61 protein-coding genes and 1 tRNA gene (1 of these 62 cut by a window edge) are annotated in these 54,141 nt (G+C 64.4%); 25 read left to right on the top strand and 37 right to left on the bottom strand.

Translation table 11 applies throughout. From position 1 onward, the window contains the following. The 5 genes from AArc1_RS18290 to AArc1_RS18270 all read left to right on the top strand — a co-directional run. Positions 1-650, top strand: the 3' portion of a protein-coding gene (locus tag AArc1_RS18290; protein ID WP_186336629.1) for a Bug family tripartite tricarboxylate transporter substrate binding protein. The gene continues 409 nt to the left of window position 1, outside the view; the window shows 650 of its 1,059 coding nt (coding positions 410-1,059); its start codon lies off the left edge, out of view; it ends in the stop codon at positions 648-650. A gap of 185 nt (positions 651-835) precedes the next feature. Then, complete coding sequence (locus tag AArc1_RS18285) at positions 836-1,687, top strand: hypothetical protein (protein ID WP_117365691.1); 852 nt, start codon at positions 836-838, stop codon at positions 1,685-1,687. Beyond that, the gene (locus AArc1_RS18280; RefSeq protein ID WP_117365690.1) at positions 1,684-3,201 is read left to right on the top strand and encodes a tripartite tricarboxylate transporter permease; all 1,518 of its coding nucleotides are present in this window, start codon (positions 1,684-1,686) and stop codon (positions 3,199-3,201) included. Before AArc1_RS18285 ends, AArc1_RS18280 begins: the two co-directional genes overlap by 4 nt. A 181-nt stretch (positions 3,202-3,382) precedes the next feature. After that, a complete protein-coding gene (locus tag AArc1_RS18275; protein ID WP_117365689.1) occupies positions 3,383-4,633 on the top strand; it encodes an ArgE/DapE family deacylase in 1,251 nt (416 codons plus the stop codon). A 209-nt stretch (positions 4,634-4,842) separates the two neighbouring features. Then, positions 4,843-5,586 carry a type 1 glutamine amidotransferase gene (locus AArc1_RS18270; protein ID WP_117365688.1) on the top strand — a complete coding sequence of 248 codons (744 nt, stop codon included), beginning with the start codon at positions 4,843-4,845 and terminating at the stop codon, positions 5,584-5,586. Positions 5,587-5,595: 9 nt separating this feature from the next. On the opposite strand, the gene AArc1_RS18265 is transcribed toward AArc1_RS18270, so the two are convergent. From AArc1_RS18265 to AArc1_RS18210, 12 genes are all read right to left on the bottom strand, one after another. Next, entirely contained in the window at positions 5,596-5,946 is a 351-nt protein-coding gene (locus tag AArc1_RS18265) for a hypothetical protein (protein WP_117365687.1), read from the bottom strand. Between the two features lie 87 nt (positions 5,947-6,033). Further along, positions 6,034-7,293: a threonine synthase gene (thrC, locus tag AArc1_RS18260; RefSeq protein WP_117365686.1), complete on the bottom strand. Its 1,260-nt coding sequence runs from the start codon at positions 7,291-7,293 to the stop codon at positions 6,034-6,036. A 600-nt stretch (positions 7,294-7,893) separates the two neighbouring features. Beyond that, positions 7,894-8,808 (bottom strand): ornithine carbamoyltransferase, encoded by a 915-nt coding sequence (gene argF / locus AArc1_RS18255; protein ID WP_117365685.1) that lies wholly within the window; start codon positions 8,806-8,808, stop codon positions 7,894-7,896. Further along, the gene (locus AArc1_RS18250; protein WP_117365684.1) at positions 8,805-9,884 is read right to left on the bottom strand and encodes a [LysW]-lysine hydrolase; all 1,080 of its coding nucleotides are present in this window, start codon (positions 9,882-9,884) and stop codon (positions 8,805-8,807) included. Before AArc1_RS18250 ends, argF begins: the two co-directional genes overlap by 4 nt. Beyond that, the gene (locus AArc1_RS18245) at positions 9,881-11,035 is read right to left on the bottom strand and encodes an aspartate aminotransferase family protein (RefSeq protein WP_117365683.1); all 1,155 of its coding nucleotides are present in this window, start codon (positions 11,033-11,035) and stop codon (positions 9,881-9,883) included. The genes AArc1_RS18250 and AArc1_RS18245 overlap by 4 nt, the downstream gene beginning before the upstream one ends. Further along, complete coding sequence (locus AArc1_RS18240; protein ID WP_117365682.1) at positions 11,032-11,886, bottom strand: acetylglutamate/acetylaminoadipate kinase; 855 nt, start codon at positions 11,884-11,886, stop codon at positions 11,032-11,034. Before AArc1_RS18240 ends, AArc1_RS18245 begins: the two co-directional genes overlap by 4 nt. A 1-nt stretch (position 11,887) precedes the next feature. Continuing rightward, positions 11,888-12,964, bottom strand: coding sequence for an N-acetyl-gamma-glutamyl-phosphate reductase (gene argC / locus AArc1_RS18235; RefSeq protein WP_117365681.1), 1,077 nt, complete (start codon positions 12,962-12,964; stop codon positions 11,888-11,890). Then, the gene (gene lysX, locus AArc1_RS18230) at positions 12,964-13,839 is read right to left on the bottom strand and encodes a lysine biosynthesis protein LysX (RefSeq protein ID WP_117365680.1); all 876 of its coding nucleotides are present in this window, start codon (positions 13,837-13,839) and stop codon (positions 12,964-12,966) included. Before lysX ends, argC begins: the two co-directional genes overlap by 1 nt. Positions 13,840-13,841: 2 nt before the next feature. Further along, positions 13,842-14,006, bottom strand: coding sequence for a lysine biosynthesis protein LysW (lysW, locus tag AArc1_RS18225; protein WP_117365679.1), 165 nt, complete (start codon positions 14,004-14,006; stop codon positions 13,842-13,844). Between the two features lie 214 nt (positions 14,007-14,220). Then, the gene (argH, locus tag AArc1_RS18220) at positions 14,221-15,714 is read right to left on the bottom strand and encodes an argininosuccinate lyase (protein ID WP_117365678.1); all 1,494 of its coding nucleotides are present in this window, start codon (positions 15,712-15,714) and stop codon (positions 14,221-14,223) included. 2 nt (positions 15,715-15,716) lie between these two features. After that, positions 15,717-16,949 (bottom strand): argininosuccinate synthase, encoded by a 1,233-nt coding sequence (locus tag AArc1_RS18215; RefSeq protein ID WP_117365677.1) that lies wholly within the window; start codon positions 16,947-16,949, stop codon positions 15,717-15,719. A 413-nt stretch (positions 16,950-17,362) separates the two neighbouring features. After that, the gene (locus tag AArc1_RS18210; protein ID WP_117365676.1) at positions 17,363-18,475 is read right to left on the bottom strand and encodes a DUF4897 domain-containing protein; all 1,113 of its coding nucleotides are present in this window, start codon (positions 18,473-18,475) and stop codon (positions 17,363-17,365) included. An 85-nt stretch (positions 18,476-18,560) separates the two neighbouring features. On the opposite strand from AArc1_RS18210, the gene AArc1_RS18205 reads away from it, so the two are divergent. The 3 genes from AArc1_RS18205 to AArc1_RS18195 all read left to right on the top strand — a co-directional run bounded on the left by AArc1_RS18205 (position 18,561) and on the right by AArc1_RS18195 (position 19,736). Next, entirely contained in the window at positions 18,561-18,746 is a 186-nt protein-coding gene (locus AArc1_RS18205; RefSeq protein WP_117365675.1) for a DUF7554 family protein, read from the top strand. A 69-nt stretch (positions 18,747-18,815) separates the two neighbouring features. After that, positions 18,816-19,316: a 2'-5' RNA ligase family protein gene (locus AArc1_RS18200; protein WP_117365674.1), complete on the top strand. Its 501-nt coding sequence runs from the start codon at positions 18,816-18,818 to the stop codon at positions 19,314-19,316. Positions 19,317-19,376: 60 nt separating this feature from the next. Continuing rightward, positions 19,377-19,736, top strand: coding sequence for a hypothetical protein (locus AArc1_RS18195; RefSeq protein ID WP_117365673.1), 360 nt, complete (start codon positions 19,377-19,379; stop codon positions 19,734-19,736). A 52-nt stretch (positions 19,737-19,788) separates the two neighbouring features. Here the strand turns inward: AArc1_RS18195 and AArc1_RS18190 are convergent, their stop codons facing one another. Next, complete coding sequence (locus AArc1_RS18190) at positions 19,789-21,960, bottom strand: ATP-dependent DNA helicase (RefSeq protein WP_117365672.1); 2,172 nt, start codon at positions 21,958-21,960, stop codon at positions 19,789-19,791. Positions 21,961-22,101: 141 nt separating this feature from the next. On the opposite strand from AArc1_RS18190, the gene AArc1_RS18185 reads away from it, so the two are divergent. The 3 genes from AArc1_RS18185 (at position 22,102) to AArc1_RS19585 (ending at position 23,642) form a co-directional block, all read left to right on the top strand. Beyond that, complete coding sequence (locus AArc1_RS18185) at positions 22,102-22,518, top strand: hypothetical protein (RefSeq protein WP_117365671.1); 417 nt, start codon at positions 22,102-22,104, stop codon at positions 22,516-22,518. Between the two features lie 62 nt (positions 22,519-22,580). Next, positions 22,581-23,093, top strand: a complete 513-nt coding sequence (locus AArc1_RS18180) for a metallophosphoesterase (RefSeq protein WP_117365975.1) — start codon at positions 22,581-22,583, stop codon at positions 23,091-23,093. A gap of 414 nt (positions 23,094-23,507) precedes the next feature. Continuing rightward, entirely contained in the window at positions 23,508-23,642 is a 135-nt protein-coding gene (locus AArc1_RS19585) for a DUF7859 family protein (protein ID WP_267130081.1), read from the top strand. An 18-nt stretch (positions 23,643-23,660) separates the two neighbouring features. On the opposite strand, the gene AArc1_RS18175 is transcribed toward AArc1_RS19585, so the two are convergent. Both AArc1_RS18175 and AArc1_RS18170 read right to left on the bottom strand, forming a co-directional pair. After that, positions 23,661-24,680: a threonine aldolase family protein gene (locus AArc1_RS18175; RefSeq protein ID WP_117365974.1), complete on the bottom strand. Its 1,020-nt coding sequence runs from the start codon at positions 24,678-24,680 to the stop codon at positions 23,661-23,663. A 134-nt stretch (positions 24,681-24,814) separates the two neighbouring features. Further along, the gene (locus tag AArc1_RS18170) at positions 24,815-25,027 is read right to left on the bottom strand and encodes a hypothetical protein (RefSeq protein ID WP_117365670.1); all 213 of its coding nucleotides are present in this window, start codon (positions 25,025-25,027) and stop codon (positions 24,815-24,817) included. 164 nt (positions 25,028-25,191) lie between these two features. Here AArc1_RS18170 and AArc1_RS18165 point away from each other — a divergent pair, with 164 nt between their 5' ends. From AArc1_RS18165 to AArc1_RS18150, 4 genes are all read left to right on the top strand, one after another. After that, on the top strand, positions 25,192-26,148 hold the full coding sequence (locus AArc1_RS18165; RefSeq protein ID WP_117365669.1) for a hypothetical protein: 957 nt from the start codon (positions 25,192-25,194) through the stop codon (positions 26,146-26,148). Positions 26,149-26,251: 103 nt separating this feature from the next. Beyond that, positions 26,252-26,452: a hypothetical protein gene (locus AArc1_RS18160; RefSeq protein WP_228442363.1), complete on the top strand. Its 201-nt coding sequence runs from the start codon at positions 26,252-26,254 to the stop codon at positions 26,450-26,452. A 73-nt stretch (positions 26,453-26,525) separates the two neighbouring features. Next, entirely contained in the window at positions 26,526-27,617 is a 1,092-nt protein-coding gene (locus AArc1_RS18155) for an aminopeptidase (RefSeq protein WP_117365668.1), read from the top strand. A 279-nt stretch (positions 27,618-27,896) separates the two neighbouring features. Further along, positions 27,897-28,310 (top strand): universal stress protein, encoded by a 414-nt coding sequence (locus AArc1_RS18150; RefSeq protein WP_117365667.1) that lies wholly within the window; start codon positions 27,897-27,899, stop codon positions 28,308-28,310. A gap of 66 nt (positions 28,311-28,376) precedes the next feature. Here the strand turns inward: AArc1_RS18150 and AArc1_RS18145 are convergent, their stop codons facing one another. The 5 genes from AArc1_RS18145 to AArc1_RS18125 form a co-directional block, all read right to left on the bottom strand. After that, complete coding sequence (locus tag AArc1_RS18145; RefSeq protein WP_117365666.1) at positions 28,377-29,150, bottom strand: SDR family oxidoreductase; 774 nt, start codon at positions 29,148-29,150, stop codon at positions 28,377-28,379. A gap of 63 nt (positions 29,151-29,213) precedes the next feature. After that, on the bottom strand, positions 29,214-29,723 hold the full coding sequence (locus tag AArc1_RS18140) for a hypothetical protein (protein ID WP_117365665.1): 510 nt from the start codon (positions 29,721-29,723) through the stop codon (positions 29,214-29,216). A 74-nt stretch (positions 29,724-29,797) separates the two neighbouring features. Then, entirely contained in the window at positions 29,798-30,472 is a 675-nt protein-coding gene (locus AArc1_RS18135; RefSeq protein ID WP_117365664.1) for an alpha/beta hydrolase, read from the bottom strand. Between the two features lie 19 nt (positions 30,473-30,491). Then, positions 30,492-31,106: a VOC family protein gene (locus AArc1_RS18130; RefSeq protein ID WP_117365663.1), complete on the bottom strand. Its 615-nt coding sequence runs from the start codon at positions 31,104-31,106 to the stop codon at positions 30,492-30,494. Between the two features lie 39 nt (positions 31,107-31,145). Beyond that, positions 31,146-31,760 carry an NAD(P)/FAD-dependent oxidoreductase gene (locus tag AArc1_RS18125; protein WP_117365662.1) on the bottom strand — a complete coding sequence of 205 codons (615 nt, stop codon included), beginning with the start codon at positions 31,758-31,760 and terminating at the stop codon, positions 31,146-31,148. A gap of 332 nt (positions 31,761-32,092) precedes the next feature. Here AArc1_RS18125 and AArc1_RS18120 point away from each other — a divergent pair, with 332 nt between their 5' ends. From AArc1_RS18120 to AArc1_RS18110, 3 genes are all read left to right on the top strand, one after another. Continuing rightward, the gene (locus AArc1_RS18120) at positions 32,093-33,202 is read left to right on the top strand and encodes a glutamate--cysteine ligase family protein (protein ID WP_117365661.1); all 1,110 of its coding nucleotides are present in this window, start codon (positions 32,093-32,095) and stop codon (positions 33,200-33,202) included. Positions 33,203-33,311: 109 nt separating this feature from the next. Beyond that, positions 33,312-33,884, top strand: coding sequence for a hypothetical protein (locus tag AArc1_RS18115; RefSeq protein ID WP_117365660.1), 573 nt, complete (start codon positions 33,312-33,314; stop codon positions 33,882-33,884). Between the two features lie 473 nt (positions 33,885-34,357). Continuing rightward, positions 34,358-34,945 carry a DoxX family protein gene (locus AArc1_RS18110; protein ID WP_117365659.1) on the top strand — a complete coding sequence of 196 codons (588 nt, stop codon included), beginning with the start codon at positions 34,358-34,360 and terminating at the stop codon, positions 34,943-34,945. A 987-nt stretch (positions 34,946-35,932) separates the two neighbouring features. Here AArc1_RS18110 and AArc1_RS18105 read toward each other — a convergent pair. The 3 genes from AArc1_RS18105 to AArc1_RS19205 all read right to left on the bottom strand — a co-directional run bounded on the left by AArc1_RS18105 (position 35,933) and on the right by AArc1_RS19205 (position 36,655). Beyond that, positions 35,933-36,007, bottom strand: a tRNA-Arg gene (locus AArc1_RS18105). A 52-nt stretch (positions 36,008-36,059) separates the two neighbouring features. Beyond that, positions 36,060-36,437: a YccF domain-containing protein gene (locus tag AArc1_RS18100; protein WP_117365658.1), complete on the bottom strand. Its 378-nt coding sequence runs from the start codon at positions 36,435-36,437 to the stop codon at positions 36,060-36,062. Positions 36,438-36,514: 77 nt separating this feature from the next. Then, positions 36,515-36,655 (bottom strand): hypothetical protein, encoded by a 141-nt coding sequence (locus AArc1_RS19205; protein WP_186336628.1) that lies wholly within the window; start codon positions 36,653-36,655, stop codon positions 36,515-36,517. A gap of 217 nt (positions 36,656-36,872) precedes the next feature. Here AArc1_RS19205 and AArc1_RS18095 point away from each other — a divergent pair, with 217 nt between their 5' ends. Continuing rightward, positions 36,873-37,484 (top strand): AAA family ATPase, encoded by a 612-nt coding sequence (locus AArc1_RS18095; protein WP_117365657.1) that lies wholly within the window; start codon positions 36,873-36,875, stop codon positions 37,482-37,484. Continuing rightward, positions 37,481-37,894: an RNA-binding domain-containing protein gene (locus tag AArc1_RS18090; RefSeq protein WP_117365656.1), complete on the top strand. Its 414-nt coding sequence runs from the start codon at positions 37,481-37,483 to the stop codon at positions 37,892-37,894. The genes AArc1_RS18095 and AArc1_RS18090 overlap by 4 nt, the downstream gene beginning before the upstream one ends. Positions 37,895-37,909: 15 nt before the next feature. Here the strand turns inward: AArc1_RS18090 and AArc1_RS18600 are convergent, their stop codons facing one another. Next, positions 37,910-38,458, bottom strand: coding sequence for a hypothetical protein (locus AArc1_RS18600; protein WP_133412379.1), 549 nt, complete (start codon positions 38,456-38,458; stop codon positions 37,910-37,912). A 144-nt stretch (positions 38,459-38,602) separates the two neighbouring features. On the opposite strand from AArc1_RS18600, the gene AArc1_RS18080 reads away from it, so the two are divergent. Beyond that, complete coding sequence (locus AArc1_RS18080; RefSeq protein WP_186336627.1) at positions 38,603-38,749, top strand: hotdog family protein; 147 nt, start codon at positions 38,603-38,605, stop codon at positions 38,747-38,749. Positions 38,750-38,790: 41 nt separating this feature from the next. On the opposite strand, the gene AArc1_RS18075 is transcribed toward AArc1_RS18080, so the two are convergent. Next, complete coding sequence (locus AArc1_RS18075) at positions 38,791-40,176, bottom strand: signal recognition particle protein Srp54 (RefSeq protein ID WP_117365654.1); 1,386 nt, start codon at positions 40,174-40,176, stop codon at positions 38,791-38,793. Positions 40,177-40,447: 271 nt separating this feature from the next. Here AArc1_RS18075 and AArc1_RS18070 point away from each other — a divergent pair, with 271 nt between their 5' ends. Continuing rightward, on the top strand, positions 40,448-40,696 hold the full coding sequence (locus AArc1_RS18070; protein WP_228442362.1) for a HalOD1 output domain-containing protein: 249 nt from the start codon (positions 40,448-40,450) through the stop codon (positions 40,694-40,696). 72 nt (positions 40,697-40,768) lie between these two features. Then, positions 40,769-41,011: a type II toxin-antitoxin system HicB family antitoxin gene (locus tag AArc1_RS18065; RefSeq protein WP_117365652.1), complete on the top strand. Its 243-nt coding sequence runs from the start codon at positions 40,769-40,771 to the stop codon at positions 41,009-41,011. Between the two features lie 7 nt (positions 41,012-41,018). Here AArc1_RS18065 and thiM read toward each other — a convergent pair whose 3' ends face one another. The 6 genes from thiM to rpl18a all read right to left on the bottom strand — a co-directional run bounded on the left by thiM (position 41,019) and on the right by rpl18a (position 45,503). Further along, entirely contained in the window at positions 41,019-41,858 is an 840-nt protein-coding gene (gene thiM, locus AArc1_RS18060; protein ID WP_117365651.1) for a hydroxyethylthiazole kinase, read from the bottom strand. Further along, positions 41,855-42,520, bottom strand: a complete 666-nt coding sequence (gene thiE, locus AArc1_RS18055) for a thiamine phosphate synthase (protein ID WP_117365650.1) — start codon at positions 42,518-42,520, stop codon at positions 41,855-41,857. The genes thiM and thiE overlap by 4 nt, the downstream gene beginning before the upstream one ends. 38 nt (positions 42,521-42,558) lie before the next feature. After that, the gene (locus AArc1_RS18050) at positions 42,559-43,167 is read right to left on the bottom strand and encodes a GNAT family N-acetyltransferase (RefSeq protein WP_117365649.1); all 609 of its coding nucleotides are present in this window, start codon (positions 43,165-43,167) and stop codon (positions 42,559-42,561) included. A 417-nt stretch (positions 43,168-43,584) separates the two neighbouring features. Then, positions 43,585-44,874 (bottom strand): signal recognition particle-docking protein FtsY, encoded by a 1,290-nt coding sequence (ftsY, locus tag AArc1_RS18045; protein ID WP_117365648.1) that lies wholly within the window; start codon positions 44,872-44,874, stop codon positions 43,585-43,587. A 12-nt stretch (positions 44,875-44,886) separates the two neighbouring features. Then, entirely contained in the window at positions 44,887-45,336 is a 450-nt protein-coding gene (gene pfdA / locus AArc1_RS18040) for a prefoldin subunit alpha (protein WP_117365647.1), read from the bottom strand. Beyond that, entirely contained in the window at positions 45,336-45,503 is a 168-nt protein-coding gene (gene rpl18a / locus AArc1_RS18035) for a 50S ribosomal protein L18Ae (RefSeq protein WP_117365646.1), read from the bottom strand. The genes pfdA and rpl18a overlap by 1 nt, the downstream gene beginning before the upstream one ends. A 250-nt stretch (positions 45,504-45,753) precedes the next feature. On the opposite strand from rpl18a, the gene AArc1_RS18030 reads away from it, so the two are divergent. After that, on the top strand, positions 45,754-46,065 hold the full coding sequence (locus tag AArc1_RS18030) for an ASCH domain-containing protein (RefSeq protein ID WP_117365645.1): 312 nt from the start codon (positions 45,754-45,756) through the stop codon (positions 46,063-46,065). Positions 46,066-46,125: 60 nt separating this feature from the next. On the opposite strand, the gene AArc1_RS18025 is transcribed toward AArc1_RS18030, so the two are convergent. The 5 genes from AArc1_RS18025 to AArc1_RS18005 all read right to left on the bottom strand — a co-directional run bounded on the left by AArc1_RS18025 (position 46,126) and on the right by AArc1_RS18005 (position 49,950). After that, positions 46,126-46,791, bottom strand: coding sequence for a translation initiation factor IF-6 (locus AArc1_RS18025; RefSeq protein ID WP_117365644.1), 666 nt, complete (start codon positions 46,789-46,791; stop codon positions 46,126-46,128). A gap of 2 nt (positions 46,792-46,793) precedes the next feature. Further along, positions 46,794-47,072, bottom strand: a complete 279-nt coding sequence (locus AArc1_RS18020; RefSeq protein WP_117365643.1) for a 50S ribosomal protein L31e — start codon at positions 47,070-47,072, stop codon at positions 46,794-46,796. A gap of 2 nt (positions 47,073-47,074) precedes the next feature. Continuing rightward, positions 47,075-47,227, bottom strand: coding sequence for a 50S ribosomal protein L39e (locus AArc1_RS18015; RefSeq protein ID WP_117365972.1), 153 nt, complete (start codon positions 47,225-47,227; stop codon positions 47,075-47,077). Between the two features lie 177 nt (positions 47,228-47,404). After that, positions 47,405-47,962, bottom strand: coding sequence for an RNA 2',3'-cyclic phosphodiesterase (gene thpR / locus AArc1_RS18010; protein WP_117365642.1), 558 nt, complete (start codon positions 47,960-47,962; stop codon positions 47,405-47,407). Between the two features lie 134 nt (positions 47,963-48,096). Continuing rightward, positions 48,097-49,950 (bottom strand): cation:proton antiporter domain-containing protein, encoded by a 1,854-nt coding sequence (locus AArc1_RS18005; RefSeq protein ID WP_117365641.1) that lies wholly within the window; start codon positions 49,948-49,950, stop codon positions 48,097-48,099. A 300-nt stretch (positions 49,951-50,250) separates the two neighbouring features. Between AArc1_RS18005 and AArc1_RS18000 the strand changes: the two genes are divergently transcribed. Next, on the top strand, positions 50,251-52,890 hold the full coding sequence (locus AArc1_RS18000; RefSeq protein WP_117365640.1) for a heavy metal translocating P-type ATPase: 2,640 nt from the start codon (positions 50,251-50,253) through the stop codon (positions 52,888-52,890). A gap of 64 nt (positions 52,891-52,954) precedes the next feature. Here the strand turns inward: AArc1_RS18000 and AArc1_RS17995 are convergent, their stop codons facing one another. After that, entirely contained in the window at positions 52,955-54,055 is a 1,101-nt protein-coding gene (locus tag AArc1_RS17995) for a stage II sporulation protein M (protein WP_117365639.1), read from the bottom strand. Between the last annotated feature and the right edge of the window lie 86 nt (positions 54,056-54,141).

The following is a 54,141-nucleotide window of genomic DNA, read 5'->3' as shown; positions in this document are numbered from 1 at the left end:
ACACGCTCATCGTCAACCGCGACCTCGGCGAGGAGTACGGTATCGAAGACTACGGTGCGCTTCGCGACGCGTACGCGGACGGGGACATCTCCGGCTTCGGGTACCAGGGTGCAGGAAGCGACAGCCACCTCGCGACGCTTCTCTTACGAGACGACTACGGCCTCGAGTACGACAACTCCGTCCCGTACGACGGTGGCGGACCGACCAGCGAGGCGGTCCAGTCCGGCGAGGTCGCTGCCGGGTTCGCGACGAACACCTCCGCGATCGGTGCCGAAGAGAGCGGCGAGGCCTACACCGTCGTGAACCTGATGGACATCGAGGTCGACGCGACGGAGATGGGGGAGGACCTCGATATGATCACGAACTACGGCGACAGTATGGCGTGGCTCGTAGAGTTCACCCAGACCCAACTCGCCCCGGCTGGCACGCCGGAAGAAGAACGGCAGATCATCTCAGAGGCGGTCGAAGTCGGCGTCAACAGCGATAGCGCCCAGGAGTGGGCCGAAGACACGGGCAACATCCTCGAGTACGGCGACATGGATGCAGCCGAGGAGGCCTGGACGGGCATCGTCGAGGAGCAAGAACAGCAGGTCGAAGACGCCATCGGCGGGTTCGACGCGTTCAACGAGTTGGCCGAAGAAGAGTCGTAGTCGACTGGCCACACCATATTTCGATTCCACGTGAAACGTGCATACGTCGAATCCGCTCGAGCGTGTCCGACGCCGTTCGCTCGAGCGAGCGCTGTCTGGAGGCCACCGCGAGGATTCGGTTCTGTGAAGGGGACTGTATCGGGATGGACGAAGACGACACAGACTATCTTGAGACGTGATTGACAATGGGGAATGGACGATCTGCAGTAGACGATTTTCAGGGACGTATCGGGGCCGTTGCACAACGGGTTTTGGACGCGGGCCAAACCGTGTTACGGGAACGACCGACGATGGAACACGTTCTGTTGCTGTTGTTCCTGGTTGTCGGCGTCTACATGTTCTGGGGTGCACGCGAGTTCTCGCCAGTCGCGGCCGAGTTCCCACGGGTAATGGCCGGTGGGACGGCGCTGCTGGCGTTTCTCATCCTGGCACGAAACTACCTCACCGTCGTTGCGCCGCTGCTGGCAGGTGCCCTCGGGCTTTACCTGTCCTACGGTGCCGTAACGACGTACCTCGAGACTGGTGCGATCCAGTACCGGGTCGTCGTCGGTGTTGCGTTACTCGTCGCTGCCGTTGGCATGCGCGAACGAGTCGGCGAGGCGACGAAATCGTTCGTCGCCGAACCGAAGCAGATCCTCGGCGACGACGGGATGGACGACGCACGGGAGAAAGGAGCGAAGGTCGACGAGGAAACCGAGTCGGCCGCGATGTATACGTACGACATCGACGACCCGCTGGGGCCGGCGGTGACCGGTGTGCTCTGTGTGCTGTATATGATCCTCACGTTCACGATCGGAATGCTGTATGCGACGCCGATCTTCGTCACCCTCTGGGCGCTCTGGGTTCGGATGGACCTGCTCAAAGCGGCGGGACTCGTCGTGATCGCGTTCGTGACGGCGTACCTGTTCTACGAAGTCATCAGCAGCGACATCGCTGAGGGCTGGCTCACCGGCTGGGAGCCGACGCCGCCGGACGACCTGCTCGGGCTGTCTACCCTTCCGGCTGCAGTCGGTGAGTGGCTGGTGATGTTGGTATGAGCTTCGAGACGTTCGTCGACGCCTCGCTTGCGCTGCTCGATCTCGAGATCCTGATCTGGCTGCTGGCAGGCGTCCTTCTCGGGATCGTCGTCGGCGGGTTGCCCGGACTTGGCCCGCCACTCGGGATGGCGATCATCCTGCCGCTGACGCTGCCACTCGATGCAGCACCGGCGATTATCCTGCTCGTCGGGGTGTACAGCGGCTCGATGTACGGCGGATCTATCGCCGCGATCCTGATCAATACACCGGGGGTGTCGTCGTCGGCAGCGACGATGTTCGACGGCTATCCGATGTCGAAGCAGGGTCGGGCGGGAACGGCGCTGTCGATCTCGGCGACTGCCTCGGCGTTTGCTGGCCTGTTCACGATCACGGCGCTGATCCTGTTCTCGCCGCTGCTCGCGCAGATGGTGCTTGCGGTTGGGACGCCCGAGCGGTTCTTGGTCGCCCTGCTCGGGCTCTGTATGATCACGGTGATCACGCGGGGATCGTTCGCGAAGGGGCTGTTGGCTGGATTCGCTGGCTTGCTCGTCACGACGATCGGGTCGGCACAGCCGGTGGCCACCGACCGGCGATACTCCGATCACCTGCTGCTGTTCGACGGAATCGACTTCGTCGCCGTGCTCATCGGACTGTTCGCGATCGCCGAGATGATGAAACTCGCCGGGCAGAAAGGTGGAATCGCCGAGGGTGAAGTCACCATCGACGCCAGCGGCATCAGAGAGGGGATCAAGTCGACGTTCAGCCGGCCCGTGACGGTGTTCAAATCGGGAATGATCGGTATGATCGTCGGGGCGATTCCGGGTGCAGGCGCGACGGTCTCGAACTTCGTTGCCTACTCCGAAGCCGTCAGATCGTCGAGTGAGCCCGAAACGTTCGGATCGGGCAACGAGGTCGGCGTCGTCGCCTCGGAGTCATCGAACAACGGGACCGTCGCTGGCTCGCTCGTGCCGGCGATCTCCTTCGGTATTCCGGGGAGTTCGTCGACGGCCGTTCTCATCGGCGGCCTGTTGATGCACGGCGTCACGCCTGGCACGCAGATGTTTCAGGCCGACGGTGAGTTGCTGTTGACATACACGATGTTGCTGGCACTGCTCATCGGTAACGTCGTCATCCTGGTCGTTGGACTGGGTGCGGTCACTCGCCTGGGCTACCTGACGAAGATCGACACGAACTACATCATCCCCATGGTCGTCGTTCTCTCGTTCCTTGGGACCTACGCCCTCCGGATCAACCCGATCGACATCCTGACGATCATCATCTTCGGCGTGATCGGCTTCTACATGGTTCGGTACAACTACTCGGTGATCGCGTTCGTTCTCGGGGTCGTCCTCGGAGACATCGCCGAGGACAACCTCCGGACCGCCCTGCAGCTTTCGGACGGTTCGTACATGATCTTCATCAATCCGTTCGAGTACGGTCGCTGGCTCTCGCCGATCCTGTCGCTGGTGATCTTCTGGCTGCTCGTCGGTCCATTCGCCAAACCCTGGATCGACCGCAAACTCGGCCGGAACTGAGGCCGACTGCTGTACGCTGTTTTTCCTCCTGGCTGGTTCGGGGAGATGCCTGGAATCCAGTCCACCGGATCGACCGAGCCGACGTCGAGGCCGTCGTCTATCCTCTCGTCCCTACTCTTACAAAACGGGCGAGCGACAGCGATTCCGAAGCTATTTTGCCTCTCTCGGGGATCGCTGACGTATGACCTTTGCGACCGCGTGGGACGAGCAGTTGCGGTCGTTCGTCGACGACCTCTGTCGATTCGAGACCACCCCTGGAGACGAGGCCCCAGCCCAGAAGTGGCTTCGCGAGTTCCTCGAGCAGGCCGGCTTCGAGACGTACACCTGGGAGGCCAACCCCGAGCGGCTGGCCGATCACCCGTCGTTTCCCGACGATCCGTCTGCGATCGAGACGGCGAATCGGCCGAGCGTCGCGGGCGTCCTCGAGTTCGGCGATCCCGATGCTGGCCGAACGCTCGTGTTGAACGGCCACGTGGACGTGGTACCAGCCGACAGCGGCTGGACTGGGGAGCCGTTCGAGCCGCGCTGGCGGGACGGGACGCTTACGGCCCGTGGGGCGACGGACATGAAATCCGGGCTGGCGGCGGCGATCTTCGCTGCTCGCCACCTCGCGGCCTCCGATCCCCACTTCGACGGCCGACTCGTCGTCGAGAGCGTCGTCGGCGAGGAGGAAGGCGGCATCGGTGCCGCGGCCGCCGCACTCGAGAACCCGTACCCCTTCGAGCGGGACGCGGCGATCGTCGCCGAGCCGACGGACTGCCGGCCGGTGATCGCCACGGAGGGGAGCCTCATGAAGCGTCTCCGCATCGAGGGCCGGTCGGCACACGCGGCGACGCGCTGGCACGGCGAGTCCGTTCTCCCCCACTTCGAGCGCATCCGACAGGCCTTTTCGGACCTCGAGTCGGAGCGCGGTGAGCGCGTCGAACACCCGCTGTACAAGGCGTTTCCGATCCCGTGGCCGGTCTGTTTCGGTCGCCTCGAGGCGGGTCGCTGGGCGTCGTCGGTACCCGACGAACTCACAGCGGAGGTCAGAATTGGCGTCGCGCCCGGTGAAACCGTCGACGAGGTCGAACGGGAGTTCGATGAGCGGCTGGCGTCCGTCGTTGCGGCGGACCCCTTCCTCGGGGCGAACCCACCGGCGTTCGAGCGCTTTTCGATCCAGTTCGAACCGGCCGAGATCGACCCCGACGAGCCCGTGGTCAAGGCCGTACAGTCCGCGATGACGGCTGCGGGACTGTCCGACACCGCACCGCGGGGGGCGACCTACGGCGCGGATAGTCGCCACTACGTTCACGCCGGAATTCCGACGGTGCTGTTCGGACCGGGCGAGATCCAGCAGGCTCACTTCCCGGACGAGTCGATCGAGTGGGAGGCGGTGCTTGCGGCGGGTGAACTGCTGGCGGCTGCGGCACGGACATACCTCGAAGACTGACACGCCGCCGCTCGGCTCTCGCGAACCGCTACGTAGCCCCCGTCGATGGCGACGTGTCCCACGGCGTCTATCACTTTCTCAGAGTGTTTCGTCCTCGAGAGCGGACCGCGTGAATCGGTCGTGACGTCACCAGTAGGCTCCGTCTACGATCGCGGCAACGTCGGCGTTGTACAGAAAGGCTATCCGTGCGGAGTCTCCACTAGCGGCCGATGAGCCAGCTTCGAATTGCCGTCCTGAACGCCGCCCACCAGGACGAGAATACGACGCGAAACTTCCGGCGCGAGCTCGACGCTTCGCTGTCGGAGTACGACGTGACGACCGGGACGGTGCCCGACGACTACGGATTCGACGCCGTCGTGATCACCGGTTCTCGGTCGTCTGTCTACTGGGACGACGACTGGATCGACGCGACCAAATCGTGGGTCGCCGGCGCGGTCGACCGCGACATTCCGTGTCTCGGGGTCTGTTGGGGTCACCAGCTGTTAGCGGACGTCCTCGGCGGCACCGTCGAGGACATGGGTGCCTACGAGGTCGGCTACAGCGAAATCGAGCGCACGACTGATTCACGGCTGTTCGACGGCATCGACGAGACGTTCACGGCCTTTACGAGCCACTCGGACGAGGTCTCCGAACTGCCGCCGGGGGCGACGCCGCTCGCGAAAAACGAGTATTCGAACCACGGCTTTCGCCGTGACCGAGTCTTCGGTGTCCAGTTTCACCCCGAATACGACCCGAAAACCGCTCGCTCGCTCGTCCACCGCAAGAACCTCTCCGACGAGCGACTCGAGTCGGTCCTCGCCGAGATCACCGCGGAAAACTACCGTGCAGCCTGCGAGGCGAAACTCGTCTTCGAGAACTTCCTCGAGTTCGTCCGTGAGGTTTCGTCGACGCCGGCTGACGGATCCATCGAGGTCGACGCGGATACGTCGGCCGAAGTCGGCTGTTCGGACTGACGGCTGCGGCTAGCGACCGTCGAACAGCCGCCCCAGCAACCCGGATTTCGAACACTCGTCTCGAGTTCGCTCTTGCTCAGTCGTCCGTTCTTCGAGTAGTCGTTCGTACTGCGTGATGATCTGCGTTCGCCGGTGCTCGCTGGCCTGGAGTTCTCGCTCGAGGGCGGCGATCTGTGACTGCAGCTTCGTTCGTTCGATTCGGTGTGACAGCACCAGCTCCGTTGGCACCTCGTCTGGGTCGTCGGTGCGCAACAGCGCCGACTCGAGCGGAGAGCGAAACTCGAGGTCGATATCCGGAGCGGGTGCCGGTGCGTCGGCGTCTCCACGCGTTCGCGTGGCGGATCGTTGCTCGGCGGCCATGGGTCTGTTAGTCCGTCTTATTCCCGCCGTGAAAAAGCTCAGTCAGTCACGCGTCAGACCGTCTGACGCAGGTCGTGCGTCCGTGGGCTACTCCTCGAGATGGGCCAGCACGCCGTCGGTGTCGGCCGGCACCGGCTCCGGATCGCCGCCAGCGGCTGCGGCTGCGTCGGGGTCTTTGAGCAGGTGGCCCGTCGTCAGGCAGGCGACCCGCTCGTCGTCGTCGACGATCCCCTCGGCGCGGAGTTTTCGTAGGCCAGCGACGGAGGCCGCGGAGGCGGGTTCGACGCCGATCCCCTCGCGGGCGAGGTCGCGCTGGGCGTCGGTGATTTCCTCGTCTGAGACCGAGATCGCCGTGCCACCGGTCTCGCGGATGCCGGGTAGGGCCTTCGGCGCGTTGACCGGATTGCCGATCCGGATCGCCGTCGCCCGCGTCTCGACGTCGTCCCACCGACGAACCTCGTCGGCGTCGTTTTCGATGGCCTCGACCATCGGCGCGGCCCCCTCGGCCTGGACGCCGGTTAGCTTCGGAACCTCTTCGGGCTCGAGTGCACCCGCCTGAACGAGCTCGCGGAACGCCTTGTACAGCGCCGAGGTGTTGCCCGCGTTGCCCACCGGCAGGACGATCCGGTCGGGGAACGCATCGTAGTCGGCCTGGAACGCTTCGAGGATCTCGAGACCGATCGTCTTCTGGCCCTCGAGTCGGAAGGGGTTCAGCGAGTTCAGCAGGTAGACCTCACCGCGGCTGGCGAGGTCCTGGACGATGTCGAGACAGGCGTCGAAGTTGCCGTCGACCTCGAGAATGCGCGCGCCGTGGAGGCTGGCCTGGGCCACCTTGCCGGCGGCGACTTTCCCTGCGGGCAGAAGGACGAGCGTTTCCATTCCGCCACGGGTGCCGTAGGCCGCCAGTGCGGCGCTCGTGTTGCCGGTCGACGCACAGGCGAGTCGGCCGACGCCGAGTTCCTTCGCGACGGCCGTGCCGACAGTCATCCCGCGGTCTTTGAACGAGCCGGTGGGGTTCATCCCCTCGTGTTTGATGCGCAGCGCCTCGACGCCAACGCTTTCTTCGAGTCGAGGGACCTCATACAGCGGCGTCGCACCCTCCTGGATCGTCACGCCCTCCTCGAGCGGCAAGGCTGGAGCGTAGCGCCAGACGCCGTGGCCCTCGAACTCGTCGAACGTCGGGAGGTCGGCGTACCGAACCTCGAGCAGGCCGTCGCATTCGTCACAGGTGTACCGAACGGCCTCGAACGGCGCGTAGGTTTCACCGCACTCGATACACTCGAGCCAGACGCCGTTGTCTGCCTCGTCGGGCACCGACGGTCGGTCGGCGGAGAGACTGAGACTCATTGTCGCTCGAGACGGAGGCGAGGGGGAAAAGTGCGCGGATTTGCCGTTCCCTCCGCGTTCGGTACCGAACGCGCGGGCCGGTCCCGCATCGACCGGTTCGGGGACACGTGCCGGAGACAGCCAGCCGCCGACCAGTGTGCGGCATCGATCTCGGTATCCGTCTGGTTACGTCGTCTACGGCCTCTGATGGGTCATATTCTTCCACCTCTCGAGCCGACTTCCTCGACTACTCACAGCAAGATGAGTGTGAACAACGCTGCGGGGCCGATGAGCATGATGACGACCGCGAGTACTACTCTGAATGCCATGTACTCGTCTCGCCCTCTGACAGCGGGATAAGCCCTCGAGACAGTTCAGCTAGATAACAACTCCCTGGGAACCACAAACCAGTACTTGACCAGCAAAAAGCGTCGATTGACCACTCGAACGGATCTCGAGCAGCCAACTCACCAGCACCTTCGTTGCCACCGTTTTCCGCTCGGGTTCGCTTTGCTCACCCTCACGCAAAAATCCGTCTCGCGAGAGCAACGCTCTCGCTGGCCGTCGCGTCACGTCGTTCAGCGAGAGAACAAAAAGCCGCTCACTCAGTTCGCGGTCGTACTACTCGAGCAGCCAACTCAACAGCGCCTTTTGGGCGTGAAGTCGATTCTCTGCCTGGTCGAAGACGACCGACTGGTCGCTCTCGACGACTGCGTCGGTGACCTCCTCGCCGCGGTGTGCGGGGAGACAGTGCATCACCGACGCGTCGGGGGCATAAGAGAGCAGCTCCGAGTTGACCTGAAAGCCCTCGAACGCCTGCATACGAACGTCGCGTTCGTCCTCCTGACCCATGCTGATCCAGACGTCAGTGTAGATAACGTCAGCGTCCGTGGCCGCTTCGACGGGATCGTTCGTCACCGCCAGGTTCCCGCCCAGTTCGCGGGCGCGTTCGACGACCGCGTCGTCGATCCCGTAGCCTTCTGGCGTCGCGACGGTGAGGTCGATGTCGGTCAGTGCACACCCCACGGCAAACGACTGGGCGACGTTGTTGCCGTCGCCGACCCAGGCCGCCGAAACGCCGTCGAACCCACCCTCGAGTTCGCGGATCGTCTGTAAGTCCGCGAGCGTCTGGCAGGGGTGGGCGTCGTCTGTCAGGCCGTTGACCACGGGGACGGTGGCGTACTCGGCGAGCACCTCCGCGTTCTCGTGTTTGAACACGCGGGCCATCACGGCGTCGACGTACCGCGAGAGGGTACGGGAGGTGTCTTTTAGCGGTTCGCCCCGGCCAAGCTGGATGTCGTCCTCGCCGAGGAAGACGGCGTGGCCGCCGAGTTGTGTCATCCCCGTCTCGAAGGAGACGCGGGTCCGGGTGCTCGGCTTCTGGAAGATCATCCCCAGCGTCTGCCCGTCGAGGTCTTCGTGGGCCTCACCGTTGTGCTGGGCGCGTTTGTACTCGTCGGCACGATCGAGGATCGCACCGAGTTCGTCGGTCGAGACGTCGTCGATCTCGAGGAAGTGTCGTGGTTCGTCGGTCATTCGTCGTCACCTTCACTGAGTGTGGTCGCGACCCGTTCGAGAATCGCGACCGATCGGTCGAACTCGGCGAGCGAGAGTCGCTCGTCGGGTGCGTGATCGAGGTCAGAGTTGCCGGGGCCGTAGGTGGCCATCGGACAGTCCCAGGCGCTGGCGTAGACGTTCATGTCGCTGGTGCCGGTCTTTCTGAGCAGTCGCGGCTCTTCGCCCTCGTTGCGGATGGCGACCCGAAACGCCCGGGCGACCTCCGTACGCGGACTCATCATCACCGGCGGAACCTTGTCCTTCCAGGTAACGGTTCCGACCTCGAGTTCGGCCTCTGCGGCTTCGCGAACCGTTTCGACGTCGAGGGCGGGCGGGACGCGTAACTGGACGTCCATCGTCGCCTCGACGGAGAGCCCATCCTCGCTGATACCGCCTTGGATGTCGACGGGCTTGGTCGTCACCTGCTCGAAGATGGGTTCGTACTCGCCACCTTCGAACCGGTCTTCGACGGCCGACCACCAGCTGACGGCGTGTTGGATCGCGTTCGGATCCGGTCGGGAGGTGTGCCCAGACTCGCTGGTCGCGACGTAGGTACCGGCGAGCAGGCCACGATAACCGAGTGTGATGCCGTTAGCACCGGATGGCTCGCCGTTGACGACGGCTTCCGGGGCCGTCTCACGGTCGTCGATGAGATAGCGCGACCCGCTCGAGTCGACTTCCTCGCCGACGACGCCGACGAACGAGACGCCCGTTCGGACGGCTGCGGCGGCCATCGCCGCCAGTGGACCCGTCGCGTCGACGCTGCCGCGACCCCAGAGGATCTCGTCGTCGCCGGTCGCTTCGACCTCGACCGGGATGTCACCCGGAACGGTGTCGATGTGTGAGGTCAACAGGACGGAGTCGTCCGCGGGTGCACGCACGTTGCCGACGGCGTCGATCCAGACCTCGCGGTCGTGGGCTTCGAAGAAGTCGACGAGCCGTTTGGCTGCTTCGCGTTCCTCGCCTGACGGCGAGGGGATCGAGACCAGATCGACCAACAGGGTGCGGGCGTCCTCGAGCGAGACGGCCGTGGTGTCGTCCATCGACGCGCTCATGATTCGGCCTGTGCTTCGGGGGCGACGATCTCGGCCAGTGCAGCGACGATCGAGTCGGCTTCCGCCTCGTCGATCACGAGCGGCGGGAGCAGCCGGAGAACGGTCCGTCCCGCCGGCAGCGCCAGGATCTGGTGTTCGAGCGCCAGATCGCGAGCGACGCGGTTCGAACCGCGTTTCAACTCGATGCCGACGAGCAGGCCCTCGCCGCGGACCTCACGGACCTCCTCGCCCAGTGCCGCCTCGAGTTCGCTCGTGAGGTACTCGCCCAGCTCGGCGGCGTGGGCGGGCCACTCCTCCTCGAGCAGTGTCGAGATGGTGGCGTGGACCGCTGCGGTGACGACGGGGCCACCGCTGAACGTGGCGTTGTGCGAGGCCGCGCCGTCGGCGATCCAGTCGCGGACGACGACGCCGCCGACGGGTAGGCCGTTGCCGAGGCCTTTCGCCGTCGTGAGGATGTCTGGCGTGACACCTGCGTTCTGGCAGGCCCACATCTCGCCCGTCCGGCCCATGCCGGTCTGGACCTCATCGAAGACGAGCGCCGCGCCAGCCTCCTCGGTGCGTTCTCGGGCCGTCTCGAGGTAGCCCGCCGGTGGGACGTTGATCCCACCTTCGCCCTGGATCGGTTCCAGGATCACGGCCGCAGTTTCGTCGTCGACGGCCTCGGCGAGTTCCTCGCTGTCGCCGTACGGGACGAACTCCACGTCCCCGGCCAGCGGCTCGAACGGCTTCTTGTACGCGTCCTTCCAGGTGGCTGCGAGCGACCCCATTGTTCGACCGTGGAACGAGCGAGTCGCGGCGATGATCTTCGAGTTACCGGTCGCCGAGCGGGCGAACTTCAGTGCGGCCTCGTTGGCCTCGGTGCCGGAGTTACAGAACCAGGCCGACTCGAGGCCAGCTGGTGCCGAGGCGACGAGCGCCGCGTAGGCGTTCTCGCGGGATTCGACCGGGAACGAGGAGTCGACGAACGTGAGTTCGCCGACCTGCTCTTGGACCGCCTCGACGACAGCCGGATGGCTGTGACCCAGCGGCGTACATGCGTAGCTCGCGCCGGCGTCGAGATACTCGGTGCCGTCTTTGGCATAGAGAGACGGCCCCTCGCCGCGCTCGAGCGGGATGGGCTTGCTGCCGGAGATGAAGTCGTGGTCGCTCACTGTTCCACCTCCTCGCCGTCGGCGAGCACGCCGGGCTCGAGCGTCGTGCCCTCGCCACTCAGTGCACCCGAGATGGGCTCGTCGGCGTTGGCCGTCGCGACGACGACCGACGCGGCACCACCGTCCAGCGCTTCCTCGGCGGCCATGACCTTCTTGGTCATGAACCCTTCAGCGGCTTGCTTGACCGACTCGAAGGCCTCGGGGGTCGACGCCGAATCGATCCTCGTCGACTCGTCGTCGGGGTCTTCGTAGATGCCCGAGACGTCGGTGAGGAGAACGAGGTCGGCACGGAGTGCGCCCGCGATGGCCGCGGCGGCGCGGTCGGCGTCGGCGTTCACGGCGGTGTACCCGCCGTCTTTTTCCGCGCCCAGCATGGGGACGGAGGCGACGGGCGTGTAGCCGCCCGACAGCAGCGTCTCGAGCAACTCCGCGTTGACCGACTCGATCTTCCCGGAGTGGTCGCCGCGTTTGATCTTCTTCTTGCCGTCTTCTTTGACGCGAACGGCCGACTTGCGTTTGCCCTCGAGCAACTTGCCGTCGAGCCCCGAGAGCCCGACCGCGTTCACGCCCTCGTTCTGTAGGCTCTCGACAAGGTCGGTGTTGAGCGTGCCGGGCATCACCATCTTGAAGACGTCCATGGTGTCCTCGTCGGTAAAGCGCCCGACGACGCCGCCGGGTGTCTCGACGTAGGTTGGTTCCTGGCCGAGGTCCTCGAGCGTCTCGTCGACGGCCGTCGAGCCACCGTGGGTGAGGACGACGTCTTCGCCTTCCTCGACGAGGTTCGAGACGTCCGCGAGCGCACCTTCGGGATCGACGGCGCGTGCGCCGCCGATTTTGACGACGACTGTCATTTCAGGGTGCCCCCACGGGATGCAGTCCCGCAAACTCGAGTCCGGCGGTTTCCTCGAAGCCGAGGGCGATGTTGGCGGCGTGGACGGCCTGGCCGGCCGACCCCTTCATCATGTTGTCGATCGCCGAGAAGACGACGACGCGCTTGTTCGACGGATCGAGTTCGAAGCCGACTTCGGCGTAGTTCGTCCCGGCGACGGCCTTCGGTTCCGGATACCGATACACGCCGGAGCCGCCGGCTGCCATCCGGACGAACGGCTCGTCCTCATAACAGCCGCGGTAGGCCTTCCAGAGGTCGCCCTTCGAGACGGGTCCCGAGGGGAAGACGTGGCTCGTCGCGCTCGCACCACGGATCATGTCGACAGCGTGGCACGTGAACGCGACCGAGGTGCCGAGGAACTGCTCGATCTCGGCTTCGTGTCGGTGGCCCGTCGGTGCGTACGGACGGACGACGCCCGAACGCTCGGGGTGACTCGAGGCCTCGCCGCCGCCAGCTCCCCCTTCCGAGGAGCCGACTTTGACGTCGACGACGATCTGTTGCTCCCCGTCGATAATGCCGGCCTCGACGAGCGGGTAGAGGCCCATAATCGTGGCCGTGGCGTTACAGCCACCGCCGGCGATCAACTCGGCGCCCGCGAGATTCTCCCGATTGATCTCCGGAAGGGCATACTCCGCCTTCTCGAGGTACTCGGGCGCGTCGTGGCCGTCGTACCACTCGTCGTACTGCTCTTCGGTCTCGAGGCGGAAGTCCGCCGAGAGGTCGACGACCGTCTCGGCAACGTCGAAGAAGTCGTCGATCTGGCTCATCGAGACGCCGTGGGGCGTCGCGGCGAACAGCACGTCGACGGACTCGAGGTCATCTGGTTCGGTAAAGCGCAGGTCCGCTCCGCGCAGTGGCGGATGGACAGAGCCGACGCTCTTTCCCGCTTTCGAGCGGCTCGTCACCTCGGCGAGCTCGACGTTCGGGTGGCCTGCGAGCAGGCGAAGCAGTTCGCCGCCGGTAAAGCCGGAGCCCCCGACGACGGTTGCCGTGACGGTCTCGCCGCCCTCGCCGACGTCGGTGTCGGTGTCGACGGCCATCAGGCGGACACCTCCACCTGGTCGTCGCCAGCCACAACTTTCGCCTCGAGCCAGTCGACGACGGCACCGGCGACGTCGGTCTCGACGGCACCGTCCAGCGCCTTGAACTCGACGGTGTGGTTGACTTCGTGGACCGTATAGCCGTCTTCAGTTTCCATGAGATCGATCCCGAGCAGGCCGCCGCCGACGGCGTCGCTCGCGTTCTCGACGAGTTCTCGTGCCTCGTCGTCGACCTCGAAGACGTCCGTTTCAGCGCCTTTCGCGGCGTTCGTGATCCAGTGGTCCGACGAGCGCACCATCGCGGCGATGGGCTCGCCGTCGGTCGCGACGACGCGGATGTCGCGGCCGGGTTTCTCGACGAACTCCTGGACGTAGAAGATCTTGTGCTCGTAGTGGCCGAGCGTCGCCTTGTGCTCTAAGATCGCCTCGGCCGCGTCGGGTGAGTCGATCTTGGCCATCAGGCGTCCCCACGATCCCACGACGGGTTTGAGCACACAGGGATAGCCAAACGCTTCGATCGCCTCGAGCGCGGTCTCCTTCGTGAACGCGACCTTCGTCGCGGGCGTAGGGACGCCAGCCTGCTCGAGCGCGAGACTGTTTTTCACCTTGTCGGCGCAGATGTCCGCGGTCTCGTGGCTGTTGACCACGGGGATGCCGTACGCCTCGAAGAACTGCGTGGCGTACAGGCTTCGACTCGTGGCGAGACAGCGGTCTACGACGACGTCGAGGTCACCAAGGCCCTCGGGGGCCTCGCTGATATCGAACGTCTGCTTGCGAACGTCGATCTTCTCGACCTCGTGGTCGCGCTCGCGAAGCGCGTTGAGCAGCAACTTCTCGTCCTTGCGGATGCGTGAGTAGAGTATTCCTACTTTCAAGGTTACTCACCCCAGTCCTCTTCGAGCTCCGGGGCTCGCTCGAGGACTGGCGGCTCGACGTCGACGACTTCCAGTTCGGCTCCGCAGGTCGTGCAGTCAACGATCTCTCCCACTTCCAAATCGTCGTGCAGGGACACTTCGGCCCCGCACTCGACGCATTCGGTCATTGTATTCGCACCTGGGAGCCGATCACCCTTAAAGCCTTCGGACTTAACAGGTAGCTTACAAGAGCTGAACTATCCGCTAACGGTGTGAAAAAGATGTTTTACGGAGAGATTCCGATTGTCGTATCATATAGTGAGTAGTTCGTCCCCTCGCGGGGACGGCCGCAGCCGTGCCGGCGGTCGCGGCGACCAGGACACATCCCGTGGCGAACCGGCGTTAGACATAGCCGTTCACCTCCTCGCGAAGCATCGCCTGTGCGTCCTCGAGCGCTGTCACCAACTCGGCGTGCGTCTCGCGATGAGCTTCAGAGGCCGCTCGTCCGAGCTCGAGCTGGTCCGCAACTGACTCGGGAGCGGGACCACCGCGTGAGTCGCGACTCGCAACGCTCGTTGCGGGATCGAGCGCGGCCGCGACCTCGTCGGGATCGACGAACGTCTCGAGAGAGTCGCCCAGAACCTCCTGGGTGGCTGCCTCGATAGCATCGTAATCCGATCCGTTCTCCGCCGCGTTCGCCACCACCTCGTGTGCCGTCCGGAACGGTAGCCCGGCCATCGCCAGCAGGTCCGCGACGCCGGTCGCCGTCGAAAAGCCCTCACCGGCTTCAGCCGCCAGTGTGTCCTCGTTCCAGTCGGCCGTCGCGACCGCTCCCGCAGCGACCTCGCTGGCCTCGGTAACGGCATCGACGGTCTCCCAGGCGTAGGTCGTCGCCCGCTGGAGGTCACGATTGTACGCACGGGGTAGTCCTTTGAGCGTCGTCGTCAGCCCCTGGACCGATCCGGCGGCGTCGCCCGCGACCGCGCGAACGAGTTCGAGCGTGTCGGGGTTTTTCTTCTGGGGCATGATCGACGAGGTCGAGGAGTAATCGTCCGAGAGGGAAACGAAGCCGCGGTTGGCGAAGACGATCAAGTCCTCGGCCAGCCCCGACAGCGTCGTCGCGTGCGTCGACAGCGCCTGAACGGTCTCGAGCAGGAAGTCGCGGCTCGAAGAGGCGTCCATCGAGTTTGCAACGACGCCCTCGAATCCCAGCAGTTCGGCGGTCCGTTCGCGGTCGATATCGAACGGCGTACCGGCGAACGCTGCCCCACCGAGTGGCGACTGGTTCACGCGCCCATATGCCTCGAGCAGCCGTGCCGTGTCTCGACGGACGGCTCCCGCATAAGAGAGCGCCCAGTGGGCCACCGTCGTCGGCTGGGCGGGCTGGAGGTGGGTGTAGCCGGGCATCACCGTTTCGTCGTGTGCGTCGGCCACCTCGAGCAGCGACTCGCGAAGTGCAAGCGTCGTCTCGACCGCAGCGAGAACGTCCTCGCGCAGGCGGTATCGGATGCAGGCCGCGACTTCGTCGTTGCGCGAGCGTGCGGTGTGCATCTTCCCACCGTCCGCACCGACACGTTCGATGACGGCCGTTTCGATGGCCTCGTGGACGTCTTCGCCGTCTGGAAGGGCGTCGTGGCCGTCGACTTCGACGGCGTCGATCGCCGTGAGGATCTCACCGGCGACGTCGGCCTCGATAATCTCACACTCCGCGAGCATGATGACGTGTGCGCGGTCGACCTCGAGGTCGGCCGCGAAGATCCGTTCGTCTGCTGCAAGCGAGGAGAGGAAGCTCCGGGCGGGGCCGCCGCTGAAGCGGTCTCGCCGCACGACACCCGACGCGTCGGCTCCATCACCGCCACCGGACGACTCCCCGTCGTGAGCGCTCTCCTCGGTCATGGTTATTCGTCGGTGCCGCTGCCGTCGGTCGCGAGTTCTACTTCTTCGTCCTCGACGTTCGCGGCGATCGCCTCGTTTGCCAGACGGCGCTGGAAGCCGTGGTACTTTGCGACGCCGGTCGCGTCTTCCTGGGTGATCTTGCCCACCGTTTCGGTGTCGAACGAGGCGTGTTCAGCCGAGTACGCTGCGTAGTCGCTGTCGCGTGCGACTGCACGAGCCTGGCCGCCCTCGAAACGGATCGTGACCGTACCGGTGACGCGCTCTTGGGTTTCGGCGATGAACCCCTCGAGTGCGTCCACGAGCGGTGCGTCGATCAGGCCCTCATAGCCCTTCTTCGACCACTTCTGATCGATCAGCTGTTTGAATTCGCGTTCTTCCTGGGTGAGCACGAGCGCCTCGAGGGCCTCGTGGGCGTTGAGCAGCGTCGTCGCGGCGGGGTGTTCGTAGTTCTCGCGAACCTTCAGTCCGAGCATGCGGTCTTCCATCGAATCCGTGCGGCCGACGCCGTACGGACCGGCGAGGTCGTTTAGGTGCTCGATGAGTTCCACGGGCTCGTACTCGACGCCGTCGACGGCGACGGGATAGCCCGCCTCGAAGGCGATCTCGATCTCCTGGCTCTCGCCGGATGGGGCCTGCGTCCACTCGTAGATCTCCTCGGGCGGAACGTAGCTCGGGTCCTCTAACTCGTCGCCCTCGACCGAGCGGCTCCAGAGGTTCGTGTCGATCGACCAGTCACCGCCGCTGCCACCCTCGACGGGCAGTTCCTTTTCCGCAGCGTACTCCTGTTCCCACTCGCGCGTGAGTCCGAGCTCACGCACGGGCGCGATGACCTCGAGATCCGAGTCGCGCCAGATTGCCTCGAACCTGAGCTGGTCGTTGCCTTTGCCCGTACAGCCGTGAGCGATGCCCGTACAGTCGTTTTCTTCGGCGACCTCGAGGATCGCCTCGGCGATCACGGGACGGGCCAGCGCCGTTCCCAGCGGGTAGCCCTGATACGTCGCGTTCGCACGTACGCTGTCGAGACAGAGCTGTGCGAACTCCTCGTTCGCGTCGACGACGTAGTGTTCCAGATCGAGTGCCTCAGCGGTTTCTTCGGCCTCGTCGAACTCTTCTGCTGGCTGACCGACGTCAACGGTGACGCCGATGACTTCGTCATATCCGTACTCTTCCTCGAGCAGCGGGACGCAAACAGTAGTGTCCAGCCCGCCCGAGAACGCAAGTGCCACGCGTGTCATGTCGTACTCGAGGAAAACGCGAGCACGGACTTAAACTCATTGGTTTGGATTGTGAAAATTAAAGGTAGAGCGTATGCTGGCCGGGAAATTAGCGTTTGAGGGATGTCGGAACGAACCGGGGTCGGTGGGGTGTAGTATAGTACGGGCTCACGGGGCCCGCCGCGGTCGTCGCCGCCGCTGAGAAATAGACCCGTCGGTCCCGTTGTGGGCGGATTCGCAGCCGACGGAGTCGGTCATTGCGCCCAGAAACGAAGTCCACAGTCTTAAATCCTGCTGAATCGCTCGAGTCGTCCCCAGTGACGCCAGTGCTCCGATCGGGCGGTTCGCCGACGGCGGTTCCGACGCCGCTATGTCACAGCCGAGTGGTCGTCGTTCGGCTCGACCCGACCGGCTTCGCCGTGTGTCGGTCGACGTTACTCTTCTTCCGGCAGGGCGAGAACGTTTTCCCGGCCGATCCGGAAGACGTCGATCTCGTCGGCCTCTCGAAGGTTGCCGACGACCTGGCTCGTCTTGGCTTCGGTCCACTGCAGTTCCGAGACCACTTCCTGCTGTTTGATGCGACCGCCCCGGCGCTCGAGTAACTCGAGGACGCGCTCTTCGTTGCTCAGTAACTCCGGTGGTGGCCGCTGGGTGCCCTCCGGAGCCGTCGCCTGAGTGGGTGACGAACCGCCCGGTGTCTCGCTGGCCGGTCCGGTAGGCTCGTTGTCACGTTTGAGCCACCAGCCGACCGCGGCGCCGATCCCGAGGAGTCCAAGAGCGCCGGCGACGGCGAGCCACGGCGTCTCCGGACCCACGTCGTCGCCGGTCTCGTCGGCAGCCGACTCGCCGTTTTCGATCAGGACGAGCCAGGGCTGTCCGTCGGAGAACTCGGTCCCGTCGCCGTCCCAGAGCACCGACTCATCGGGGGGATTCTCCGGCGTGGGTTCGACGTCGCGAACGACGTACTCGTCGGGCCAGAATAGCTGTAGCGTGGTATCGTCGACTAAGGTGAACCCGGCGAGCGCGCCGCCGACTTCCATCCGATTCAACTCGACGTGGGCGAACGCAGACCAGGTGAACGAAACCTGAACGTGCCCCATATCTCGCGGTGTGGAACTGGTGTCCGTCGCGACCGAGGCGTCAGAAAGCTCCATCTCCCGGTCGGTTTCGTTCTCACCTTTTTCGAGGATCTCGTTCCAGTCGGATAGTTCGGCGACGGCGTAGCTATCGGGATTCTCTTCGACATCGTCTCGAAGCGTCTCCCAGTCCTCGGAACTCGTGTTCTCGAACCGGTAATCGACGGTGAACGTCGCCGAACCGTTCTCCTGGAGGATGACCTCGATGTGGACGTCGTCGGCGTCGTCGAACTGATCACTCTCGTTGAGTTGTTCTTCTGATTGGTCGCTCTCGTTGAGTTGCTGTTGAGGCTGAGTATTGAGTACACTCTCGTCTCCGGCCACGGCCGCGGACGCACCAGGTCCGAGCGTGATGAGACACCCAACTACTACGAGCACGCAAATCAGGGCCCGCCGCCCCCTCGCCTCCATTATCAGAACATGTCGTAGCCGACTAAATAGGTCTTTCCGACAGTCCCGACGCTACCTTTTTACATTGTCAGGCAAACCTGAAGGTATGATCGATACCCGTGGCAAGCTGGCGGTCGAGACGCTGTTGAAGATCGTCCTCGCGCTGGTGGCGATCCTCCTCGTGCTCGAGATCGTCGGTATCGTCTTCGGCTGGCTCACCAGTCTGCTGACACCGATCCTGCTGGTCATCGTCGCCCTCGTCGTGGTCCTCTGGTTGTTCGACCGGCTCTGAATCCGTTCGACGAACGGCAGACTCATACGTCGATCTCGCCTAGGTCCGGACAAGGTGAACTGAGCTCCCGTGTACAGCGTCAACGTCCCGGTTCCCGGTCGCGTGCGCACGCTCGCGAACGAACTTTACCCCGAACTGGTCGGGTTCGACAGCGTTCGTGACGACCACTCCTGTCTGCTCAAACGCCTCGGTGACGCCGACCACGTCGCTGCCCTCCAACAGCGCGCCCACCGCGCGCTCGAGGGCGCTCCCGCGGTCGAAGCCCGTATCACGGGAATCGACTACTTCGAGGAGCCACCACTGGGCTCTGCGCCGGTCGTCTATCTCGCCGTCGAGAGCCCCGGCCTCGAGTCGATCCACCGTGACCTCACCGACAGCTTCGATACAGTCTCCGGACTCGAGGGCCCCGACTACGTCCCCCACGTCACGCTCGCCCGAGGTGGCGACGTCTCGACCGCCCGTCGACTGGCCGATCGGGACGTCGACCCGATCACCTGGACCGTCTCCGAACTCGAGTTCTGGGACGGCTCCTATCGCCTCCCGGTCAGTCGCGTCTCCTTGCCCGCCTGAGGATGCTCGAGCACTCAGTCGGCCAGAAGATATTACCTGCTCGTCTGGGTAGTCGACCGCATGCGCCGACGCGCGTTCATTTCGCTTGCGACTGTACTGCCGCTTGCTGGCTGTACCAGCATGCTCGGCGGCGGAGGTGTCGATACGACGATCGAAGACGACGAAATCGTTGAATTCGAAGTCGAAGATGGGGCGACTCTTTCCATCTCAGTTGACGTACAAGAGGTGAATGAGATCGGGGATGATGGTGATGTAGATGTCGAGCGCGAAGGCGTTGGACTTCGAATCGATCACGTTGATGAGGGAGTCATCGATACGCGTACCATTCAGGACTCAGAATCCTTTGAACTGTCCGTGGACACCGGTGGACCACACAGGGTGATGGTAATCGGTGGCACTGCAGACGTTACTATCGAATAGCGTTCCGGCCTCACAAGCGTTCTTTTCGGCTGGATAGTCCGAAAGCGGCTGGCTAGGGCGTCGGCGTCTCGCCGTCGTACTCGTCGTGGTCGGCATAGAAGTTCAGCATCGCGAACTTGAGCTTTTCAGGGGCGAGATCCAGGAGTTCTTCCCGGTCTTCGTGTGGAAACGTTCCGTTGACGCTGTACTTGCCGAGATCCGCTTTCGCCGCTCGAGAGTACCGCGCGTCGAGTAACGCCCGAACGCCGACGTCCTCGGGCGAGCGGATCACGCGCCCGAGTGCCTGTCTCGTCTTCCGAATCGTCGGAATCTCGACGGCGTAGCGCCAGCCGGTGTCGGTGCCGGAGAACGCGGCGTCGTAGGCCTCCTGGACGGCTTCGGCACGGTCGTCGAGATGTGGATAGGGAACGCCGACGACCAGCACGGTCTGGGCGTCGTCGCCGTCGAAGCTGACGCCCTCTGCCAGGGTTCCCCACAGCGACGTACACAATACGGCGTCGTCGTCGGCGACGAACGTCTGGCGGAGTGTCTCGACCGAGACGCCCGGCTCATCGACGTAGACCGTCGCGTCGGTCCGGCGCTCGAGTCGCTCCGCGTACCGGGTCGCCTCGCCGTAGTTCGGGAAAAAGGCGAGGGTGTTCCCCGGAGTCATCCGGACGGCGTCGTGAATCGTTTCGGTCACGGTCTCCTGGACGGCGGGGTCGTCCCGGTCGGAAGAGAACAGCGGCGGCGTCTCGACGGCGTACGTTCGCCGGTGGCTTTCGGGAAACTGCAGCCCGTAAGCCATGGTGACTGGCTCGTCGACTCCCAGCACGTCCTCGGTGACGTCGAACGGCTGGAGCGTCGCGCTCATCAGGACGGTCGCGTACACCTCGTCGAACAGCCGACCGGTCACCTGCCGCGGGAGACAGGAGTACAGCTCCGCACGGCCGTAGACCTCGTCGGTGCCGCCGTCGCGGGTGACGGAGACGACCGGGTAGAGTCCCTCCATCGTTCCCTCGCTCATCCAGGCGCGGACGAACGCAGCCGCCTGGAGGGTCTGACACTCCGTTCGGGTGGCCGTCTCGCCGTCGCGATAGGCCTCTTCGTACTCCTTGTCGAGTTCCTGACCGAGGTTCGTCGCGGCCTCGAGGTCGTCGTCGATCCCCTGGCCCGAGTACCGCTTGAGGAACTCGAGGGTGAGGTCATCCCGACGGTCGTCGTTGGCGATGGGGACGTCCTCCCAGTTCTCGCCGATTCGTTCGCGCTCGCCGAAGCCGAAGGAGTCCTCGTAGGTCTCGACGAGTGCGCGGTGAAAGGCCGAGAGGACGTTGGCGGCGTCCTCGGTTCGGGGGTCGTCGGTGTCGCCGAGTTCGTCGAGTGCGGACTCGAACGTCCGTTCGGAGCAACTTCGACTCGCGTGCTCGCGGGCGGCGTCCTCGACGTTGTGTGCCTCGTCGAAGACGGCGATGACGTCCTCGGGGTCGCGACCGAGCCAGCGGAAGAACTGCTCGCGAATGCCGCCGTCGAGTACGTGGTGGTAGTTACAGACGACCAGATCGACGCCCTCGATACCCTCTTTCAACAGTTCGTAGCCACAAAAACCCTCGCGCTCGGCGTACTCGTAGACGTCCTCCGGTGTGCGCACATCGTCGAACAGCCACGCGAAGAAGTCGTCGGTGTCCCCGGTCAGGTTGGTCCGGTAGTACTCACAGACGTTCTTCTCCTCGAGGTCTTCGAGGCGGTCGTCGATCGACTCGAGTTCGTCCATCACCGCAGAGCGGGCGTCGGTCGCGCTCCCGTCGCCACTCTGGCTTTCGGCGAGGAGTTCGCGTTGACGACGCTCGAGCTGTCGTTTGTCGCGTTCGGTGTCGACGACTGCGCGGGTGTTGTCACGGAGGGTCTGACACTCCTCGTAGCCGACGTCGATGTGACACATCTCCCCTTTCCCTTTGAAGACGACCGTTCGGATGGGCTCTTCGCGGGTGATCGCGCGGGCTTCGGCGACGAACTGGCGCATCTGCTGGTGGACGCTCGTGGTGATGACGACGGTCTTGCCCTGTTTCCGGGCGACCTCGAGAGCGGGGACGAGCGACGAGAGCGTCTTTCCCGTCCCACAGGCCCCCTCGAAGAGGACGTCCTGGCCGCGGGTCAACGCGTTGTAGATGCGATCCATCGCCTCGTGCTGGTTCGCGTACGGCTGTTCGTACGGGAAAAACCGCATGTAGCCGCTCGTCTCGGACACGGTAGGTGATTGGTTCTTCCTCGAATAAAAGCGTTCGTCCCAGCGAACGCCGACGGCGAAAACCGAGTGACCTGTTCTGGTAAAACACGACCGGCTATCGCGGGGTGTACGGCCATAGGGGTCGAGTCCCTCGCCTCGAGCATGGCCATCCCCGGTTACGATTCCAGTAACGTCGCCGAGTTTGCCCTCGAGTCCGTCGGCGCTCGCGTCGCCGTCGTCGCGGGCGTCGTCCCCGAGACGTTCGGGCTCGAGAAGAGCGCACGCGACCCGCCAGTCGACGCGCTCTCACGCCCCGTCGATATCCGCGACACCGACGGCCTGAAGGCGGTCGAAGCGGTCCGAATCTCGCTGGCCTACGACCCATCGAAGCTACCCCCCGGCGCGAGCCCGACCGACGTGGCAGTCGCCGTCGACGACGACGGGTGGGTTCCGCTCAAGTCGACGGTCGATCTGGAGGCGACGACTGTCGAAGCCGTTTTGAACGATCGGCCACCCGGATCGACGCTCGTGGCGGGCTACGACGACAGCGGCGTCAGCGAGGGCGGCACCGTCGGGTGAGCGGCCCCGAGCCCGCACTCGAGGTCGAAAGGCACGTCACGTCCCCTGCCGAAGTTGCCGACATGATCGCGATTTTCTCCGATACGCACAGCAGCCATGGCCACGCCCTCGAGGCTGAGGCGCTGGCGGCGGCCCGCGAGGCCGACGTGGTGATCCACGCCGGTGACTTCACTAGCGTCGCCGCACTCGAGGCCTTTCAGGCGGAGTGTGACCTGCTCTATGCCGTTCACGGTAACGCCGACAGTGTGGCAGTCCGTGACCGTCTCCCCGCAACGCGCGTCGTCGAGGCGGGCGGCGTCCGATTCGCGGTCACCCACCGCAGCGACAGCGGCGAAACCGGCCTCGCCCTGTTCGGCCGTTCTCACGACGCCGACGTCGTCGTCTTCGGCCACAGCCACCGGCCGACCGTGATCGACGCGGCGGACTGTCTCCTGCTCAACCCCGGCAGTCACGCCCAACCCCGCGGCAACCGTCCTGGATTCGCCGTTCTCGAGGAGACGGAGACGGGACTCGAGGGCGAGATTCGCGACCCGGACGGCACGCTCGTCGAGTCTATTTCGGTGTCGACGGCGTAGCGGACAGCTCGGCTCGAGTCGGGTTCGGACTGTCGGTGGAGGGCGACGTGGGCCGAACGTCAGCGGGAGATGGGCGATGATGGGGGCGAACCCGACCGACGGGAGCGGTGTCGTGACGGGCTCGGGACGCGTCTTTGCGACCGGTGGGGTGGAATCGAACTGGCGGGTGTCGATACCCTGCCAGGCCGGCGTTCGAGACGCAGTTTCGGGTACACGTCGTCGGGCATTATATACAGCGGAAGCTGAAACACGGATTTCACCTACCGGAATCGTCGGTCAGCGAGCGGTGGGCGACCGGTGGGCAGTCGGCGGCGTCCATCCGATGTGGCCGGTGGGCGGTCGGCGGCGTCCATCCGATGTGGCAGGTCTGCAACGTCGAAACGGTTTTGGACGCTGGTCGGGTATCGCTTGCGTATGCTCGAGTTCCTTCCTGACGACCCCGTCATCATCGCTATCGTCCTGATCTTGCTCTCGTTGATCTTCTTCACCTACCTGTTGCTCCGACGGACGATCCTCGAGTTCCGCGACGGGATGCGCGGCGGCCGATAGCAGTCGGGCAGGATTCTCTCAGGCGGCCAATGCCGACTCGATCCGGTCGAGCGCCCGGTCGACGTCCCCACTCGAGACGTCTCGGTGGGTGCAAAAGCGAACCGTCGTCGGACCGAACGGCGTCGCCAGCACGTCGTGTTCGTCCAACCGCTCGAGGGCGTCTTCGACCTCGAGTCCGGTCCCCGAGACGTCGACGAGGACGATGTTGGTCTCCGGGGGCTGGACGTCGAGTCCGTCGACCCCCTCGAGGCCGTCGGCCAGTCGGCGGGCGTTGTCGTGGTCCGTCGCAAGGTCGTCGACGTTCTCGAGGGCGCGCAGTCCGGGTCCTGCGACGATCCCGACCTGGCGCATCCCGCCGCCGAACAGTTTCCGGGTGCGCCGGGCTGCCTCGATGAACGCCTCGCTCCCGGCCACCATCGAGCCGATCGGTGCGCCGAGCCCCTTCGAGAGACAGCACATCACCGAGTCGACGGGGTCGGTGATGTCCGTAACGGGCACGTCGAGGGCCGTCGCGGCGTTGAACACCCGCGCGCCGTCTAAGTGAACCGGCACGTCGCGGTCGTGAGCCGCCTCGGCCGCTGCGGCGAGCCTCTCGGGGGTGATGGCAAGGCCCCCGCGAGCGTTGTGCGTGTTCTCGAGACAGAGTAGCCCGGTTCCCGGTCGGTGGAGGTCCTCCTCGACGTAGCCTGTGGCGACCTGGTCGGGAGTGGGGACACCACGGTCGGCGTCGATCATCCGTACCTGTAAGCCGGAGTGCTGGGCCAACCCGCCGAGTTCGTACTTGACGACGTGGCTCTTCCGGTCGGCGAGTACCTCCTGGCCGCGGTCAGTGTGGACGCGGACAGCCACCTGATTGGCCATCGTCCCCGTCGGGAAAAACAACGCGGCCTCGAAGCCGAGGCGGTCCGCCACACGCGCCTCGAGTTCGGCGACGGTCGGGTCCTCGCCGTAGACGTCGTCGCCGACGTCGGCGCTATGGGCTGTCTTGCGCATCTCCTCGTCGGGTTTCGTGACGGTATCCGATCGAAGGTCGATCATGCCTCGAGGTGTGTGGCCACGGAAGAAATACCCGACGACGTTCGCCTCTCCCCGACGGAGGAGCTTCGAGGTCGTCGAGACCGCACCTCGAGTTCGTCGGCGGAGATAGCACAAGAACCTGTCGTCAGCCGGCGTCACGTCGTACTCACGGACGGCCTCGAGATCGGCCAGAATCGACTCGTACGTCTCGAGTTCGCCGTAGACGAACGCGGAATCGTTTCGACGCCGTCGACGGCCTGCCCGCCGAGGCTGACCTCGCGGCCGACGTCCGGCGACGCACAGATTCCCTCGTGAATCGGCGCGAGCGCCTCCGGGTCGTGGCCGAGCGACACGCGGACGGATTTCATCCGCTGGAGGATGCACATCGGAAAATATAAACTCCCGATAGGCTCCGCCGCAGATCGGAGACCGTCGATGCTCTTACTGCCAGCGAATCGAACTGACCGACGCCACGCGCAGTTTGATCCTCCCGACCGAAGGTTTCAATCGCCTATCGTGTGTGCTGGTCGATATGGTCCCCGAACCCAACTCGAGCCCGACTGCCAACGGCTCGGGCGAGCGTCCCTCGCGATCGGCCGCGTTCCCGCGCCACCTCGGCCATGTAACCGATCGCGTCGACGACATCCTCCCGTTCGTTACGGTGCCGTTCGCACTCTCAGTGCTCGAGGTCGAGCAGATCGAGCGCGCGCTCGATCCGACGACGGCGTCGATCAACCTCGAGTTCTCTCTCCCGTCGCCGCTGTTGACTCTCTGGGATCTGGTCGATCCGCCCGAGCCGTCGGGTGCCGACACACAGCACGTCGGTCCTGGGGCGTCGAACGGCGGACAGCCCGGTGCGACTACGACCGGCACCGACGTGTCGATCGATATGCCTCTCGAGACGTTCTTTCCGGCGCTCGAGTCGTCTCTGCTCACGGTAATCGGGATCGCGATTCTCGTCTACGCGGTCATGGCGGGACTCGTTACGGCGGGCTATCTCGGCGGGATCGACCGGCGTCTCCGCGATGAGCCCGCGGCGATCGGTCGCTGTCTCAGCCAGTACGGCCCTCGGCTCGTCCTGTACCACCTCCTCGTCTTCGGTGCGTTCCTGGCAATGTTTCCGTTCGCACTCGCTCTCCCGGGTCTGATACTGCTCGCGATCCCGGTCGTGCTCGTGCTCGGCTACCTGTTCTACGCCGTGCCATTCCTGATCGTCGTCGCTGACGTGTCGCTGGTCGATGCGTTTCGTCGCTCCGCTCAGTTTGGTCTCCAAGAGCGCGCGTACTTCTGGTTCGCGATCGGCCACGCGCTCGTGTGCGCCATCGCTTCGATCGTGCTCTCACTTCTCGTCACCGTTGGTGCCGGTGTCGGAGTGTTACTCGCCCTCGTGGTCGGCCCAGCGTTTGCACTCCTCGTAACCGCAGCGACAGTCTCGTTCGTCCAGGAACTCGCCCGGACAGGTGACGCTGGCAGGGTGGTTCGACAGTGAGTCAGCGCTGGCCTCGAGGCACTCCGTCGTGTTACGCGCTTGCTCGAGCGCTCGCCGGACTCGTGCGCTGCCAGCCGCTGGATCGACGGCTCGAGGTGATCCCGTGACCGGCCGCGCGCGAGCCGTCGTCTCGACGCTTCGGCTGGCGGCGCTCGCGCTCGTGATCGTCGGCTTCACTGGCTGGGTCGTCGACCACGGTGGGGAGCCCGTCCTCGAGTCGCCGTACACGCTCGCGTTCGGCCTTGGCGTCGCGTGTGCGCTGGCCTCGATCTATCTGGGAATCTTTCTTGCAAACCGCGACTGACCGACTGGCTGGCCGAGCTGGCGGGGGATTTCGATCCGAAAACGGTATCCGATCGCTTGCAGTCCAGTGACATATGGATCCACGCATTCGCGAACACGCCGAGATCATCGCGAACCACTCGGTCGACCTGCAGGCTGGCGACAACGTCGTCGTCGACGCCCACCCGGTCGCCGAGGACCTCGTGGTCGCCCTCCACGAAGTGATCGGAGACGCGGGCGCGAATCCCGTGACGACGAGCCAGCGGACGGGCAAGCGCGCCCAGCGGGCCTACCTTCGGGCGTCTGATGACGAGTTCGAGACGCCCGCCCACGAACTCGCGCTCATCGAGGAGACGGACGTCTACATTGCGATCCGGGCGAGCGACAACGTCACCCAGACCGCAGACGTCGACCCCGAGATCAGCGCGGCCTACCAGCAGGCCCACCGACCGATTCTCGAGGAGCGGCTCTCGACGCGGTGGTGTCTCACGCAGTTTCCCGCACCGGCGAACGCCCAGCTCGCGGAGATGAGCACGGAGGGCTACGAGAACTTCGTCTGGGACGCGGTCAACAAAGACTGGGACGACCAGCGCGCCCACCAGCAGCACATGGTCGAGATCCTCGATCCCGCCGACGAGGTACGGATCGTGAGCGGTGATACCACCGACGTCACGATGTCCGTCGACGGCAACCCAACGCGCAACGATTACGGCGAGCACAACCTCCCCGGCGGCGAGGTCTTCACCGCGCCCGTTCCCGACAGCGTCGAGGGTGAGGTGCTGTTCGACATGCCGCTGTACCACCAGGGCAGAGAGATCACGGACGTCTATCTCGAGTTCGAAGGCGGCGAGGTCGTCTCCCATTCGGCGGCGAAGAACGAGGCCCTCCTCACCGAGGTGTTGAACACCGACGACGGCGCGCGCCGATTGGGCGAACTCGGCATCGGGATGAACCGCGACATCGATCGGTTCACCTACAACATGCTCTTCGACGAGAAGATGGGCGACACCGTCCACATGGCCGTCGGCCGGGCCTACGACGATACCGTCGGTGAGGGCAACGAACAGAACGATTCGGCCGTCCACGTCGACATGATCGTTGACATGAGCGAGGACTCGTTCATCGAGGTGGATGGCGAGCGAGTCCAGGAAGATGGGACGTTTGTGTTTGAGGAGAGCGAGAGCTGAGCGAAGCGAAGCTCTCGAGTCGGAACGGGTAGCGTAGCGACCCGTGGAGAGAGCGAGGACTGACCGAAGGGAAGGCCTCGAAAATGCGAACGGGGAGCGTAGCGACCCGTGGGTAACGCGGTTTAGAGCGAGCAAAGCGAGTGAGAACCGCGGGAATGCGAACGGGGAGCGTAGCGACCCGTGAGCAAAAGAGCAAAGAGATCCGTGTAGACGAGTTGAGGTTCCCGCTCGTCTGCAGTCTCGGCTGCATTTAAACCGTTCGCGCGAAAACGCTCGAGTATGGCAATACTCGTCGCCTACGATGGTTCGGAGCCGGCACAGAAGGCAGCCAAACACGCGTTCGAACGGTATCCGGACGAGGAACTCGTCCTGTTGCGCGTCGTTGAGGCCGCCGACGGATCGACGGGCGCAGGCATCGAACTCGCCAAAGAGTACCTCGCGGAGCGCCGGGAGAACGCCTCCCAGACCCTGGTGGAGGAGATCGACGACCTCGCGACCGAGGAGGTCGACTACCGAACGGAGATCGCCGTCGGGAATCCAGCCCGCGAGATCGCAGCGTTCGCCGAGGAGAACGACGTCGAGCATATCATCATCGGCAACCACGGCCGTGCTGGCGTTTCTCGCGTCTTGCTCGGCAGTGTCGCCGAAAACGTCGTCCGTCGCGCGCCCGTTCCGGTGACGGTCGTCCGCTGAATTGGGCGCTGGTTCTCCAAGCCGGCACGCATTTCTGGGTGCCGACCCTCGCTCGGATCGCTCTCGTTACTGGGTGTTCGACATCCCGCCGTCGACGACGAGCGATTCGCCGTTGACGTAGTCCGCAAGATCGCTCGCGAGATAGACCGCCGCATCGGCGACGTCGTCGGGTTGGCCAGCCCGGCGGGCGGGGATCGACTCGAGGAATCCTGCTTCGGCATCAGTGCCGATGATGGCGTAATCGTCGGTGGTCATCGTCGTCTCGATCAGTCCCGGGTGGATCGCGTTGACGCGGATGCCGTCGGGGCCAAGCCGGCCGGCCATCGAGTACGTCAGGAGTCGCACGGCGCCTTTCGTTCCGCAGTAGGTGACGAACTCGCCGGAGCCCTCGAGGCCGGCGACTGACGCAAGGTTGATGATCGATCCGCCGTCGCCCTCGACCATCCGTTTCGCGGCCGCTTGCGCACCGAAGTAGACGCCTTTGACGTTGATGTCCATCATCCGATCGAACGCCTCCTCGTCGACCTCGAGGAACTCCTCGCCGTGGAAGATCCCGGCGTTGTTGACCATCACGGTTACGCCGCCGAACTCCTCGGCCGCCTCGACGGCGTTCTCGAGGTCCGAAACCGACGTCACGTCACACTCGACGAACGTCGCGCGGGCGTCCGTCTCCGCTTCGAGTACCTCGTGGGTTGGCTCGCCGCCCTCCCGTGGTTCTTTCTGGAGGTCGGCGACGACGACGTCCGCTCCTTCGGCTGCGAACCGTCGGGCGATCGCCCGGCCGTTGCCGCTCGCTGCACCGGTGATGACTGCGACGTGGTCTGTGAGTAATGGTTCCATTGCACACACTACTACGATGTCTGTAAGCAAAAGTACGTCGGGGAGTTCACCCGTCACAGTTGCTCAGTCGTCAGAATCAGTGATATTCTCGAGAATCTCGACGTCGCCGACCTGCCCCTCCTGCTGGTACTCACAGCGGTAGGTCGCCATCTCGGGTGTTGCCTCGAACCTGAGCGTCTCGGTTTCCCCCTTCTCTTCGTTGCCGTCGGTCGCGTAGTCACGGACGCCCTCGCGGTCGGCGTCCCAGAAGGCGAAATTGTGGTGAACGCCGTCCATGTTCTCCCAGGTCAGTTCGTACTCCCGACCTTCGACAAGGACGAGCGTCGGGTTCTCGACGCGGTCGATGACGTCGGGTTCGACGCCGACCCAACCGCCGACCCAGCCGTCGAAACGGATCGACTCGACCTCGTGCCAGGCATCCGGATCGGTCTCTTCCTCGAGCGACTCTGCGGCGTCGACGACGGGCTCGGGTTCGTCCTCGTCGTCGTCCTCGAGACAGCCAACGAGAGCGATGGTCGCGAGCGTGGCACCGCCAGCCAGGAGCGTTCGCCTGTCGATCCTGCTCGAGTGCATCGCCGCTTGTTACGGCTGACAGCCCCAAAAGCAGTGGGTCAACTGGACCGAACGCTCTCGGCTACTGACCGATCTCACTTAGCAATGAGGGCCGTGACCAGCTCCGAGACGGCCTCGAGTTCGTCCCGATTGATGCCGTGGCCCATCCCCTCGTAGATGCGCGTGGTGACGTCGGCATCGAGGGACTCGAGGATGGTGGCGGTCTCGTGAACGCGTTCTTCGGGAATGTGGGGGTCGACGTCGCTACAGCCGAGGAAGACGGGGGTGTCCTCGAGCCGGCCGTCGACGTCGAGATAGTCGGCTTTGTCGATCGATTCGCCGATGAGCCCGCCGCTCAGGGCCGCCAATCCGCCGTATCGCCGGGGGATTCGCGAGACGAACTCGCTGGCGAGACAACCGCCTTGCGAGAAGCCGACCAGCAGGACGCGGTCGGTCGGGATACCGGCCTCGGTCGCCGTTTCGATGGCGTCTGCAATGGCACGCAGGCCTGAGGTTCGACCGGGCTCGTTCGTCTCGACGGGGGCGAGAAACGAGTTCGGATACCAGGTGTGTCGGTTCGCCTGCGGTGCGAGCAGGGCGACACCCTCGCGGTGGATCTCGTTTCCCAGTCCGAGGATGCCCCGGGCGGTTGCTCCACGGCCGTGGACGAGTACGACTGCAGCCTCGGCCGTCTCGAGCGGCGTTCCGGCGGCCTCGAGCGGCTGACTCTGGTGAGGGCCGTCGACGGCGTCGATGTCGACTCCGCTCATCGAACTGGCTCCGTGGGCATCACTTGAGACCACCGACCCCTGCACTGGCGTCGGGGAGGTCGTGTTCGACGACCTCGAGGCCGAGTTCCTCGATGGCACCTCGGAGGTGCTCGTCTTTGGCGTACTCAGCGCCGTCGGCTTCCCGGAGTTCCTGGGCTTTCGCCAGGACCTCACCGCGGCGGTCGTTGGGGATCTCGTATTTGTCCGTCGAGAGTTCGATCACCAGCCCGTTGTTGTCCCGGGTGTAGATCGAGTGGAAGATCCCACGGTCGAAGACGTTGTAGTGGTGGCCAGCGTCCTCGAGCGCTCGCATGGTCCTTTCGTACTCCTCCGGAGCGACGCTGAAACAGAGGTGGTGGACGGCGCCGACGCCGCCACGCTGGCCCTTCGCGGAGGGTCGATCGCCGACGAAAAAGGTGAGGATGCGCCCGTCGCCAGTGTCGAAAAAGAGATGTGTCTGGGAGGGATCGTCGAGGTTCGGTTGGCGCAACACGAGGGGCATCCCGAGGAGGTCGCGGTAGAACGCGATCGTCTCCTCGGCATTGCTCCCCCAGATAGTGATGTGGTCGGTTCCGGTCGTGTGGACGGGGCTGTCGGGCAGGTCGGGGGTGACTGGAAGGGTATCGTCTGACATTGTGGTGGGTCGTCGGCTGTGGTGTTCGGTCGTCGCAGCTTATTCGGCGACGTGCTCGCCAAAGACGCGTGCCGCGTCGGCGGGAACGTCGAAGTCGTGGTAGTACTCGCCTTTCTCGCTCGAGAGGATGTTCAACGCAGCAGCGGCCCCGTCACCGACGGCGATGGCGGCTTGCCACTCTTCAGGGCGAACCATCGCACCCGTCGCGTAGACGCCGTCGACGCTGGTTTCCATGTCGACATCGACGTCGACGAGGCCCTCGTCGGTGAACGCACACTCGAGGTCGGCCGCGAGGTCGCGGTTGGCGCCGGTCGCGAGGATCACGTAGTCGGCCTCGTACGTGCCGTCGTCGGTCTCGACGACGAATCCGTCGCCGTCGCCCTCGACACTCGTTACTTCCTCGCCCTGTCGGCGGTCCGTGCCGAAGTCGTCGACCTGCTGACGGGCGGTCGCCATGAACTCGCTGCCGCCAACAGAGCCAATTCCGAGGTAGTTGAACAGGTGTGCTTTGTGCATCCAGGTCTCGTCCGTATCGAAGACCGTCGTCTCGAGGCCGTTTTTCTGTGCGAAGAGGGCTGCGCTCAGTCCGGCAGGACCGCCGCCGACGACGATCACAGTTGCATCCATCTCGGTCTCGTCTTCAGTCGTACTCATTGTGGTTTCACTTTGTTACTGCAACGGTATGAATGCGCCAGCTACCCTGATGCAACCACGTAACACTAGAGTTATCGGCTGTGCGAGGGAGTCGTTCGCCTCTCGGCGGTGTCACCGCCAAACACGAGTGACAGCCATGGTCAATCTTGTGGCTGGCATCTGCAGGCTCAACGGCTTCACTTGGATAGCCTGTACCCCGCGTTCATAGGACAGAAGCGGAATTCGGGCACGGTCGACGCCGACGCGACGCCGGTTCCGACAGTGTCCGACACTCGTGGTCCGGTGACAGTCTTTCGAGGGCCATCGCTGACCCCAGTCCAACGGAGCCATCCATGAAAACCAGCCTCGAGGTAGAGTACTGGGTCGTCGACGACGACGGCGACCTGGTTGCCCCCGACACACTGCTCGACGTCTCCGATCAGGTCGATCCGGAGTTCGTCGAGCCGATGCTCGAGTTGAAAACGACCCCGTGTGCGACGACAGCCGAACTCCGTACGGAGTTTCGAGCGCTGCTCGCAGACGTCGTTGACGCGGCCCGCGAGGCGGACAAGCAACTTGTCCCTCTGGCGACGCCGCTGCATGCTTCCGCCGCCGATCTCCCTTTCCGGGAGAAATGCGGTACCGACCTCCAGCGTCGAATCGTGGGGCCGCCGTTCGACGATGCCAGGTTCTGTGCCGGAACCCATCTTCACTTCGAACAGTCGAACGTTCCCGACCAGCTCAATGCGCTAACGGCGATCGATCCCGCCTTCGCACTCGTCACCAGCTCTTCACACTACCGCGGTGAGCCCATCCACGCGTGTGCTCGACCGTACCTCTATCGGCGTTCGTGTTACGGCGCTTGTCCCGAACAGGGCCAGCTCTGGTCTTACGTCGACAGCGTCGACGAGTGGGAGGCCCGCCTCGAGTCAGCCTACGAGGGGTTCCGGGAACGCGCGCTCGAGCGCGGTGTCGATTCTGACGTCTTCGACGACGAGTTTGCCCCCTACGACGCCGTCTGGACGCCGGTCCGGCTCCGCGAGGCCATGCCGACCGTCGAGTGGCGCTCACCCGATACGGCGATGCCGAGCCAGGTGCTCCAGCTCGCCGAGGAAGTCTATTCGGTCGTCGAGCGAGCGGACACCCGGGGCACCGTCGTCGAGACGTCTTCGCTCGCGGCTGACGGCGGCAGGCGACGCGTTGGCCGAGAGCAAGGCGATACCGTCAGGCTTCCTTCGTTCGATATCGTCGAGGCGGTCACCGACGCCGCGATCCGTGACGGGCTCGCGGATCCCGACGTTCGGCGTTACCTCCGTCGCATCGGACTCACGCCGTCGGCCTATCAGCCGCTTGCGCGTCGCCATCCCGACACACGGCTCACGAAACGACAGGCCCGAAACCACCGACTCCAAGCCGCCTCGAGACTCGAACTCGAGGTCGAGCGACATCGGGCACGGGCCTGAGCCGGTGTCTCCTGCAGCCACAGTTGACCGTCCCGTTCGGCTCCGCCGGGACTCGGGACGGGCTCGACCAACACTTATCACCTGATAGACTGAACTTCGACAGTGAACGATGAGCCGCGACCCGTCCGACGCCGGCCTCTCGTCGACTCGAGACGCGCGATGGACGACGACCGGCCGGAACCGACTTTCGGACGAGCTTCGAGGGGCTGGGCTCATGCTGGGGCTGGTGCTCATCGCCGTGGCGCTTTCGGTTTATGCGTCCGGCGGCTACGGCTTCCTGACAGCCACAGCGGTGGGCATCCTCGGCGTCGCCGTCCTCGCGCTCTCGGTTCCCGGCCACGCGTTCCGCGAGTCCGAGCGCGAACTGGCGGTCGTCAACGCCGGCGACGAACAACTTCGTACACAGCTTCGAGTTGCACCGCAAAACGGCGGCACGGACCGTGTCGTCTACGACCTCGACCTCGCCCCCGGTGAGCGGACCGTGGTGGCCTCGCCGTTCGAGCGTAGCGAGCCGTACGAACTCACGGTGCCCACCACCGGCGGGGTCGCCCGCGCCGAATTCGTGCCCCCAGTCCCGACCGAGACAGATGCCGACGCGCCGGTCGCGACGCTCGAGGTCACTTCGGAGTCGATCCGCTGTACCCAATCTGGTTCTGGCGAGCAGGCGATGCGATCGGTGTAGACCTCTGGCCTGGGTGTTCGAACGATCGACTCCCTCCTCCACCGACCTCCTCACACGATCGTATTCATGCCGGCTGGCGGTCTCGCCTGTAGACCCTACTCAGGTAGGTAGCATGTCAATACGGATCTGGATTGTGAGTAGTTCTATGGCAAGTGAGTACGATTTCGAGTGGACCATCACCGTCTGTACGAACTGCGGACGGCTATATGGCGCTCGGACGCGCTCTGACGGCCCCCCGCATCCGTTCGGGACGAACGCCGACTGTCCGTGCGAGCAGCCGGCATTTCGCGAGTACGACTGGTAAGACGGCACACCGATTGCGCTCGAGGCCGTGTCGCCCGTCGGTCACCGGTGGTACTCGTGACCGGTTTCTGGTTTCGTTCGGGTGGCGATCTTTCGATATTTGTCACTTCTTTGGAATTCTCCTGATAGTTAACCAGTCGCCACGACCCCCTCCAATAGAGGGACTTACAATGGCAACGAAGCGCCAACCGTCTGAACAGACGATCGAATCGTCGTTACTCGGCCGTACTGTCGCGTTTAACTACTCCGAAACCTGGGTGGCCTACTCCATCGTTGGACTCCGGCTCGTGATGGCCTGGGTCTTCCTCCAGGCTGGCCTCGAAAAGTGGGCCGACGGGGGCTGGGGCGACCCACTCGCGTGGTCTTCGGCGGGCTTCCTGAACAACGCCGTCGCCGAGGCGAACCCGCTTTACGGGCTATTTCTCTGGTTTGGCGACTACGCGGCGCTCATCGATCCACTCGTCATCTTCGGACAGGTCCTCATCGGGCTGGCGTTGCTCTTCGGCGTGTTCTTCCGTTTCGCCGCGATGATGGGCGCGGTTCAGATGGCTTTCTTCTGGACTGCGGCCTGGCAGGCCGGACTGAGCCAGGGCTTCCCGGTCGAAAACGGCTACCTCATCGACAGCTCGTTCGTCTATATGCTGTTGCTGTTCGGCCTCGCCGCCTGGGGTGCCGGCCGACTCGCCGGTATCGACGGTATCCTCGAGCAGTCCGACGTCGTTCGATCGAACCCCTGGCTGCGGTACTTACTCGGCTAACCCGGCTCCGCCATCGATCCGTCGTCGGACGTCATGGGTGATGGGGGCTCGGGTTCGACACGTGTGACTGCCTCCATCGTGGGACCGCCGGTCTTTTTGTCGGTTCGAGAGTCTTCCGCCATCGAGAGGGCGATGTACCGGCCGAGGACTCGAGGTCCCACCTCTCGGTAGGCTCGAGCTCCGAAGCAGTTCAGTGGGCTCGAGTCAGCCACCGTCCAGCACCCGAGTCGCCAGTCCCCGTCTGATCACCCTGTGTGAGCAAGTTCCACCCGAAGCAGGGGGGTTGCGCTCGTCGACTGCCTGACGTCGGTTTCCGGCCCAGTGGACGACAGCCCCGTTCCCTGACCGGTCGCTCGCCCCGAGACCGCGCACGACCGACTTCTTCGACTCGAGCCACCAGCGCGTTACGCCAGTAGTCTCTCGACTCCCCGATGCGCCCGAACGTGACTGAGGGGGTCCGCTCGAGCGCCACCGTGGCGTTCCCAACCGGCTGGAGTTTCGACTGTCGTTATATGTACACCACGAGAGAACCGGAATGCGAGGCAGCGACACGGTAGTTTGGCAACGACAGACCGCTGCCCCGCTACGTTGTTCACCACCCTCTATGGTTTGAACGTGATGGCCGAATTCTCGGGTTGACTCGTCTCAATTCCGCGTTGAGTGCCTGTTCAGATCTGGAAACGAGGCCTGGAAACCGCGCGGAGTCCGCGGCTCAGGCGTCGACCACGCTCGTCGGTCGAGTTCGTCCCGACCGATCTCCCCCAGGAGCTTCTCGAGGGACTTCACGCAGACCACCTCCGAACCGCCAAAGCGGTGTGCGGTTGTTCGCCGACAATGAAAATGTCATGACGGCAAAGGGGCGCGTTAAGCTCCTGAACGGGCACCGAATTTTCAGGATGGAACGCGGGTCGGAATTCGTCGGATTTCTGCTGCTGTGGCTTCTCTACCGTGCCATCTGCGAGAACCACTAAACCGACCGTTTCGGGACGGGCACGATGGGATTCGAACCCACGACCGTCGGATTAGAAGTCCGACGCTCTATCCAGACTGAGCTACGTGCCCTCGAGCACACATCACCGACGAATCGACATAAGCAGTGCGGATCTCACCCCGCTCAGCCGTGAAACCGGTACAGCGAGGTCACGACTGGCAACCGATTCGCCATCCAGATCGCCACCGGAAGCCCGATAATCGTGATCGCGAATAGGGCCGCGAGATTCGCCCAGAGGAAACTCAGCCACCAGCCCACGAGTACGAAGTAGATCGCCCGGATCAGCAGCGAGCGCTGGCCACGCCCGTATTCTGGAGCGGCGAGCGACCGGGGTTCCTGCAGTGTTAGCGCCGTCGGCACGAGATTCACCAGCTTGATCCCGACCGGCGCGAGGACCACCGTCACGTTCAACGCCCACGCGATATTGACGAGAATGGGCGTCACCCACCAGCCGATCAGGAGGAACCAGAGCGCACGCACGAACAGGGACCGCTGTGTCATACTCAAGTAGAGGCACCGAGCCTGAGATACGGCTTTCGCCCTCGCTCGAGCGCCCCATCCCGCCGGGCTACGCGCCTCTACAGGTCCATAAAGCGCAGGAAGAGCCCGGCCGCCACCAGCACGACTCCGATCGTCGCCCCGACCAGCGGCGGTAGGATGGGAATCGGGAGTACGATCAGTAGGACGCCGACCAGGAGCACCTTCGTGGACAGTCGCATGGTCGGTCGTCCACGCCGAGGCTCAAAGTCCCGGGGGGTGTCCGGCTCGGTTGGGTCGAGCTGAGACTGCCGGACAGAACGAGTGTGAGAAGTGGTCGCTCCCTTCCGGCGAATGCGCTTTCAGTCCCCTCTGTCTGATGGTATAAACCGTGTCAGTCGATCAGTTTCTCGAGGCGAGGCACAGTCCTTAAGCGCTCGTCGCCGTTATCCGGGGGTAATGCACGTCATCGGAACGGTGGGGTTGCCCGGCAGCGGCAAGGGCGAAGCCGCCACCGTCGCACGCGAGGAGGGAATTCCGGTGGTGACGATGGGCGACGTCGTCCGCCAGGAGACGGCCGATCGGGGGCTCGACCCGACGAAGGATCACGGGAGCGTCGCACAGGCACTGCGCGACGAACACGGCCCGGCGGCGATCGCCGAGCGCTCGCTCCCGATGATCGAAGACCGCCTCGAGAATCACGATGCGGTCGTGGTCGACGGCTTGCGATCCGCCGTCGAACTCGACGCCTTCGAAAAGCGTTTCGGTGAAGACTTCACGCTGGTAAGCATCGAAGCGCCGTTCGAGGTACGCGCCAAGCGGATCGACGCCCGCGGCAGAGACGCCGATGCCAACGACGGCGGTGAGGACCTCACCACGCGCGACGAACGCGAGCGTGGCTTTGGAATGGACGACGCGATGGCTCGTGCGGACGTCGTCGTCGAGAACACGGATACGCTCGAGGCGTTCCACGACCGGATTCGAGCGATCATCCGCGAGGGGACCCGGGCGTGTGAGGAAGCCGACGCGCTCGAGCGTGACGACGAACCCACGGAGGCACGCCAGCCATGACCGACGTCTATCGGGTCGACGTCGAGATCACCGCACCCGTCTTCGACACCGAGGTAACGAGCCGGGTCGCCGACGCGATTACGAGCATCTTCCCGAACGCCGATCTCGAGGAGAGCTTCGGCGAAATCCGGGGGGAGGCCCACTCGCTCGAGCACTTTTCCGAGTTGCTCCACCGACAGGAAATCCTCGATACGGCACGCGGGGAGTTCTTCTCGAATCGCGAGGGAGACGTCTTTTCGTTTGCGCTGAAAAAGCAGGCGGCCTTCGAGGGGCGAGTCAATTTCTCGGTCGGCGAACCGGACGAACTCGGCGAGATCGCCGTCCGGGTTCGTGTCGACGAGCCGACGCTCGAGGCGTACGTCGATCAGGTCGCGCCGCCGACGAAGGACGGGTGGCCGGTCGAGGGGTGACCGACCCGGGTCTTCTCAGACCATGTTTTTGTAGATTTGAACCGACCCATCCGAGTCGATTGTTAGGGCGAAACCAAGCCCAGGACCGATCAAGTCAATAGTCGTCTCGACGTATTGGCTGTCTGACAGGTCGTTATCGCTTGTTTCTACCCCGATCGAGTTGTTCTCACGGATTATTTCGCTGATGTCAGTTCGTGACTCGTTTAGGTCGAGCAGATCCGACGGGACATCAGTATCTGTCAGTTCGTCGAACCCGTCGTACAGATCGACGCCGACCAGAAACCAAGCGCCCGGCCAATCTTCTCCGTCGCGTTCGATGGTTACCGATATTGAATCTCTTTCGTCGGCTGGTACCCTCATCACTTCATTTACGGGCCGTTCATCGCGATCCAGATCGTGGAGAACGATCGCAACTTCGTGATCGTCGTCTCGGGTATTTCTGATCGAAATTGGAAAGTCGTATTCAGTTTGTTCTTCAGTCTCTGTAGAGCAACCGGCGAGCACAGCTGCAAGGACCGAACCAGTAGCGAGAAGTGTTCTCCGACGGCAACTCTCAGCGTCCATATTGTGTTTAGACAAATACATTATTTATAATTTTATCTTGAATTCTCACTCTATATTAGTGCTCTTCTTCCAGATACTGAATGGCATTTTCTTCAGTACAATCAGAGAGAGTAGCTTCCTCGCCCCGTCTCGGTCGACGACCGCGTGACCGCGGCGTGTGAGGTCTCCGAGAAACTGGGAGACCCGAGATACCGGATCGACACGATCGTCGAAGACGGCGAGGGGACGGTCGTGCTCGACGGTGACGCGGTGGTACTGGTCGACGCGTTGCCGGTCGAAGCGGACGACTGATCTGCGGTGAAAACGGGTGAGAACGAAGCGGACGTGCCTCCTCAGAACGGTCCCATGCCACCCATACCGCCACCGCCGCCTTGCTGTTCCATCTGTTTCATCATGCGCTGCATCTCCTGTTCGGAGCCCATATTCTGGAACTGCTTGATGGTCCGTTCCATCATCTTATACTGCTGGAGGAGTTCGCGGACGTCGTCCTCGCTGGTGCCCGAGCCGCGGGCGATGCGTTCGACCTGGTTCGCGCCGACGGCCTTTGGGTACTCCTTTTCGGCGTCGGTCATCGAGTCCATGATGACCTGAAACCGTCGCATCCGATCCTGCGTGACGTCCATCGCGTCGTCGGGCAACTGGTCTTTGATGCCGCCGCCGAAGCCGGGGATCATATCGAGTACCTGATCGAGCGGCCCCATGTTGTTCATCGCCTCCATCTGCTTTTGCATGTCGTTCAGGGTGAAATTGCCCTGCAACATGTCCTCGGGGTCCCAGTCCTCTTCTTCGATCTCCGTCTGCTCCATCGCGCGCTCGACGCGTTCGGCGAGCTGGCCGAGGTCGCCCATCCCGAGCAGGCGGGAGATGAAACCGTTGGGCTCGAAGCGTTCGACGTCCTGGACCTCTTCACCGGTTCCGAGGAAGGCGATCGACGAGTCCGTCTGATCGACTGCGGTCAGTGCACCGCCACCTTTCGCCGTCCCGTCTAACTTCGTGATGACGACGCCGTCGATGCCGATCGACTCGTCGAACTGGCTCGCCTGTTCTTTTGCCCCCTGGCCGATCGCCGCGTCCAACACGAGCAACGAGGTGTCGGGCTCGACGACGCCTTCGATCTGTTCGATCTCGTCGATGAGGTCGTCCTCGAGCGCGTGGCGACCCGCCGTGTCCACGATGTGGACGTCTGCTTCGCTCGTCTCCTCTAAGCCCGTCCGGGCGATCTCGACGGGGTCGTCGTTGTCGGGGTTGCCGTAGAAGTCGACTTCCGCGCGCGAACACATCTGTTTGGCCTGGTCGTACGCACCCGGCCGGAAGGTGTCGGTCTGGATCACGGCGGGGCGAAGCCCTTTCGTCGAGAACCACCAGGCCATCTTCGCGGCGGAGGTGGTCTTTCCCGACCCCTGCAATCCGGCGAGCAGGATCGTCTGCTCTTCGAGGGGCAGTTCCGTCGACTCCCCGATGAGTCCCACGAGTTCCTCGTAGACGATTCGGAGAACGAAGTCACGTGCCGGCGTGCCGGCTGGCGGCTCCTCCTCGAGTGCGCGTTCTTTGATGCTGTCCGATAGCTCCATCACGAGCGAGACGTCGACGTCGGCGGAGAGCAGCGACCGCTGAATCTCCTTGACGATCTCCTCGACGTCCTCCTCGCTGATTCGTGATTTCCCACGGAGTGTATCGAGGGTGCCCCGCAGAGAACTCCCGAGATCGTCGAGTACCATTTGCTCGATGTACGTGGCGACGGCGTTAAAGGCTTTTTCTACAACCGACAGGTCGCCACTCGAGGCTCGTCGTCGGTGGGCGTTGCACAGTGGACTCGTCGGTGGTCGTCGTACAGTCGACCCGCTGGCCCGATCTCGATCGGCTCAGCACCCACCGAGCCAGTACGTGCCGGTCGTTCGTGATCGACGATGAGTTTCGAGGATCGGACCACAAACGTTAGCATGACACCTCTTGTCTAGGCTGCGTATGTGCGGGGATGGGGTGAGCGACGTGTCGACACGTCACTGTAACTGGGACGGCGAGCTCCCGAGCGTCGCCGTCGTTCGGGCCATCGCCGACCTCGAGGGCGTCGACCCGCTCGACCTACCGACGACACACGTCGGCCGACTGATCGAGCACGTACACCCAGACGCACTCGACGTGCTGGTCACCGAAACTGACGAGGTTGTGGTTTCGTTTTCGGTGAATGGGTACCACGTGGAGATCGACGACGCCGAACTCACGGTTATCGAACGCTGACTCCTTCCGGCAGTCGTCATCGGTACAGCCTGCGTCGGTGCGTATTTCCCCCGTCGCCGACAACTCACGGCCATGAGCTCCGACGAAGTCCTCGATCTCGAGGAAGCCGACGTCGATCCGACTGCCTACGACGAACTGACGGACGCCGACGTCCGCCTTCGGGTCAACGAGCACGGTCTCCACATCGCCGACGACCTCGAGACGGGCGTCTCGAGCCAGGGCCAGGACCCCGAAGAGGCGATCGAACACCTCGCACAGGCAGTCGACGCCTACCTCGAGGCAACGGACGACGACCCCGGCGACGACTGGCTCTGAACGGCGGTTACTCGATTGGTACGATTCGATCCTCGAGAGCCAGCCCTGCGGCGACTTCGGGGCTAAGTCCAGCGACGGCGTCGCGGAAGTTCGTCCGGTAGCTGCCCGGCCCCTCGTACTCGAGGTCGGCCGCGTGCTCGCCGGCGATGCCGAACGCCAGCGTGGCATAAAGGGCGGCCACGTGAGTGTCCTCGAGCGCACCGCAGAAGGCGCCGATCGTTCCGCCGAGCATACAGCCGGTACCGACGACTGCACCGAGCATCTCGTGGCCGGCAGAAATCCGGACGACGCCATCGGTGTCCGCAACGACGTCTTCGACGCCCGAGGCGACGACGGTCGCGCCGGTGGAGTCTGCGAGTACGCGGGCTGCGTCTTCGATCTCGTCGTACTCGCCGACGGACTCGACGCCTTTGACCTCGGCTTCGACGCCCGCGAGAGCGCTGACCTCGCCGTAGTTGCCCTTTACGACGGCGAACTCGAGTTCGGAGAGCAGCCGTTCGGCGACCGACTCGCGCGTTGGCGTCGATCCGACCCCGACGGGATCGAGGACGACTGGAATCCCGCGGTCGTTAGCGGTTCGTCCGGCCTCGACCATCGCTTCGACGCGCTGGTCAGGAACCTGGCCGATGTTGAGCACGAGTGCACTCGCGAGTTCGGCCATCTCGCCAGCGTCGCCGGGCGTGTCGGCCATCACCGGCAGCGCGTTCCAGTGGAGGACGACGTTTGCAACGTCGTTGATCGTCACTGTGTTGGTCAACGACTGGACGAGCGGCTCGGCGTCGGCGAGTCGCTCGAGCGACGCCGCGAGGTCGGCACCGGTTACGTCGGCTGTCGATGGCGCTGTCATCGTCGGCTCCGTTCGTTGGCCTGGCGTTTCGTCCTTTCGACGCTCGAGGCGAGCGCGTCGGTCGCTGCCGCTGGGTCGTCGGCCGCCGTGATCTCGGAGATGACGGCGACGCCGACTGCGCCCGCTTCGATGACCGATCCCGCGTTCTCGGCGGTCACGCCACCGATGCCGACGATAGGGATCGAGACGGCTTCGGCGATCTCCGCGACGCGGTCTGGGCCGACGTCGTCTTCGGGTTCCGGAACGTCCTTCGAGGTCGTCCCGTAGATGCTTCCGACGCCGAGGTAGTTCGCGCCGTCGGCCTCGGCGGCTTCGGCTTCGGCGACCGTCGACGCCGAACAGCCGATGACCGCCTCGGGACCGAGGAGCTCACGAGCCACCGACACCGGCAGGTCAGACTGGCCTACGTGGACGCCGTCGGCGTCGATGGCCGTCGCGACGTCGACCCGGTCGTTGACGATCAGATCGACGTCGGCCGCAGCAGTCACCTCGCGCACCTCGAGTCCGAGGTCGTACCGCCAGCGCGTGTCTGTCCCCTTCTCGCGCAACTGGACGACGTCGACGCCACCTGTGACTGCCGCCTCGACGACCTCGAGCGTCGACCGGCCGTCCGACAGCGACTCCTGTGTGACGAGATACGTCCCGTAGTTCGACGGTTCCATGGCGGATACGGCGGGGGTGAGCCACAAAGCGGCTTCGGTCAGCCCTGGATGGTGTCTTCGCCGACCCCCAACAGTGATTGGAATTCGGGGTCGTCCCGGACCGTCGGAAAGGGGATGATCGGTGCCGGCTCGTCGCCCTTCTCACCGAGTCGCCGCCGCCACCAGGCGACGTCGTGCCAGTCGCCGTCGGTGTATCCCATCGCGGGGAACTCGACCAGCCGCTCGAAGTCGAGTCGTTCGTGGAACCGGACGGTGGCGGGGTTTGGCAGCGTCGTCACTGCGTAAGCGTCACGGACGCCCTGGCGCTCGAGGATTGCGAACAGCGACTCATACAGCGTCCGCCCCACGCCGAGTCCGCGGGCCGCTTCGGCCACGTACACCGAGAGTTCGACGACCCACTGGTAGGCCTGCCGTTTGCGGAGCTTGCCTGCGTACGCGTAGCCGATCACCGTCCCGTCGCGCGCTGCGACCAGCCACGGGTAGGTCTCGAGCGTCGACGCGATCCGAGCCGCCATCTCGTCGATACTCGGCGGCGTCTCCTCGAAGGTGACTGCCGACGATTCGCAAAACGGTGCATAGATCTCGCAAACGGCGGCCGCATCCGACCGCGTCGCGACGCGAACACTGATCTCCGACTCCTCGTCCATGGTTCGCCAGACAGTTCGAGGCCGACGAAATAAGTGCGCTGGATCGCGCAATCGACCTCGAGACGTCCCTACTGGCCGGTGGTGTGGATGACACGCAGTGTGACCAGCGTTCGATACAGCGTTGGCTGGCCAGGACTCAGTGGCGTAGAATCGAGAGAACGCAACTCCCCGTCGTAGCTATACCTTGTGACCAGAGGCACTTAAGTGAACGCTGGGAACCGACCGTTGCGATCGGTTCTCGATCGGCCGCTCGAACGATCGGTCAGCGAACGGCGAGAGATACGGCTCGCACTGTCGAACTCGAGTACGCGTAGAACGACGATCTCCCGTCATAGCTCTACCTTGTGACCAGAAGCACTTAAATGAAGAACGGTCACCGCCGTCCGATGGTACCGAATCGCCGACACCGACCTGGGGCTACTCCTCGGCGAGCAGTCGGTCGACCATCTCGTCGGGGTCGAACGGCTCGATATCGTCGTAGCCCTGGCCGACGCCGAGGAATAGGATCGGCTTACCGGTTACGTGGGCGACCGAGATCGCGGCACCGCCGTTGGAGTCGGCGTCCGCCTTCGTGAGGATTGCGCCGTCGATTTCGGCGGCCTCGTTGAACTCGCGGGCGCGGTTGACGGCGTCTTGGCCCGCGACGGCTTCGTCGACGAACAGCGTCAGGTCGGGGCCGACCACGCGGTCGATCTTTTCGAGTTGGTCCATCAGGCCCTCGTCGGTATGCAGGCGACCGGCAGTGTCGCCCAGCACGATATCGATGTCGTTGGCCTGGGCGTACTCGACGCCGTCGTAGAGGACAGCAGCGGGGTCACCGCCCTGTTCGTGGCTGATGAGCTTCGTCTCTAAGGCGTCGGCGTGCTCCTGAATCTGCTCGTTCGCGCCAGCCCGGTAGGTGTCGCCGTTGGCCATCACCGTCGAGTAGCCACGCTCCTCGAAGTACCGACTGAGCTTGGCGATCGACGTGGTCTTGCCGACGCCGTTGACGCCGGTGAAGACGATGGTGACGGGTTTGTCCTCGACAGCGATGCGCTCGTCGAAGTCGAACTGCCCGACGCTGATCACGTCGTAGATCGCATCGCGCAGCGCCTCCTCAACGACCTCGCCGGTCGAGGTCGTGAACGTCCGCGTCTCACCGACCAACTCGTCACGGATGTTGTCGAGGATTTCCTGGGCAACGCCCATCTCGACGTCGCTCGAGAGCAACGCGAGCTCGAGTTCGTGCAGTGGTCCCTCGAGGTCCTCTTCTTCGATGACGAACTTTCCGCGTACGAGCGACCGAGCCTTGGCACCGAAACCAGTCGAGTTGTTCTCGGACGTCGTTTCGTCAGTCTCGGTTTCGCCAGCTTCGGCGTCAGCCTCGTCGTCCTCGACGGCAGCCTCGGCTTCGGCGTCGACTTCGGAGTGCGACTTGGCCTCCTCTTGCAGTTCGGACCCGTCAGCGGACTCGTCCGACTGCTCGTCGTTGACCGCGGGTTCGACGTCTGCACCGGTGGCCTCGGTAGGCGAGTCAGGTTCGGCCCCTCCGGCGTCGGCGTCCGGCTCGCCGTCCGCGTCGGACTCGAGCTCCGCATCGACTGCACCGGTTTCTTCGTCCTCGAGTTCCTCGAGTTCGTCCTCGTCGACGTCTTCGACGTTCTCTTCGGCCGCCTCTTCGGCGTCCTTGCGGAAGCTCCCGAGTTTTTTCTTCAGGTTGTCGAACATGGTACGACCGGCTTACTCGTCGGGTTGTCCCTGGCCTTGCATTCCCTGAAGCTGCTGTTGCATCGCTTGCTGTTGGATCTGCTGGGCCTGTTGCTCGAGTTGCTCCTGTTCGGTCTGGAGCTCCGAAATCTCCCCGTTGAGATCGCTGATCTGCTCGTCTAGGTTCTCCTTCTTGCTCTCGAGGGCGGAGACAGCGTCGCCTTCCTCGAGTTCGGCGGCGTAGTCGCCGCCGAGGTCGACGATTACTTCGTCGATGTCCTCGACCGTCGCCCGAAGGTACGCTCCGCCGCCGATCGGCACCTGGACGGTCGAGTCCGTCTCGAGGGAATCGAGGGCGTCGACCGCTTCGTCGACGCTCGATTTCTCTTCCTGGGTGGCCTCGACTTCGGCCTGGAGCGTTTGGACCTGCTGTTCGATCTCCTGGAGTTCCTGGGACAGCTGCTGAAGTTGTTGTTGACTCATTAGTGAGTACCCTCGTCGAGTTTGATTTGCGTGAGCCCGTGCTGGCTCCCGAGTCGGGAGTAGGCGTGTTCACGGGCGACGTCCGCAGTGTCCGCGTCGATGGCCGGCTCGAACGCCGCGTATCCGTCACGCGAGTTGAACCGACCGGTAACCGTGAACTGGCTCATGTCCCCCACTCCGGCAGGCAGTCGGAAGAATCTTCCCTTCCACGATCCGGTCACCTGCCCCGGAATCGGCGTTTCGGGCGGCCGATTCTGGGGCGAATTCCCGTACCGATATACCAGCACAATCACGATTCACGCGGCGGATGCGCCGGAACCGGCGTCCAGTAGCCCGGACGGGACGCCAGCCGATCGTTGCCACCACGGTACGCAGGGAGGGCGAACGGTTTTGTTCGCGGCGACAAAGACTCCGCGTATGGCAGAGATCGACGCAGGCGAGGTACTCCCGAACGACCGAATGGAACAGCAGGCCCTCGAGGGCGAGGTGACTCAGATCCACCGCGGCCACCAGTACGCAGACGAGGGCGATACGTTCACTATCGGCGACGAGACCTTCGAGGTCGTCGACGTCACCCATCGTACGCTCGGCGACCTGACTGACGAGGACGCTCGAGCCGAAGGCGTCGACGACCTCGAGGGCTACCGGCAGCTGCTCGACCGCGCCCACCCAAACTTCGAGTGGGACGACGGGAGTGAGGTCGTCCGCCACCGGTTCGAACGACGGTAGCGGCGCTCGCGCTCGGGCGTGAGTTGACGGTTCGAAGAGAGAAAGCGGGTGTGTTGACGATCAGTCGAGGTATCCAAGCGCATCCTCGATGCGGCCGAGCTCAGGCCCGGTCGTGTCCTCGCCGACGACGTAGCCCCCCTCGTTGGCGAGCAGCCCCGAGCCCACGAGTGGTGCGCCGTAGTTGATCGTCCCGACGTCGGCTCGGACGTCGAGCACTTCCTCGAGGTGGTCGAGTTCCGCGTCGGTCGCCTTCGGGTGACAGAGGACGCCGCTGTTGGTTGCGACGGCGGCGGTCCCGACCGTACGGACGCCCGCGAGGTCGCCGCGTTCGACGGGGACCTCGAGTGCCTCTTTGACGAGCTGGATCGTCTCTCGGGGCAGGTCCGGGTGGACGTACGCCCCGTAGTCGTTCGCGAGGACGACGTTGCCCGCGGCGTTGATGTTCCCCGGTAGCTCCGTGACGGGGACGTCGAGTTCGTCCTCGAGGCGCTCGCGTTCGTACCCGAGGACCCGCGAGCTGACGAGCAGGCCGTTCTCGTTACCGGTCGCTAACGCGCCGACCGTCGATGAGCCACCGACGGTCGTCGGGACGGCAGGCACCTCGAGTTCCGCTTTCAGGTCGGCGACGAGGTCGTCGTCGACGTCGGGGCGGACGAGTACGCACGAGTCGGTCGCGCAGGCGAAGACGCCGACGTACGCCGACCCGGCGAAGGCGAGACGCAGCAAGTTTACTCGGCGACCTCGGCCTCGACGACGGCCTCACCCTCTTCGTCGAAGCGTGCAGCGCGTACGCGAAGCTTTCGCGGCGGGTTGGACTTGCCGCGAGCCCAGACGGCTTCGTTGATCGAGGGGTCGAGTCGAATCGCGTCTTCGTCGACCGCGAAGTGTTTCGCGAGGTGTTCGCGGACGAGTCGCATTGCCAGATCCGCGGCCTCGTGGTTCGCTCCCTTCTTGACGTCGCGCAGCGGAACCGTCACGACGCGTTCGTCGAAATCGCTTGCACTCATGATTACTCGTCAGTGTCGCTGCGCCGCCAGTTGCGTCGCTTCGGGTTCCGCGTCGTCTCCATGTCGGTTCGGAGCATGACCCACGTCGGAACGCGGCTGTTCTGCTTCTCGAGTTTGGCAAGACGCTTCTTCTTGCCCTTCGATTTCTTACCCATAGTGGCCGAACGTAGCCCGCGGTGGCTTAAAATCTTGTCCATCTGGGCGACAGCGCCTCGAGCCCCTACATTCCGGTTTTCACGCCCCATAGCGACCGATTCTGACGTGACCAACGTCGGACGCTCACCGCCGGCGCTCGACGCCGTCTGTGAGCGGTAGCGATTGGGACGACACCATCACTCGAGTGAAACCGACTCGACTGTCGAGTAGATCGGGCCCGCGTCGGTGAGCGTACTCTCGGTGAGCCGAATCGCGTCGACTGTCGCCTCACCGATGGTCGGATCGCGCTCGGTGACGAGTTCCTGGACGTGCTCTTTGCCGCCAGCGTGTTCCATCCGCGCGAGCGTGACGTGGGGGGTAAACTCGTGATCTTCGGCTTCGAATCCCATCGCCGTCGCTCGTGTCTCGATCGCTTCGTGCAGTCGTGTGAGTTCATCGGACCCCTCCTCGACGCCGAGCCAGACGACACTGATGTACTCGAGACTCGGGAAGACGCCGAGTCCACCGTAACGGACCGTGAACGGGTCGATGTTGGCGTCGTCGACGGCGGCTGCCAGTTCGTCTTCGAGGGCGGGAACGCGCTCGGCGGCGACCTCACCGAGGAACTTCAGCGTGAGGTGTGCCTGCTCGGGATCGGTGAAGTTGAGTCCACCGGTGCCCGCGAACTCGTCCTGGAGGTCGGCGATCGGCACCGCGAGGTCGTCGGGAAGGTCCACGCTGACGAACAGGCGCATACAAGGGAGTCGGACGGGCAACCCCTTCAAACGCATCGGTCGCGATGGGCCGTGATCGTCGTCCCGCCGGTCGGACCGGTTCCCGGTCTGGAGCCGGTCCGCGGGTGTGTCGACACTGACGGACGACGGTCGATTCAGGCGTCGTGCGGGTGGAACCGCTTGACGGCGCTGCTGACGGCTTCCTCACGGCCGATGAACGTGATGCGGTCGCCCGCCTCGAGGGCCATCTCCGCGTCGGGGACGTAGGTTTCGCCTTCGCGAGCGACGACGGCGACGATACAGCCGTCGGGAATCTCGGCGCTGAGTTCGCGAATCGTCGCGCCGTCTAGCTCTTCGGCGGTGACGACGATCTCCTGAGCGTCGTGGCCCTCGCCGAGTTCGTTCATCCAGTGGGCCAGTGCCGGCCGTTCGATCTCGTTGTCGATCGACCAGGCGGTCGCGCTAGCGACGTCGATCGCTTGCACGCCGACGGCGTCGAACGCGCTGACGTTTCCGGGAGTGTTGACCCGAGCAACGACGTTCTCGACGTCGAAGGTGGTGCGGGCGAGCTGGGAGACCAGCAGGTTGACGTCGTCGTCGGCGGTCGTCGCGACGACGAGTTTCGCATCCTCGATTCCAGCGGCCCGGAGGGTCTCGGCGGCGGTTCCGTCTCCCTCGTGGGCGGAAAAGCCGTCTTCGCGAAGGGCCGTGACCGTATTGGGGTCGCGGTCGATCAAGTGAACGTTCTCGCCGCGTTTCTCCAGCCGTGTGGCGAGCGCCCGGCCGACCCGGCCGCCGCCGACGATGATGCTTTTCATGGGTACGACGTGTAGACGTTCTGCGATTTGTCTGGCTAACCCGGCCTGCAAGACGACGGTAATGAAGATGACCAGAAAGACCGTTCCGGCGAGCGTCCGGGCGGCTTCGAACTGGCCTGCTGCCTCGAGTTCGATGGCGAACAGCGTCGCCACCGATGCGGGGATGATCCCGCGAGGGCCGACCAGCGAGAGGAAGTATTTCTCGTTTCGGCTGAACCGCCAGTGGGTCGTCGAGATGGCGACGAGGATCGGGCGGACGACCAGCGTGACCGCGACGACGACGGCGACGCCGCCGATTCCGAGGCCGAGCAGCGCGTCGAAATCGATCAACGCTGCGAGCGAGATGAAGACGAACGAGAGCACCACGAGGGTGAGGTCGCGGTTGAAGCTGAGGATCTCCTCACGGTGGGGAAGCTCGAGGTTACCGAGGACGACGCCAGCGGCCGCAGCGGCGGCGACGCCGGTTTCGGGAAAGATCGATTCGGCGAGGCCGAACGAAACGAGCGCGCCGGTGAGCGTCACGAGCCGCGCGACCTGCGTGGCGTCACCCGCCGGCAGGCCGACGTCGACGAGCAGGTACCGGACGGCGATCGCGACGACGATGCCCACCCCGATGCCAGCGACGAGCCGCTGGAGGAACGCGACCGGAATCTCGGCCGGTGCTCCGCCGACGACGAACGCCTCGAAGATGACGATCGCCAGCACCGCGGCGCTCACGTCGTTGAAGATGCCTTCGGCCTCGAGCGTCGTTGCGACGTGGTCACGGACCGTCACGACCTCGAGCAGTGGTGTAATCACCGTGGGCCCGGTCGCGATCAACAACGCGCCGATCAGGGCGGCGACGTCCCAGCCCGTCCCGAGGAAGACGCGGACGGCGAGCGTCGTGCCGAAAAACGCCAGTGCAGCCCCGACCGTTGTCATCCGGAACACTGCTCGAGGCGCTTCCCGGAGCTTCTCGCGGCGGAGGTGGAACGCGCCATCGAAGATGATGATCGCGACGCTGAGGCCGACGACGGTCGATAGCCCGTCCCCAAAGGTTTCGATCGAGACGAACCCGAGTCCTTCGGGACCGACTCCCACTCCGATGACGATCAGAAAGAGAACGCTCGGCACCCGGAGTCGCTTGGCGAGCACCTGTGCGCCGACGCCGAGTGCGAGGATGCCGACGACGACGGGGAGTACGTTCTCCACGACAGCAACTCACACGTTCTCGGTGATAAATTTCGTTCCAGACAGGTTAGGGGGAAGTGGTGTTCTCTCGGTAGGTCGGTCGGTGTCACCCCGTCTCGTCGGACGCCGAATCCGCTCGTTGACGTCGGCCAGGCTACTCGAGAGTTCATGCTGCCGGGTCCGACAGTCTGCGTCGGATCGATCGCTCGATTCGGTGCTGTTTTGTCCGACTCTCGGTAGCGTGGCCGTCGCCCGAGGATTCGTCTCTGACGTCGTATCTCGAGGGGAAACCCGCTTGAACCTCGGGGACTAGGTTCAGCTATGAAACAGCGACGAGCGCACCTCGAGATCATGGGGATGTCGTGTTCGACGTGCTCGGGATCGGTCGAGGACGCAGTGGCTGCACTCGAGGGGGTCGAGGAGGCGAGTGCGAACTTCGCGACGGACGAGGGAACCGTCGCGTACGATCCGGCCGAGGTCTCGCTCGCGGATATCTACGACGCGATCGAGGACGCCGGCTTCGAGGCCGCTGCCGAGACGAGAACGATCACCGTCCTGGGCATGTCGTGTGCGACCTGTTCGACGGCGGTGGGCGATGCTCTCGAGGATCGGTCGGGAGTGATTCGGGCGGACGTGAACTTCGCGTCGGACGAGGCCCGCGTCACGTACAATCCAGCCGACGTCTCACTCGCCGAACTCCACGCAGCGATCGAGGGGGCAGGATTCGAGCCCGTCAGTGAGGAGACGGAGGGAGACGAGAGTCAGCGCGAACGCGCCGTCGAGAAAGAACTGCGACGCCAGCGTCGGCTGTTGATCGGTGGCGGCCTGCTCACATTGCCGTTCGTCCCGATGATGTTCGAGATGCTGTTCGAACTCGCGGGTGTCGCGTCGCCGATCCCGATGGCCATCGCCCACCCGCCGGGCTGGCTCGAGTTCGTCCTCGCGACGATCCTGATGGCCACGCTCGGCAAGGAGTTCATCCAGGGGGCCTACCGCGCGTTCTCACACGATCGGCGGGCGAACATGGACACGCTCGTTGCGGTCGGCACGAGTGCGGGATACGTCTACAGCGTGGCCGTCCTCGGCGGGGTGCTCGTCGGCGGGCTCTACTTCGAGGCCGTCGCGTTCATCCTCTGGTTCATCACGCTCGGCAACTGGCTTGAGGTGCGCTCGAAGGCTCGCGCGGGCAACGCGCTTCGCCAGCTACTCGAGATGGAGGCCGACGAGGCCACGGTCGTCCGCGACGGGGAGGAACTGCAGGTGCCACTCGAGGCGGTCGAACCCGGCGACGTACTGAAGATCCGTCCCGGCGAGAAGATCCCGACCGACGGCGTCGTCCGCGAGGGCCAGAGCGCGGTCGACGAGTCGATGCTGACCGGCGAGTCGGTCCCGGTCGAGAAAGGAGAAGGCGACGAAGTCGTCGGCGCGACGATCAACGAGAACGGCGTCTTGCTCGTCGAGGCGACGAAAGTGGGCTCGGAGACGGCGATCCAGCAGATCGTCGAGCGCGTCAAGGAAGCCCAGTCGCGCCAGCCCGAGATCCAGCGGCTCGTCGATACCGTGAGTGCGTACTTCGTCCCCGCGGTGATCGTCAACGCCGTCTTCTGGGCAACGGTCTGGCTGCTCGCACCGGAACTGCTGTTCGGCGTCTCCTCGTGGCTCGGTTCCTGGATTCCCGTCCTCGAGCCCGTCGGCGGCGGCCCCGTCGACGCGGCACCCGGCGGCGTCCCCGTCCTCGAGTTCGCTGTCGTCGTGCTCGCCTCGGCGCTGTTGATCGCCTGTCCCTGCGCGCTAGGGCTTGCGACGCCCGCAGCGACGATGGTCGGCTCGACGCTCTCGGCGACCAACGGCGTTCTCTTCAAAGGCGGCGACGTCCTCGAGCAGGTTCGGGGCATCGATACGATCGTCTTCGACAAGACGGGAACGCTGACCCATGGCGAGATGGTGCTGACGGACGTCGAACTCGTCGGCGAGCGAGCGGCCACAGACGGCGGGACCGACGCCACGCCCGACGGTGGCGTCCTCGAGCCCCCCTCCTCGGGTGAGGACGCCCTCGAGTCGTTCGTCCTCGGTGCGGCGGCGTCGGCCGAGTCCGGCTCCGAACACCCCATCGCCCGCGCCATCGTCGAGGGTGCCGACGACCGCGGCGTCGAGATCGGCGGCGTCAGCGAGTTCGAGAACGTCCCTGGTCAGGGCGTCCGTGCGAAGACCGACCGCGGTACGGTCCTGATCGGCCGCCGCAAGTTGCTCGAGGATTCGGGGATCGACACCGGGCCCGCCGAAGGGCCTCTGACCCGCCTCGAGCGCGAGGGGAAGACGGCGATGCCGGTCGCGATCGACGGCGAGTTACAGGGTGTGCTCGCGGTGGCCGACGAGGTCCGCGAAAGCGCCAGAGAGACCGCCGCGGCCCTCCTCGAGCGAGGTTCCGAGGTCGTGATGCTTACCGGCGACAACGAGCGTACGGCGAGAGCGGTCGCCGAGCAGGTCGGGATCGACCCCGACAACGTCCGCGCGGAGGTACTGCCGGAGGACAAGGCCGATCACGTCGAGGAGCTTCAGGCCGGCGGGGCACGCGTTATGATGGTCGGCGACGGGGTCAACGACGCTCCGGCGCTCACGACGGCACAGGTCGGCGTCGCGATCGGCTCGGGTACCGACGTCGCCATCGAGAGTGCGGACGTCACGCTGATGCGCGACGATCCGGCAGACGTACTCAAGGCCGTCCGCATCTCCGAGGCGACCATCTCGAAGGTTCGCCAGAACCTCTTCTGGGCGTTTATCTACAACACGACGCTCATTCCGATCGCCTCGCTCGGCCTCCTCAACCCTGCGCTTGCGGGATTGGCGATGGCCACCTCGAGCGTGAGCGTGATGACCAACAGCCTCGCGTTCGCGAAGTACGACCCACACGAAGACTACCAGCTTGCGGTGACGAAGCCGCTCTCGTGGTTCCGTCGGTAGCGGCCATCATCCTCGACTCGTCCGGCGACGTGATCTCCACTTCGACCACCGACCGCCGAACGAGCTACGGCGTCGGCGGTTCCTCGGCTATTCCCTCGAGGCGGTCGGCGAACAGCATCTCGAGCAGTTCGGGAGTGACGTAGGCCTCGACGAACGCGGCGAGGACGAGCAGGAGCCAGGCGAAGAGCACGAGCGCGGCCGTCCGTGTGACGTACGGTTTCGTGAAGAATGCGTCTCGAGCGCCCGAGAGCCGTTCGCCGAATCGGTAGATGATCCGAAAGCCGACACCGGCGGCGATGAACAGCGCAGGCAGCTCGAAGATGCCGTGGGGTGCCAGCCCGACGACGATGTAGTCGACGCCGATGAGGCTGCCAACGGCAGCGCTGACGTTGCCGACGATAATTCCGTTGAAGATCATGATGATCGCCGTGACCAGGCCGAGCGAGAGCGCCCCGAGGATCGACAGCACGAACGGTTGGGTGTTGTTCGTGATGAAAAACGTCGCCGTGAGCTCGAACTCTTCGTCCTCGAGTTCGGGGAACAGTTCCTCTTCGAGCAGGTCGGCGATCAGCTCGAGTAAGTTGACGCCGGCGAGCAAAAGCAGTATGCCTAGGAGGGTCCCGAACGCGAAGAGGCCGACGGCGAACCAGGTGTATCGGCGGTGCTCGGCCCAGCCAGCGGAGAGAACGCCGAGGATCGTCGACTCGCTCGCGCGGGCGATCACGACCAGGGCGCCAAAGCCGAGCCCGAGTGCCATCACACCGGCGACGGGAGCGGGGTCGTCGTGGGTCGCGTAGGTGAACGCACCTGTGCCAATTGACACCACTGCTAGCGCAATCAGGAGGGCGGTCCAGTTGCGGTCGGCGTTCGGCGCAGGGCCGGGACCCGTTCCGAACGGATCACGGCCGGGGTCCGGATCTCGGTCAGGGCTCGAGTCGTCGGGACGGTCGTCGTCCGACGCCGGTTCGTCGGTCGCAAGGTCGACTTTGATCCGTCGGTTGCCGGTTGATTCGTGCTCACGCGATGGATCGTGTGGTTCATCCTCGACGGGCCGTTGGTCCGGCCCGAACTCGAAGCCCCCTTCGGCGTCGTCGGAGCCGTCACGGTCGCCCGGCGGTCTGGAGCCGTCGTCGTCCGTGCGGTCTCCGTCGTCGGCGCCGTTCATACCCCTCAGTTAGACGATGTGGGGGATAAATCCGCCGACTACGATCGTGATTCGAGCCGTTGTGGGCCTCGATTCAGTTTGTGCCG

This window comes from Natrarchaeobaculum sulfurireducens (assembly GCF_003430825.1).
Lineage (GTDB): Archaea > Halobacteriota > Halobacteria > Halobacteriales > Natrialbaceae > Natrarchaeobaculum > Natrarchaeobaculum sulfurireducens.
This window is presented reverse-complemented; position numbering and strand designations above follow the sequence as displayed.

What these genes read in the sequence shown, in the direction of transcription:
- AArc1_RS18285 (WP_117365691.1), top strand. Translation starts at nt 836, where the DNA reads ATGGGGAATGGACGATCTGCAGTAGACGATTTTCAGGGACGTATCGGG.
- AArc1_RS18280 (WP_117365690.1), top strand. Translation starts at nt 1,684, where the DNA reads ATGAGCTTCGAGACGTTCGTCGACGCCTCGCTTGCGCTGCTCGATCTC.
- AArc1_RS18275 (WP_117365689.1), top strand. Translation starts at nt 3,383, where the DNA reads ATGACCTTTGCGACCGCGTGGGACGAGCAGTTGCGGTCGTTCGTCGAC.
- AArc1_RS18270 (WP_117365688.1), top strand. Translation starts at nt 4,843, where the DNA reads ATGAGCCAGCTTCGAATTGCCGTCCTGAACGCCGCCCACCAGGACGAG.
- AArc1_RS18265 (WP_117365687.1), bottom strand. Translation starts at nt 5,946, where the DNA reads ATGGCCGCCGAGCAACGATCCGCCACGCGAACGCGTGGAGACGCCGAC.
- thrC (WP_117365686.1), bottom strand. Translation starts at nt 7,293, where the DNA reads ATGAGTCTCAGTCTCTCCGCCGACCGACCGTCGGTGCCCGACGAGGCA.
- argF (WP_117365685.1), bottom strand. Translation starts at nt 8,808, where the DNA reads ATGACCGACGAACCACGACACTTCCTCGAGATCGACGACGTCTCGACC.
- AArc1_RS18250 (WP_117365684.1), bottom strand. Translation starts at nt 9,884, where the DNA reads ATGAGCGCGTCGATGGACGACACCACGGCCGTCTCGCTCGAGGACGCC.
- AArc1_RS18240 (WP_117365682.1), bottom strand. Translation starts at nt 11,886, where the DNA reads ATGACAGTCGTCGTCAAAATCGGCGGCGCACGCGCCGTCGATCCCGAA.
- argC (WP_117365681.1), bottom strand. Translation starts at nt 12,964, where the DNA reads ATGGCCGTCGACACCGACACCGACGTCGGCGAGGGCGGCGAGACCGTC.
- lysW (WP_117365679.1), bottom strand. Translation starts at nt 14,006, where the DNA reads ATGACCGAATGCGTCGAGTGCGGGGCCGAAGTGTCCCTGCACGACGAT.
- argH (WP_117365678.1), bottom strand. Translation starts at nt 15,714, where the DNA reads ATGACCGAGGAGAGCGCTCACGACGGGGAGTCGTCCGGTGGCGGTGAT.
- AArc1_RS18215 (WP_117365677.1), bottom strand. Translation starts at nt 16,949, where the DNA reads ATGACACGCGTGGCACTTGCGTTCTCGGGCGGGCTGGACACTACTGTT.
- AArc1_RS18210 (WP_117365676.1), bottom strand. Translation starts at nt 18,475, where the DNA reads ATGGAGGCGAGGGGGCGGCGGGCCCTGATTTGCGTGCTCGTAGTAGTT.
- AArc1_RS18205 (WP_117365675.1), top strand. Translation starts at nt 18,561, where the DNA reads ATGATCGATACCCGTGGCAAGCTGGCGGTCGAGACGCTGTTGAAGATC.
- AArc1_RS18195 (WP_117365673.1), top strand. Translation starts at nt 19,377, where the DNA reads ATGCGCCGACGCGCGTTCATTTCGCTTGCGACTGTACTGCCGCTTGCT.
- AArc1_RS18185 (WP_117365671.1), top strand. Translation starts at nt 22,102, where the DNA reads ATGGCCATCCCCGGTTACGATTCCAGTAACGTCGCCGAGTTTGCCCTC.
- AArc1_RS18180 (WP_117365975.1), top strand. Translation starts at nt 22,581, where the DNA reads ATGATCGCGATTTTCTCCGATACGCACAGCAGCCATGGCCACGCCCTC.
- AArc1_RS19585 (WP_267130081.1), top strand. Translation starts at nt 23,508, where the DNA reads ATGCTCGAGTTCCTTCCTGACGACCCCGTCATCATCGCTATCGTCCTG.
- AArc1_RS18175 (WP_117365974.1), bottom strand. Translation starts at nt 24,680, where the DNA reads ATGATCGACCTTCGATCGGATACCGTCACGAAACCCGACGAGGAGATG.
- AArc1_RS18170 (WP_117365670.1), bottom strand. Translation starts at nt 25,027, where the DNA reads ATGAAATCCGTCCGCGTGTCGCTCGGCCACGACCCGGAGGCGCTCGCG.
- AArc1_RS18165 (WP_117365669.1), top strand. Translation starts at nt 25,192, where the DNA reads ATGGTCCCCGAACCCAACTCGAGCCCGACTGCCAACGGCTCGGGCGAG.
- AArc1_RS18155 (WP_117365668.1), top strand. Translation starts at nt 26,526, where the DNA reads ATGGATCCACGCATTCGCGAACACGCCGAGATCATCGCGAACCACTCG.
- AArc1_RS18150 (WP_117365667.1), top strand. Translation starts at nt 27,897, where the DNA reads ATGGCAATACTCGTCGCCTACGATGGTTCGGAGCCGGCACAGAAGGCA.
- AArc1_RS18145 (WP_117365666.1), bottom strand. Translation starts at nt 29,150, where the DNA reads ATGGAACCATTACTCACAGACCACGTCGCAGTCATCACCGGTGCAGCG.
- AArc1_RS18140 (WP_117365665.1), bottom strand. Translation starts at nt 29,723, where the DNA reads ATGCACTCGAGCAGGATCGACAGGCGAACGCTCCTGGCTGGCGGTGCC.
- AArc1_RS18135 (WP_117365664.1), bottom strand. Translation starts at nt 30,472, where the DNA reads ATGAGCGGAGTCGACATCGACGCCGTCGACGGCCCTCACCAGAGTCAG.
- AArc1_RS18130 (WP_117365663.1), bottom strand. Translation starts at nt 31,106, where the DNA reads ATGTCAGACGATACCCTTCCAGTCACCCCCGACCTGCCCGACAGCCCC.
- AArc1_RS18125 (WP_117365662.1), bottom strand. Translation starts at nt 31,760, where the DNA reads ATGAGTACGACTGAAGACGAGACCGAGATGGATGCAACTGTGATCGTC.
- AArc1_RS18120 (WP_117365661.1), top strand. Translation starts at nt 32,093, where the DNA reads ATGAAAACCAGCCTCGAGGTAGAGTACTGGGTCGTCGACGACGACGGC.
- AArc1_RS18115 (WP_117365660.1), top strand. Translation starts at nt 33,312, where the DNA reads ATGAGCCGCGACCCGTCCGACGCCGGCCTCTCGTCGACTCGAGACGCG.
- AArc1_RS18110 (WP_117365659.1), top strand. Translation starts at nt 34,358, where the DNA reads ATGGCAACGAAGCGCCAACCGTCTGAACAGACGATCGAATCGTCGTTA.
- AArc1_RS18100 (WP_117365658.1), bottom strand. Translation starts at nt 36,437, where the DNA reads ATGACACAGCGGTCCCTGTTCGTGCGTGCGCTCTGGTTCCTCCTGATC.
- AArc1_RS19205 (WP_186336628.1), bottom strand. Translation starts at nt 36,655, where the DNA reads ATGCGACTGTCCACGAAGGTGCTCCTGGTCGGCGTCCTACTGATCGTA.
- AArc1_RS18095 (WP_117365657.1), top strand. Translation starts at nt 36,873, where the DNA reads ATGCACGTCATCGGAACGGTGGGGTTGCCCGGCAGCGGCAAGGGCGAA.
- AArc1_RS18090 (WP_117365656.1), top strand. Translation starts at nt 37,481, where the DNA reads ATGACCGACGTCTATCGGGTCGACGTCGAGATCACCGCACCCGTCTTC.
- AArc1_RS18600 (WP_133412379.1), bottom strand. Translation starts at nt 38,458, where the DNA reads ATGGACGCTGAGAGTTGCCGTCGGAGAACACTTCTCGCTACTGGTTCG.
- AArc1_RS18075 (WP_117365654.1), bottom strand. Translation starts at nt 40,176, where the DNA reads ATGGTACTCGACGATCTCGGGAGTTCTCTGCGGGGCACCCTCGATACA.
- AArc1_RS18065 (WP_117365652.1), top strand. Translation starts at nt 40,769, where the DNA reads ATGAGCTCCGACGAAGTCCTCGATCTCGAGGAAGCCGACGTCGATCCG.
- thiM (WP_117365651.1), bottom strand. Translation starts at nt 41,858, where the DNA reads ATGACAGCGCCATCGACAGCCGACGTAACCGGTGCCGACCTCGCGGCG.
- thiE (WP_117365650.1), bottom strand. Translation starts at nt 42,520, where the DNA reads ATGGAACCGTCGAACTACGGGACGTATCTCGTCACACAGGAGTCGCTG.
- AArc1_RS18050 (WP_117365649.1), bottom strand. Translation starts at nt 43,167, where the DNA reads ATGGACGAGGAGTCGGAGATCAGTGTTCGCGTCGCGACGCGGTCGGAT.
- ftsY (WP_117365648.1), bottom strand. Translation starts at nt 44,874, where the DNA reads ATGTTCGACAACCTGAAGAAAAAACTCGGGAGCTTCCGCAAGGACGCC.
- pfdA (WP_117365647.1), bottom strand. Translation starts at nt 45,336, where the DNA reads ATGAGTCAACAACAACTTCAGCAGCTGTCCCAGGAACTCCAGGAGATC.
- rpl18a (WP_117365646.1), bottom strand. Translation starts at nt 45,503, where the DNA reads ATGAGCCAGTTCACGGTTACCGGTCGGTTCAACTCGCGTGACGGATAC.
- AArc1_RS18030 (WP_117365645.1), top strand. Translation starts at nt 45,754, where the DNA reads ATGGCAGAGATCGACGCAGGCGAGGTACTCCCGAACGACCGAATGGAA.
- AArc1_RS18020 (WP_117365643.1), bottom strand. Translation starts at nt 47,072, where the DNA reads ATGAGTGCAAGCGATTTCGACGAACGCGTCGTGACGGTTCCGCTGCGC.
- AArc1_RS18015 (WP_117365972.1), bottom strand. Translation starts at nt 47,227, where the DNA reads ATGGGTAAGAAATCGAAGGGCAAGAAGAAGCGTCTTGCCAAACTCGAG.
- thpR (WP_117365642.1), bottom strand. Translation starts at nt 47,962, where the DNA reads ATGCGCCTGTTCGTCAGCGTGGACCTTCCCGACGACCTCGCGGTGCCG.
- AArc1_RS18000 (WP_117365640.1), top strand. Translation starts at nt 50,251, where the DNA reads ATGAAACAGCGACGAGCGCACCTCGAGATCATGGGGATGTCGTGTTCG.
- AArc1_RS17995 (WP_117365639.1), bottom strand. Translation starts at nt 54,055, where the DNA reads ATGAACGGCGCCGACGACGGAGACCGCACGGACGACGACGGCTCCAGA.